The sequence below is a fragment of the Pseudomonas sp. K2I15 genome, assembly GCF_002204795.1.
Classification (GTDB): Bacteria; Pseudomonadota; Gammaproteobacteria; order Pseudomonadales; family Pseudomonadaceae; genus Aquipseudomonas.
This window is the reverse complement of sequence record NZ_NIXO01000028.1, coordinates 1-55,602: the sequence shown is the minus strand read 5'-3', so window position 1 is coordinate 55,602 and position 55,602 is coordinate 1. Positions and strand designations below refer to the sequence as shown.

59 protein-coding genes (1 of these 59 only partly in view) are annotated in these 55,602 nt (G+C 61.5%); 38 read left to right on the top strand and 21 right to left on the bottom strand.

Annotated elements, in window-relative coordinates; all coding sequences use genetic code 11:
* The 5 genes from CEC48_RS17825 to CEC48_RS17805 form a co-directional block, all read right to left on the bottom strand.
* Nucleotides 1-467: the beginning of a hypothetical protein gene (locus CEC48_RS17825; RefSeq protein WP_088424930.1), read on the bottom strand. Its footprint begins 697 nt before the window's first position; only the first 467 of its 1,164 coding nucleotides appear in the window; its start codon is at nt 465-467; the stop codon falls past the left edge of the window.
* Between the two features lie 84 nt (nt 468-551).
* Nucleotides 552-935 carry a Rap1a/Tai family immunity protein gene (locus tag CEC48_RS17820; protein ID WP_088424929.1) on the bottom strand — a complete coding sequence of 128 codons (384 nt, stop codon included), beginning with the start codon at nt 933-935 and terminating at the stop codon, nt 552-554.
* A 79-nt stretch (nt 936-1,014) separates the two neighbouring features.
* Nucleotides 1,015-1,884: a triacylglycerol lipase gene (locus tag CEC48_RS17815; RefSeq protein ID WP_088424928.1), complete on the bottom strand. Its 870-nt coding sequence runs from the start codon at nt 1,882-1,884 to the stop codon at nt 1,015-1,017.
* Between the two features lie 103 nt (nt 1,885-1,987).
* Nucleotides 1,988-2,317, bottom strand: a complete 330-nt coding sequence (locus tag CEC48_RS17810) for an EscU/YscU/HrcU family type III secretion system export apparatus switch protein (RefSeq protein ID WP_088424927.1) — start codon at nt 2,315-2,317, stop codon at nt 1,988-1,990.
* Nucleotides 2,314-3,897, bottom strand: coding sequence for a flagellar hook-length control protein FliK (locus tag CEC48_RS17805; RefSeq protein ID WP_088424926.1), 1,584 nt, complete (start codon nt 3,895-3,897; stop codon nt 2,314-2,316). The genes CEC48_RS17810 and CEC48_RS17805 overlap by 4 nt, the downstream gene beginning before the upstream one ends.
* A 198-nt stretch (nt 3,898-4,095) precedes the next feature.
* Here CEC48_RS17805 and ccmA point away from each other — a divergent pair, with 198 nt between their 5' ends.
* The 10 genes from ccmA to CEC48_RS17755 all read left to right on the top strand — a co-directional run bounded on the left by ccmA (nt 4,096) and on the right by CEC48_RS17755 (nt 11,460).
* Nucleotides 4,096-4,731, top strand: coding sequence for a cytochrome c biogenesis heme-transporting ATPase CcmA (gene ccmA / locus CEC48_RS17800; RefSeq protein ID WP_088424925.1), 636 nt, complete (start codon nt 4,096-4,098; stop codon nt 4,729-4,731).
* Nucleotides 4,728-5,396 carry a heme exporter protein CcmB gene (gene ccmB / locus CEC48_RS17795; RefSeq protein ID WP_003210635.1) on the top strand — a complete coding sequence of 223 codons (669 nt, stop codon included), beginning with the start codon at nt 4,728-4,730 and terminating at the stop codon, nt 5,394-5,396. The genes ccmA and ccmB overlap by 4 nt, the downstream gene beginning before the upstream one ends.
* An 82-nt stretch (nt 5,397-5,478) precedes the next feature.
* The gene (locus tag CEC48_RS17790) at nt 5,479-6,234 is read left to right on the top strand and encodes a heme ABC transporter permease (protein WP_088424924.1); all 756 of its coding nucleotides are present in this window, start codon (nt 5,479-5,481) and stop codon (nt 6,232-6,234) included.
* On the top strand, nt 6,231-6,407 hold the full coding sequence (gene ccmD / locus CEC48_RS17785; protein WP_008434788.1) for a heme exporter protein CcmD: 177 nt from the start codon (nt 6,231-6,233) through the stop codon (nt 6,405-6,407). The genes CEC48_RS17790 and ccmD overlap by 4 nt, the downstream gene beginning before the upstream one ends.
* Entirely contained in the window at nt 6,404-6,859 is a 456-nt protein-coding gene (gene ccmE, locus CEC48_RS17780) for a cytochrome c maturation protein CcmE (protein ID WP_008434786.1), read from the top strand. The genes ccmD and ccmE overlap by 4 nt, the downstream gene beginning before the upstream one ends.
* Before the next feature lie 3 nt (nt 6,860-6,862).
* On the top strand, nt 6,863-8,851 hold the full coding sequence (locus CEC48_RS17775; RefSeq protein ID WP_088424923.1) for a heme lyase CcmF/NrfE family subunit: 1,989 nt from the start codon (nt 6,863-6,865) through the stop codon (nt 8,849-8,851).
* A complete protein-coding gene (locus tag CEC48_RS17770; protein ID WP_017477483.1) occupies nt 8,848-9,384 on the top strand; it encodes a DsbE family thiol:disulfide interchange protein in 537 nt (178 codons plus the stop codon). Before CEC48_RS17775 ends, CEC48_RS17770 begins: the two co-directional genes overlap by 4 nt.
* Nucleotides 9,381-9,854, top strand: coding sequence for a cytochrome c-type biogenesis protein (locus CEC48_RS17765; protein WP_088424922.1), 474 nt, complete (start codon nt 9,381-9,383; stop codon nt 9,852-9,854). Before CEC48_RS17770 ends, CEC48_RS17765 begins: the two co-directional genes overlap by 4 nt.
* Nucleotides 9,847-11,040: a c-type cytochrome biogenesis protein CcmI gene (ccmI, locus tag CEC48_RS17760; protein ID WP_088424921.1), complete on the top strand. Its 1,194-nt coding sequence runs from the start codon at nt 9,847-9,849 to the stop codon at nt 11,038-11,040. The genes CEC48_RS17765 and ccmI overlap by 8 nt, the downstream gene beginning before the upstream one ends.
* Nucleotides 11,041-11,055: 15 nt before the next feature.
* Nucleotides 11,056-11,460, top strand: coding sequence for a hypothetical protein (locus CEC48_RS17755; RefSeq protein ID WP_088424920.1), 405 nt, complete (start codon nt 11,056-11,058; stop codon nt 11,458-11,460).
* Nucleotides 11,461-11,657: 197 nt separating this feature from the next.
* On the opposite strand, the gene CEC48_RS17750 is transcribed toward CEC48_RS17755, so the two are convergent.
* Entirely contained in the window at nt 11,658-11,933 is a 276-nt protein-coding gene (locus tag CEC48_RS17750; RefSeq protein ID WP_088424919.1) for a DUF6124 family protein, read from the bottom strand.
* A gap of 442 nt (nt 11,934-12,375) precedes the next feature.
* Nucleotides 12,376-12,792 carry an NUDIX domain-containing protein gene (locus CEC48_RS17745; protein ID WP_088424918.1) on the bottom strand — a complete coding sequence of 139 codons (417 nt, stop codon included), beginning with the start codon at nt 12,790-12,792 and terminating at the stop codon, nt 12,376-12,378.
* A gap of 368 nt (nt 12,793-13,160) precedes the next feature.
* Between CEC48_RS17745 and phnC the strand changes: the two genes are divergently transcribed.
* The 15 genes from phnC to CEC48_RS17670 all read left to right on the top strand — a co-directional run bounded on the left by phnC (nt 13,161) and on the right by CEC48_RS17670 (nt 25,756).
* Nucleotides 13,161-13,994, top strand: coding sequence for a phosphonate ABC transporter ATP-binding protein (gene phnC / locus CEC48_RS17740; protein ID WP_088424917.1), 834 nt, complete (start codon nt 13,161-13,163; stop codon nt 13,992-13,994).
* A gap of 31 nt (nt 13,995-14,025) precedes the next feature.
* A complete protein-coding gene (gene phnD, locus CEC48_RS17735) occupies nt 14,026-15,027 on the top strand; it encodes a phosphonate ABC transporter substrate-binding protein (protein WP_088424916.1) in 1,002 nt (333 codons plus the stop codon).
* Between the two features lie 112 nt (nt 15,028-15,139).
* Nucleotides 15,140-15,922, top strand: a complete 783-nt coding sequence (gene phnE, locus CEC48_RS17730) for a phosphonate ABC transporter, permease protein PhnE (protein ID WP_088424915.1) — start codon at nt 15,140-15,142, stop codon at nt 15,920-15,922.
* A 36-nt stretch (nt 15,923-15,958) separates the two neighbouring features.
* Complete coding sequence (phnF, locus tag CEC48_RS17725; protein WP_176438732.1) at nt 15,959-16,663, top strand: phosphonate metabolism transcriptional regulator PhnF; 705 nt, start codon at nt 15,959-15,961, stop codon at nt 16,661-16,663.
* A gap of 11 nt (nt 16,664-16,674) precedes the next feature.
* A complete protein-coding gene (phnG, locus tag CEC48_RS17720) occupies nt 16,675-17,112 on the top strand; it encodes a phosphonate C-P lyase system protein PhnG (RefSeq protein WP_088424913.1) in 438 nt (145 codons plus the stop codon).
* On the top strand, nt 17,112-17,702 hold the full coding sequence (gene phnH / locus CEC48_RS17715) for a phosphonate C-P lyase system protein PhnH (protein ID WP_088424912.1): 591 nt from the start codon (nt 17,112-17,114) through the stop codon (nt 17,700-17,702). The genes phnG and phnH overlap by 1 nt, the downstream gene beginning before the upstream one ends.
* Entirely contained in the window at nt 17,702-18,778 is a 1,077-nt protein-coding gene (locus CEC48_RS17710; RefSeq protein WP_088424911.1) for a carbon-phosphorus lyase complex subunit PhnI, read from the top strand. The genes phnH and CEC48_RS17710 overlap by 1 nt, the downstream gene beginning before the upstream one ends.
* Nucleotides 18,771-19,637, top strand: a complete 867-nt coding sequence (locus CEC48_RS17705; RefSeq protein WP_010166177.1) for an alpha-D-ribose 1-methylphosphonate 5-phosphate C-P-lyase PhnJ — start codon at nt 18,771-18,773, stop codon at nt 19,635-19,637. The genes CEC48_RS17710 and CEC48_RS17705 overlap by 8 nt, the downstream gene beginning before the upstream one ends.
* The gene (phnK, locus tag CEC48_RS17700; protein ID WP_088424949.1) at nt 19,598-20,407 is read left to right on the top strand and encodes a phosphonate C-P lyase system protein PhnK; all 810 of its coding nucleotides are present in this window, start codon (nt 19,598-19,600) and stop codon (nt 20,405-20,407) included. The genes CEC48_RS17705 and phnK overlap by 40 nt, the downstream gene beginning before the upstream one ends.
* Nucleotides 20,407-21,126, top strand: a complete 720-nt coding sequence (gene phnL, locus CEC48_RS17695) for a phosphonate C-P lyase system protein PhnL (RefSeq protein ID WP_088424910.1) — start codon at nt 20,407-20,409, stop codon at nt 21,124-21,126. The genes phnK and phnL overlap by 1 nt, the downstream gene beginning before the upstream one ends.
* A complete protein-coding gene (locus CEC48_RS17690) occupies nt 21,116-22,264 on the top strand; it encodes an alpha-D-ribose 1-methylphosphonate 5-triphosphate diphosphatase (protein ID WP_088424909.1) in 1,149 nt (382 codons plus the stop codon). Before phnL ends, CEC48_RS17690 begins: the two co-directional genes overlap by 11 nt.
* Nucleotides 22,264-22,827 (top strand): phosphonate metabolism protein/1,5-bisphosphokinase (PRPP-forming) PhnN, encoded by a 564-nt coding sequence (phnN, locus tag CEC48_RS17685; RefSeq protein ID WP_088424908.1) that lies wholly within the window; start codon nt 22,264-22,266, stop codon nt 22,825-22,827. Before CEC48_RS17690 ends, phnN begins: the two co-directional genes overlap by 1 nt.
* Nucleotides 22,818-23,567: a phosphonate metabolism protein PhnP gene (gene phnP / locus CEC48_RS17680; RefSeq protein ID WP_088424907.1), complete on the top strand. Its 750-nt coding sequence runs from the start codon at nt 22,818-22,820 to the stop codon at nt 23,565-23,567. Before phnN ends, phnP begins: the two co-directional genes overlap by 10 nt.
* Nucleotides 23,568-23,775: 208 nt before the next feature.
* Nucleotides 23,776-25,317 (top strand): M10 family metallopeptidase C-terminal domain-containing protein, encoded by a 1,542-nt coding sequence (locus tag CEC48_RS17675; protein ID WP_088424906.1) that lies wholly within the window; start codon nt 23,776-23,778, stop codon nt 25,315-25,317.
* Nucleotides 25,229-25,756, top strand: coding sequence for a M10 family metallopeptidase C-terminal domain-containing protein (locus CEC48_RS17670; RefSeq protein ID WP_088424905.1), 528 nt, complete (start codon nt 25,229-25,231; stop codon nt 25,754-25,756). Before CEC48_RS17675 ends, CEC48_RS17670 begins: the two co-directional genes overlap by 89 nt.
* A 28-nt stretch (nt 25,757-25,784) precedes the next feature.
* On the opposite strand, the gene CEC48_RS17665 is transcribed toward CEC48_RS17670, so the two are convergent.
* A complete protein-coding gene (locus tag CEC48_RS17665; protein ID WP_088424904.1) occupies nt 25,785-26,477 on the bottom strand; it encodes a helix-turn-helix transcriptional regulator in 693 nt (230 codons plus the stop codon).
* A gap of 74 nt (nt 26,478-26,551) precedes the next feature.
* On the opposite strand from CEC48_RS17665, the gene CEC48_RS17660 reads away from it, so the two are divergent.
* The 3 genes from CEC48_RS17660 to CEC48_RS17650 are packed head-to-tail and all read left to right on the top strand — an operon-like array spanning nt 26,552 to nt 28,370.
* Nucleotides 26,552-27,703: a cytochrome P450 gene (locus CEC48_RS17660; protein ID WP_088424903.1), complete on the top strand. Its 1,152-nt coding sequence runs from the start codon at nt 26,552-26,554 to the stop codon at nt 27,701-27,703.
* Between the two features lie 52 nt (nt 27,704-27,755).
* On the top strand, nt 27,756-27,944 hold the full coding sequence (locus CEC48_RS17655; RefSeq protein WP_003210604.1) for a type II toxin-antitoxin system HicA family toxin: 189 nt from the start codon (nt 27,756-27,758) through the stop codon (nt 27,942-27,944).
* A gap of 21 nt (nt 27,945-27,965) precedes the next feature.
* Nucleotides 27,966-28,370: a type II toxin-antitoxin system HicB family antitoxin gene (locus tag CEC48_RS17650; RefSeq protein ID WP_010166194.1), complete on the top strand. Its 405-nt coding sequence runs from the start codon at nt 27,966-27,968 to the stop codon at nt 28,368-28,370.
* Here the strand turns inward: CEC48_RS17650 and CEC48_RS17645 are convergent, their stop codons facing one another.
* Nucleotides 28,371-29,567 carry an MFS transporter gene (locus CEC48_RS17645; protein WP_088424902.1) on the bottom strand — a complete coding sequence of 399 codons (1,197 nt, stop codon included), beginning with the start codon at nt 29,565-29,567 and terminating at the stop codon, nt 28,371-28,373.
* Between the two features lie 178 nt (nt 29,568-29,745).
* Between CEC48_RS17645 and CEC48_RS17640 the strand changes: the two genes are divergently transcribed.
* Nucleotides 29,746-30,360: a DUF5666 domain-containing protein gene (locus tag CEC48_RS17640; RefSeq protein ID WP_088424901.1), complete on the top strand. Its 615-nt coding sequence runs from the start codon at nt 29,746-29,748 to the stop codon at nt 30,358-30,360.
* Between the two features lie 79 nt (nt 30,361-30,439).
* Here the strand turns inward: CEC48_RS17640 and CEC48_RS17635 are convergent, their stop codons facing one another.
* The 8 genes from CEC48_RS17635 to gcl form a co-directional block, all read right to left on the bottom strand.
* A complete protein-coding gene (locus CEC48_RS17635) occupies nt 30,440-31,444 on the bottom strand; it encodes a sulfate ABC transporter substrate-binding protein (protein ID WP_088424900.1) in 1,005 nt (334 codons plus the stop codon).
* A gap of 105 nt (nt 31,445-31,549) precedes the next feature.
* Nucleotides 31,550-32,374 (bottom strand): ion transporter, encoded by an 825-nt coding sequence (locus tag CEC48_RS17630; protein ID WP_088424899.1) that lies wholly within the window; start codon nt 32,372-32,374, stop codon nt 31,550-31,552.
* A gap of 31 nt (nt 32,375-32,405) precedes the next feature.
* The gene (locus CEC48_RS17625; RefSeq protein WP_088424898.1) at nt 32,406-33,281 is read right to left on the bottom strand and encodes an urea transporter; all 876 of its coding nucleotides are present in this window, start codon (nt 33,279-33,281) and stop codon (nt 32,406-32,408) included.
* 129 nt (nt 33,282-33,410) lie between these two features.
* The gene (gene pyk, locus CEC48_RS17620) at nt 33,411-34,826 is read right to left on the bottom strand and encodes a pyruvate kinase (protein ID WP_088424897.1); all 1,416 of its coding nucleotides are present in this window, start codon (nt 34,824-34,826) and stop codon (nt 33,411-33,413) included.
* On the bottom strand, nt 34,816-36,096 hold the full coding sequence (locus CEC48_RS17615) for a glycerate kinase (protein ID WP_088424896.1): 1,281 nt from the start codon (nt 36,094-36,096) through the stop codon (nt 34,816-34,818). Before CEC48_RS17615 ends, pyk begins: the two co-directional genes overlap by 11 nt.
* Nucleotides 36,097-36,274: 178 nt before the next feature.
* Nucleotides 36,275-37,165: a 2-hydroxy-3-oxopropionate reductase gene (locus CEC48_RS17610; RefSeq protein ID WP_010166211.1), complete on the bottom strand. Its 891-nt coding sequence runs from the start codon at nt 37,163-37,165 to the stop codon at nt 36,275-36,277.
* Nucleotides 37,166-37,341: 176 nt separating this feature from the next.
* Nucleotides 37,342-38,124 (bottom strand): hydroxypyruvate isomerase, encoded by a 783-nt coding sequence (gene hyi, locus CEC48_RS17605; RefSeq protein ID WP_088424895.1) that lies wholly within the window; start codon nt 38,122-38,124, stop codon nt 37,342-37,344.
* A 10-nt stretch (nt 38,125-38,134) separates the two neighbouring features.
* Nucleotides 38,135-39,910, bottom strand: a complete 1,776-nt coding sequence (gene gcl / locus CEC48_RS17600) for a glyoxylate carboligase (protein WP_088424894.1) — start codon at nt 39,908-39,910, stop codon at nt 38,135-38,137.
* A 268-nt stretch (nt 39,911-40,178) separates the two neighbouring features.
* Here gcl and CEC48_RS17595 point away from each other — a divergent pair, with 268 nt between their 5' ends.
* Nucleotides 40,179-40,619, top strand: coding sequence for a heme-binding protein (locus CEC48_RS17595; protein ID WP_088424893.1), 441 nt, complete (start codon nt 40,179-40,181; stop codon nt 40,617-40,619).
* Nucleotides 40,620-40,737: 118 nt separating this feature from the next.
* Here the strand turns inward: CEC48_RS17595 and CEC48_RS17590 are convergent, their stop codons facing one another.
* Nucleotides 40,738-41,196 carry a transposase gene (locus tag CEC48_RS17590; RefSeq protein WP_088424892.1) on the bottom strand — a complete coding sequence of 153 codons (459 nt, stop codon included), beginning with the start codon at nt 41,194-41,196 and terminating at the stop codon, nt 40,738-40,740.
* A 211-nt stretch (nt 41,197-41,407) separates the two neighbouring features.
* Nucleotides 41,408-42,013 (bottom strand): TetR/AcrR family transcriptional regulator, encoded by a 606-nt coding sequence (locus CEC48_RS17585; protein ID WP_088424891.1) that lies wholly within the window; start codon nt 42,011-42,013, stop codon nt 41,408-41,410.
* 240 nt (nt 42,014-42,253) lie between these two features.
* On the opposite strand from CEC48_RS17585, the gene CEC48_RS17580 reads away from it, so the two are divergent.
* From CEC48_RS17580 to CEC48_RS17555, 6 genes are all read left to right on the top strand, one after another.
* Complete coding sequence (locus CEC48_RS17580) at nt 42,254-43,381, top strand: efflux RND transporter periplasmic adaptor subunit (RefSeq protein WP_088424890.1); 1,128 nt, start codon at nt 42,254-42,256, stop codon at nt 43,379-43,381.
* 13 nt (nt 43,382-43,394) lie between these two features.
* Nucleotides 43,395-46,457, top strand: coding sequence for an efflux RND transporter permease subunit (locus CEC48_RS17575; protein WP_088424889.1), 3,063 nt, complete (start codon nt 43,395-43,397; stop codon nt 46,455-46,457).
* Nucleotides 46,458-46,462: 5 nt separating this feature from the next.
* Nucleotides 46,463-49,588, top strand: a complete 3,126-nt coding sequence (locus CEC48_RS17570) for an efflux RND transporter permease subunit (RefSeq protein ID WP_088424948.1) — start codon at nt 46,463-46,465, stop codon at nt 49,586-49,588.
* Entirely contained in the window at nt 49,585-51,000 is a 1,416-nt protein-coding gene (locus CEC48_RS17565; RefSeq protein ID WP_088424888.1) for an efflux transporter outer membrane subunit, read from the top strand. Before CEC48_RS17570 ends, CEC48_RS17565 begins: the two co-directional genes overlap by 4 nt.
* A 67-nt stretch (nt 51,001-51,067) precedes the next feature.
* Nucleotides 51,068-51,973 (top strand): DUF808 domain-containing protein, encoded by a 906-nt coding sequence (locus tag CEC48_RS17560; RefSeq protein ID WP_088424887.1) that lies wholly within the window; start codon nt 51,068-51,070, stop codon nt 51,971-51,973.
* 34 nt (nt 51,974-52,007) lie between these two features.
* Nucleotides 52,008-52,991 (top strand): GlxA family transcriptional regulator, encoded by a 984-nt coding sequence (locus tag CEC48_RS17555; RefSeq protein WP_088424886.1) that lies wholly within the window; start codon nt 52,008-52,010, stop codon nt 52,989-52,991.
* 50 nt (nt 52,992-53,041) lie between these two features.
* Here CEC48_RS17555 and CEC48_RS17550 read toward each other — a convergent pair whose 3' ends face one another.
* Both CEC48_RS17550 and CEC48_RS17545 read right to left on the bottom strand, forming a co-directional pair.
* On the bottom strand, nt 53,042-53,830 hold the full coding sequence (locus tag CEC48_RS17550; RefSeq protein WP_088424885.1) for a VacJ family lipoprotein: 789 nt from the start codon (nt 53,828-53,830) through the stop codon (nt 53,042-53,044).
* On the bottom strand, nt 53,823-55,121 hold the full coding sequence (locus CEC48_RS17545) for a serine/threonine protein kinase (RefSeq protein WP_088424884.1): 1,299 nt from the start codon (nt 55,119-55,121) through the stop codon (nt 53,823-53,825). Before CEC48_RS17545 ends, CEC48_RS17550 begins: the two co-directional genes overlap by 8 nt.
* On the opposite strand from CEC48_RS17545, the gene CEC48_RS31875 reads away from it, so the two are divergent.
* Both CEC48_RS31875 and CEC48_RS17540 read left to right on the top strand, forming a co-directional pair.
* Nucleotides 55,120-55,242 (top strand): hypothetical protein, encoded by a 123-nt coding sequence (locus tag CEC48_RS31875; RefSeq protein ID WP_256579728.1) that lies wholly within the window; start codon nt 55,120-55,122, stop codon nt 55,240-55,242. The genes CEC48_RS17545 and CEC48_RS31875 overlap by 2 nt on opposite strands.
* A gap of 116 nt (nt 55,243-55,358) precedes the next feature.
* A partial coding sequence (locus CEC48_RS17540; protein ID WP_088424883.1) for a hypothetical protein occupies nt 55,359-55,602 on the top strand: 244 nt, incomplete at its 3' end.

The following is a 55,602-nucleotide window of genomic DNA, read 5'->3' as shown; positions in this document are numbered from 1 at the left end:
TCGCTGTTGAGGGCGTGCTGGGCCTCGTCCACGATCAGCACTATCATTTGGCCCGAGACTTGGTGCAGCACGTCCAGTGCGTGGGTGAGCGTCGTGCCGGCTGGCAGTTGAGGTTTGGTGAAATCCCAACTCAGGGTGCGCAGCAAGCTGATCTTTTCGATGCCGGCTTTCTTGGCCGCTTTGCTCACTGCGCTTTCGAATTCGCCCAAGGCTTTGCCGATGGCGCCGGAAATCAGCTCGGCGGGGTCGATTTCGCGGTTCGTCCACAGGTCTACATAAACGGGTAGCCAGCCCCGAGCCGTGCATTCGGGGATAAGGTCATTGCGCAGGAAAGTACTTTTGCCCGTACGGCGAGGCGCCGCGAGGAACATGCCGGAGCTGTAATCGGCAAATGACTCGCCTGCCAAATCACGTGCGAGCGCATCCGCCAGTGGCTTTCGATTAAGGATCGGGCGGGTAGGGCTCATGGGTTTATCCTGAACTATCTAGTTTGGGATAATCTATACCTTGGTAGATATAATTGCTATACATCGAGCGGCTGCAGCTACTCACTAGAGCGTGTTGTTGGCTTTCTTCGCGCAGGGATAGCGTTCGGCAATTGCACTTCTCACCAGACGCGCCGTGCCGAATCGTGCTGACGCAGGGTGTTTCTCACGGTAGTCCAGAACGATATCCACCAGACGCCCTGGTTCCAGGGCCTCCGGCAGGCAAAGGCGCCTGCTTCTGGGCACGAGTTCGTCCATGTATTGCAGTGTGTCCAGCACGCCTCCGGTCGTGCCAAGGCAATAGGCGGCCTGGTAGGACGGTGGCGCATCCGATGACATCTTCCTGGCCTCGCGACAGGCTGCGAGGTAGTCACGCGCCTCATCGTTGGCCGTTGCCATCAGGGAAAACAAACAAAGGTTCAGGGCTACCAGGATTGAAGTCGGTTTCAACTGCCGCTCTCCGGGGTCAAGGGTCGGCGACAGGTTAATCCGCAGTTGTTACGGCTTGGTCATCGCTGGGACTGCGAGCCTAGAGCCCTTTGCTTTTCAGCAGCACCGCGTGGTCAAGATAGAGCTGGACCGGGTTCACGTTCCAACCGGTGATGCCTGCCAACTGGTTGACCGCATCGAAGTGGTCCATGGGATAGTCTGATTTGATCACTTTGCCCAGGTGCGAGCTGTTCTGGCCAACCAGCCCGTCGTTGGCGTTTTTCTCGTTATAGAACAACAACGACAACGCGATACAGTTCAAATGGCTCAGGTCGAGCAGTTGTGGCTTGGAGCCTTGCACGATCCCGCTCCAGGAATAGTAATACACGCCGTTTTCCACTTCGTTGCCTTCACCGCCCCACACGGCAGGCACCCCTTGCGGGTACTTGAGGTTGAAGGCTGCCAACCCTTCAGTGGTCAAGGACTCGAAAGCCGCCGCGGCGTCCTGAGGGTTTGTCGGGTGGCCGCTGATCAGCGAAATGAAGATGCCGACGGCATTCAGGATGGCCTCCGCCACGGCGGTGGGAAGGGTGCCGGGGATCAGGGCCTTGCGTAGCTGGTCGGCAATTTCGGAACCAAAGTTGGGGCAACTCACGGATGTCACCGACGCGACCTTTTCCGGGTGAATGGCTGCGACGTAGCGTGCGGCCAGCGGGCCCTGGCTATGGCCAATCAGGTTGACCTTAGCGGCGCCGGTTTGCTGCAGGATGAGATTGACCTGCTCCAGCAGCTTCTCACCGCGTTCTTCGTTGCCGTTGACGGCTGGAATATTCACGGTAAATACCTTGGCGCCGGCTCGCTCCAGGGCTGGCTGGATATTGAAAAAGTAGGGATAACCGGCGATTGAATCGAATCCGAAAAGGCCATGAACCAAAACCATCGGATATTGGGTAGATGCTTCCTTGCTCATAGGGGTACCTGTCGATAGCGAGTTCAAGTGGAACAGATGCTATTGACTGCACGATCTGTCAGCGTTAACCGTAGCCTACAAATGGGTGAAGCGTCGGCGACGATTAGTAATCGTCGCCTCTTTGCGTCACATCCCGCTCCACCGGCCCCGCATCCGGGTCATAGCCCACCGGGAACTTGCCCTTCAACGTCCACGCAAACGCGATGATCTCGGCGACGGTGCGATACAGCTCTTCCGGGATGCTGTCGCCCAATTCCATGCGCGCCAGTAATTTGACCAGCTCGGCATTTTCGTAGATCGGGACTTCGTTTTCCCGGGCCAGCTTGAGGATGGCTTCGGCCAGGGCATCGTCGCCCTTGGCGGTGAGGGTGGGCGCTTGTTGCCCGTCGTATTTGAGGGCAATGGCCTGGCGGGGCGGGTTGGGGTTTTTCATGCGGTTTCATCCACCCAGCGTTGTTCAAGGCCGGTTTTAGGGCCGCGCGGCGGGGTGCCGAGGTGGCAGTCGAGGTCGCCGACGTTGAGCCCCGACGACACCAGGCGTTCGCGCAGGCTGCCCAGGTGGCTTTCGATCAGGCTGGCAGTGAACGGACGGGTCGCCCACAACTGGCTGGACAGTTTGCCCTGGCTCAATTGGGCCTGGACCTGCAACGGACCCAGCGGCTCCATGTCGAGGGCCATTTCCACGCGCCAGAGCATTTGCTTGGGGTCCTTGCTGTCTTTGCGTTCGGGCTGCTCCTTGTCGGGGGCCGGTTCTTCACGCTGGAACTTGACCTGCAACGGCACGATGTCTTGCAAGGTGCGCATGGGGATTTCCAGCTGCCAGGTGGTCAAGAGCTTGCCGTCGGCGGTGGTGCCGGTTTGTTCCAGGCTCGACAGTTGATGGCTTTGCAGGCGGGAAATGGCGCCGGCGGCCAAGCGCAGCAGGTTTTCCAGGTCGCTTTCACCTTCCAGGCGTTGCATCAGCCGATCGGGCAGCGGAAAGCCTGCGGGCGTTTGGCGGGCGCCGACCTGGCCGAGGGTGCCCAACGGGCTGCGCACGAAGCTGGGCAGCAGTTGCGCCAGGGTGTTGGCGGCCAGGATCGCATTGAGGTTGGTGTTGGCGGGCAGGGCAGGCAGCAGGTCGGCGACGAAGCGCAGCAGGGCGCCTTTCATGTCCAGTGGCGGTATCTGCGGGTTTTGCCCGGCGAGCAGCTTGGCTTCCAGGAACGTCCCGCTGTTTTGGATCAGTTGCGCCAGCACCTTCGGATTGCTGGCTTGGGCCAGGTCGGGGAGGCTCGCCAGCAAGCGCGCGGCGGCAGCGCGCAGGTCGACCGAGGTGCTGTCGCTGCTGGTCGCAGGCAGGCCTTGCAGCGCGGCGAACACCACGTCCAGCGAACCTTGGCGGCTTTGCTGGGTGGAGAGTTGTTGGGCCACGGCCAGTTGATCCTGGCGCCCGCTCAGCGGCACAAAGCTCAAGGTCTGCGCACTTTGCACCACAGCGCTGAGCAAGCTGGCGATGCGCAATGGCTGCGGGCTTTCGACGGTCAGGGTCGCGCCGCTGAGGGCGTTATTGAGCACCGACACCAGCGAGCGATACACCACCGGCTGGTTGGCGCCCTGTGGCAGCGCCTGGGTGGTCAGCACCTTGCCTTGCAGCAACGTGCCCACCGGTAATTGGGTGGTGTCGATGCGCGTCAGCGCGGCGACGCTGGAGCTCAGCGCCTGCTGCAAGCTGATGGACAAATTGCCCGACGGCGTCTGGCTGACCTCCACATTAGTGCCCAACGGCAGCGGCTGGCTGCTGGTGGCCTGCACCAGGGTTTGCCGACCGCCTTCCAGGGTCAGCTTGAGCAGCAACTGAAACGCGTCACCGCCTTGTTTAAGGGCCAGCACCTCGGCGTTCACGGTTTTTCCGGGGTCAATCAGGCCCGTCTGCGGCTCCAGCAGTTTCAGCAGCTCACCCGTCGCAGGCGCGGGCGCAGGCCCGGCTGGCAGCGTCGGAGGAAGCGTAGGTAGATTGATCTCACCGGTCATCGTGCGCGCCGTCTCAAGGGAAATTGCCCTCTTTAGAGTAGGGCATCACATGTATAATGCCGCCCGTCTTCAAAGAGAGCGTTAAAAACAACACAACTGATTGATCCAGCTCTCTAAAAACGGTCGCCAAAGCAGTTAATGTGCACCTCTTTAACGGCCGTTCCACCGCCGACTTGAACCGTAAAGGCCCGCGATCTCTTGACCAGCCCTCTTCTAGAAGCCGTAGCGCTTGCCTGTGAACGTGACCTGCGGATGCTGTTCGAAAATCTCGAACTGCGTCTGGTGCGCGGCGACATGGTGCAGGTCAGCGGCCCCAACGGCAGCGGCAAGACCAGCCTGTTGCGCCTGTTGGCCGGCTTGATGCAGCCGACGGCGGGCGAAGTGCGGCTCAACGGCAAACCGTTGCACGAGCAGCGCACGGAACTGGCCCGCAACCTGATCTGGATCGGCCACGCCGCCGGGATCAAGGACGTGCTCACCGCCGAAGAAAACCTCAGTTGGCTCAGTGCCCTGCATCATCCCGCAAGCCGCGAGGCCATCTGGCAGGCTCTGGCCGCGGTTGGCCTCAAGGGTTTCGAAGACGTTCCCTGCCACACCCTGTCCGCCGGCCAGCAGCGCCGCGTAGCCCTGGCCCGCCTGTACCTGGACGGCCCGCCGCTGTGGATTCTCGACGAACCCTTCACCGCCCTCGACAAACAAGGCGTCGCCCAGCTTGAAGAACACCTGGCCACCCATTGCGAGCAGGGCGGGATGGTGCTCCTGACCACCCACCACACGTTGGCGCGCATGCCCGCCGGTTACCGCGATCTTGATCTGGGCCGGTGGTCGGTATGAGTGTATTTGCCCTGTTGGTGGCCCGCGAAGCGCGGTTACTCTGTCGCCGCCCGGCCGAACTGGCCAACCCGCTGGTGTTCTTCGCGATTGTGATCGCGCTGTTCCCGTTGGCGGTCGGCCCCGAGACTAAACTGTTGCAAACCTTGTCTCCGGGACTGGTCTGGGTGGCGGCGCTTTTGTCGGTCCTGCTCTCGCTGGACGGGCTGTTTCGCAGTGATTTTGAAGACGGTTCCCTTGAACAGTGGGTCCTTTCGTCGCACCCTCTGCCTCTTCTGGTTCTGGCCAAGGTACTGGCACACTGGGCGTTTTCCGGCCTGGCGCTGGTATTGCTCGCGCCGCTGCTGGCGATGATGCTGGGATTGCCCACCGAGTGCCTGCCGGTGTTGCTCCTGTCATTATTGCTGGGCACGCCGGTGCTCAGTTTGTTGGGTGCCGTAGGTGCGGCGCTGACAGTCGGTTTGAAACGCGGCGGCCTGTTGCTGGCCCTGCTGATTTTGCCTTTGTATATCCCGGTGTTGATCCTGGGCAGCGGCGCTCTGCAAGCCGCGCTCCAGGGCATGCCGGCGACCGGTTACCTCCTGTGGCTTGGCAGCCTGGCCGCCCTGGCGGTAACCCTGACACCCTTTGCTATAGCGGCTGGCCTGAAGATCAGCGTCGGCGAATAATGAGGTCTGGTTAAGCGTTGTCTTAATCAGTAAAGACCCTAGGCTTCTTGCAACGACAAGAAGCAACCGTGATGGAAACAGCATGAACTGGACCTGGTTTCACAAGCTCGGCTCGCCCAAATGGTTTTACGGCATCAGTGGCAAACTGCTGCCGTGGTTGAGCATCGCTGCTGTATTGCTGATCGGCGTCGGCGTGGTCTGGGGCCTGGCCTTCGCGCCGCCGGACTACCAGCAAGGCAACAGCTTTCGCATCATCTACATCCACGTTCCTGCCGCGATGCTGGCCCAGTCCTGCTACGTGATGCTGGCGGTGTGCGGCGTCGTCGGCCTGGTGTGGAAGATGAAGCTGGCGGACGTTGCCCTGCAATGCGCCGCGCCCATCGGTGCCTGGATGACCGCCGTGGCGCTGGTCACCGGTGCGATCTGGGGCAAGCCGACCTGGGGTTCGTGGTGGGTGTGGGATGCGCGACTCACGTCGATGCTGATCCTGCTGTTCCTGTACTTCGGTCTGATTGCGCTGGGCAACGCCATCAGCAATCGTGACAGCGCCGCCAAGGCCTGCGCAGTGCTGGCGATTGTCGGCGTGATCAACATCCCGATCATCAAATACTCGGTGGAGTGGTGGAGCACCCTGCACCAGGGCGCCACCTTCACCCTTACCGAAAAGCCGGCAATGCCCGTGGAAATGTGGGCGCCGCTGCTGCTGATGGTGCTGGGGTTCTACTGCTTCTTCGGCGCCGTGCTGCTGTTGCGCATGCGCCTCGAAGTGCTCAAGCGTGAAGCCCGCACCAGTTGGGTCAAGGCCGAAGTGCAAAACAGCCTGGGAGCCCGTGGATGAGCTTCAACTCTTTCAGTGATTTTCTCGCCATGGGCCATCACGCCCTGTACGTCTGGACGGCCTATGGCATCTGCCTGGCGGTGCTGGCCCTCAACGTCGCCGCGCCGATCCTGGCCCGCAAGCGTTACCTGCAACAAGAGGCGCGTCGTTTGCGCCGGGAGACCGAAAAGTGAATCCGCTGCGTAGAAAGCGTCTGTTGATCATCCTGGCCATCATGGCCGGTGTCGGCATTGCCGTGACCCTGGCCCTGAGCGCCCTGCGGGAGAACATCAACCTGTTCTACACCCCGACCCAAATCGCCAACGGCGAAGCGCCGCTGGACACGCGAATTCGTGCCGGTGGCATGGTCGAGAAAGGCTCGCTGCAACGTTCCGGCGATTCCCTGGACGTCAAATTCATCGTCACCGACTTCAACAAATCCGTGACCATCACCTACCGCGGCATCCTCCCGGACCTGTTCCGCGAAGGGCAGGGCATCGTCGCCCTTGGCAAACTCAACGCCGACGGCGTGGTGGTGGCCGATGAAGTGCTGGCCAAACACGATGAAAAATACATGCCGCCGGAAGTCACCAAGGCCCTCAAAGACAGCGGCCAATCCGCCCCGACCCCCGCCAAGGAGGGCTAAGTCATGACGTCCGCACTGTTTATTCCAGAGTTGGGCCAGTTGGCGATGATCCTCGCCCTGTGCTTTGCCATCGTCCAGGCCGTGGTCCCGTTGCTGGGCGCCTGGCGCGGTGACCGTTTGTGGATGAGCCTGGCCCAGCCGGCCGCCTGGGGCCAGTTCGCCTTTTTGGTGTTCGCCTTCGGTTGCCTGACCTACGCCTTCATGACCGACGACTTTTCCGTCGCCTACGTCGCCAACAACTCCAACAGCGCCTTGCCCTGGTACTACAAGTTCAGTGCCGTGTGGGGCGCCCACGAAGGTTCGTTGCTGCTGTGGGCGTTGATCCTCGGCGGCTGGACCTTTGCCGTATCGATCTTCTCCCGCCAGTTGCCACAAGTCATGCTGGCCCGGGTGCTGGCGGTGATGGGCATGATCAGCATCGGCTTCCTGCTGTTTTTGATCATGACCTCCAACCCGTTCACCCGCATCCTGCCGCAGATCCCGGTTGATGGGCACGACCTCAACCCGCTGCTGCAAGACATCGGCCTGATCGTGCACCCGCCGATGCTCTACATGGGTTACGTCGGTTTCTCGGTGGCCTTCGCGTTTGCCATCGCCGCCCTGCTCGGCGGGCGTCTTGATGCAGCCTGGGCGCGCTGGTCGCGGCCCTGGACCATCGTCGCCTGGGCGTTCCTCGGCATCGGCATCACCTTGGGCTCATGGTGGGCCTACTACGAACTCGGTTGGGGCGGCTGGTGGTTCTGGGACCCGGTAGAAAACGCTTCCTTCATGCCATGGCTGGTGGGCACGGCGCTGATCCACTCGCTGGCGGTCACTGAAAAACGTGGCGTGTTCAAGAGCTGGACCGTGTTGCTGGCCATCGCCGCGTTTTCCCTGAGCCTGCTGGGTACCTTCCTGGTGCGTTCCGGTGTACTGACGTCGGTTCACGCGTTCGCCTCTGACCCTGCGCGTGGCGTGTTCATCCTGATCTTCCTGCTGTTCGTGGTCGGTGGCTCGCTGACGCTGTTCGCCCTGCGCGCGCCCGTGGTCAAGAGCCACGTCGGCTTCAACCTCTGGTCCCGGGAAACCCTGCTGCTGGGCAATAACCTGGTGCTGGTCGTAGCCGCTTCGATGATCCTGCTCGGCACTCTGTACCCGCTGGCTCTGGATGCCCTGAGCGGCGCCAAGCTGTCCGTCGGCCCACCATACTTCAACGCACTGTTCATTCCGTTAATGGCGCTGTTGATGGTGGTGATGGCGGTCGGCGTAGTGGTGCGCTGGAAAGACACCCCGGTGAAATGGCTGGTGGGCATGCTAGCTCCGGTACTGCTGGGCAGCGCCGCGCTGGCCGTGATCGCCGGTATTGCCTACGGCGACTTCAACTGGGCTGTGCTCGCCACCTTCATGCTCGCCGCCTGGGTATTGCTGGCCGGTGTACGCGACCTTATCGACAAGACCCGCCACAAAGGTTTGATCAAAGGTCTGCCGACCATGACCCGCAGCTACTGGGGCATGCAGGTCGCGCATATCGGCATCGCCGTGTGCGCCCTGGGCGTGGTGTTGTCCAGCCAGAACAGCGCCGAGCGCGACCTGCGTTTGGCGCCGGGCGAGTCCATGGACCTGGCCGGTTACCACTTCATTTTCGAAGGCGCCAAGCACTTCGAAGGCCCCAACTTCACCTCCGACAAAGGCACCGTGCGCGTCGTGCGCAACGGCAAGGAAGTGGCCGTGCTGCACCCGGAAAAACGCCTGTACACCGTGCAAAGCTCGATGATGACCGAAGCCGGGATCGACGCCGGTTTCACCCGCGACCTCTACGTTGCCCTGGGTGAACCGCTGGGTGATGGCGCCTGGGCCGTGCGGGTCCACGTCAAACCGTTTGTGCGCTGGATCTGGTTCGGCGGCCTGCTCACAGGCTTCGGTGGTTTGCTGGCAGCAACGGACCGACGCTACCGGGTCAAGGTCAAGAGCCGGGTGCGTGAAGCCCTCGGTCTGCAAGGAGCAGCGGTATGAAGCGTTGGTTGATGGTGTTACCGCTGGCAGCGTTTCTGGTGGTGGCGGTGTTCCTGTATCGCGGGCTTTACCTGGACCCGGCCGAGCTGCCGTCGGCGATGATCGGCAAGCAGTTCCCGGCGTTTTCCCTGCCGACCGTGCAGGGCGACAAAACCCTGACCCAAGCTGATTTGCTGGGCAAACCGGCACTGGTCAACGTGTGGGGCACCTGGTGCATTTCCTGCCGCGTCGAGCACCCGGTGCTGAACAAACTGGCGGAGCAGGGCGTGGTGATCTACGGCATCAACTACAAGGACGACAACGCTGCCGCCTTGAAGTGGCTGGCAGAGTTCCACAACCCGTACCAGTTGGATATCCGCGACGAAGACGGCAACCTCGGCCTGAACCTTGGCGTGTACGGCGCCCCGGAAACCTTCTTCATCGATGCCAAGGGCGTGATCCGCGACAAGTACGTGGGCGTGATCGACGAAGTGGTGTGGCGTGAGCAACTGGCCGCCAAGTACCAGGCGCTGGTGGATGAGGCCAAGCCATGAAGCGTTGGTTAGCCGCCGCTGTATTGGGCTTGAGCGTGGTTGGCGTGGCTCACGCGGCCATCGACACCTACGAATTTGCCAAGGACGGTGATCGCGAGCGCTTTCGCGAATTGACCAAGGAACTGCGCTGCCCCAAGTGCCAGAACCAGGACATCGCCGACTCCAACGCGCCGATTGCCGCCGACCTGCGCAAAGAGATCTTCCGCATGCTCGGCGAGGGCAAGGACAATCAGCAGATCATCGACTTCATGGTCGACCGCTACGGTGATTTCGTGCGCTACAAGCCTGCGCTCACCGGCAAGACCGCGCTGCTGTGGTTCGGCCCCGCTGGCCTGTTGCTCACAGGCTTGGTCGTCATGGCGGTGATTGTGCGCCGCCGTCGTGTCGCCCCGGCCGATGGCTCGGACTCGCTTTCTGTCGATGAGCGTCAACGCCTCGACCAACTGCTGGACAAAAAAACTGATGATTGATTTCTGGCTCGCAGCCGGTCTGCTGCTTCTGATTGCCTTGAGTTTCCTGCTGATCCCTGTTCTACGCGGCCGCCGTGCCCAGCGTGAAGAAGATCGCACTGCGCTGAACGTGGCGCTGTACCAGGAACGCGTGGCGGAACTGCAAACCCAGCAGTCCGAAGGCGTGCTGGATGCGGCGCAACTGGACAGCGGCCGCGCTGAAGCAGCGCGCGAGTTGTTGGCCGATACCGAAGGTGTGGAAAAACCTCGGGAATCGCGCCTCGGCAAACCGTTGCCCTTGCTCGCGGCGTTTCTGGTGCCGGTGCTGGGCGTGGCGCTGTACCTGCATTACGGGGCCAGCGACAAGGTCGAACTGACCCGCGAATTCTCCCAGCCGCCGGTGTCCATGGAAGACATGACCCGCCGTCTGGAGCGCGCCGCTGCCGCACAACCGGACTCGCCGGAAGGCTTGTACTTCCTCGGTCGCGCCTACATGGCCCAGGACCGTTCGGCCGATGCGGCCAAAGTCTTCGAGCGCACCGTGGCCTTGGCCGGTCGCCAGCCGGAGCTGCTCGGGCAATGGGCCCAGGCTCAGTACTTTGCCGACAATAAACAGTGGTCGCCCAAGGTCCAGGCCTTGACCGATGAAGCACTTAAGCTCGACCCGAAAGAAGTCACCAGCCTCGGCCTGCTGGGCATTGCGGCCTTTGAAGGGCAGCGTTACCAGGAAGCGATCGACTACTGGAAGCGCCTGCTGGCCCAACTGCCACCGGAAGACAACTCCCGTGCGGCGCTGCAAGGCGGGATTGACCGGGCCGCCGAGAAGCTCAAAGAGAGTGGCGGTACCGTGGCGCCGGTGAAGGCGCAAACCCAAATGCAGGTGCGCGTGGACCTGGCCGCCGATGTGAAGGCCAAGGCCTTGCCGACCGACAGCGTGTTCATCTTCGCCCGCGCCGTCAAAGGCCCGCCGGCGCCGTTGGCCGCCAAGCGCGTGACCGTGGCCGACCTGCCGATCACCGTCGAACTGGGCGATTCTGATGCGATGATGCCGCAGTTGAAACTGTCCAACTTTCCCGAAGTCCAACTGGTTGCGCGCATATCCCGGGCAGGTGTTCCAACCACTGGCGAGTGGATCGGCCGCAGCCAACCCCTGGCCAGCAGCATCACTGCGCTGCAGCAACTGACCATCGACAGTCCGGACAAATAACTCGAGGAAATGCCCATGACCGCCATCGCGCGTATCACCCTGCTCAGCCTGGTATTGGGGTTGAGTGCTTGTGCGGTCCATCGGCCTCCGTCGCCTACCGGGCCGACCATCCCGCCCACAGGGCCGTCGACGCAGCCGAGCACTCAGCCGAGCACCCAGCCTTCCGGCCCGGTGATCAAACCGTCGAAGCCGGTGCCGAGCTCCTCGGCCACGTTCGCACCGCCACCGGGCGCGGCGAGCCATTGGGACGGGAAGATGCAGGTGTACGTGCTGGATGAACAGCCAGACACGTTCTACCGCCAGCGCACCTACTACCGTTGGAGTAACGGCTGGAGCCGGTCCATCAGCCCGAACGGGCCTTGGGAAGAGACCGACATCCATGGTGTGCCGCCGGGGTTGAGCAAGCAGTACGCGCAATAAGAAAAGGCGACCTTCGGGTCGCCTTTTTCATGGCTGTTTTGAAATGCAGTCCACCCAACAACACAGATCTAATGTGGGAGCGGGCTTGCTCGCGAATGCAGAGGGCCAGTCAATACATCTGGTGACTGATCCACCGCTTTCGCGAGCAAGCCCGCTCCCACATTAGATTTATGTTGCCGGTTGGATTTCGGTTTCGATCAAGCCACCGGGCACTCCCGGTTCAGCGCCTCATCCACCAATAACTGCGCAATCTCAATCATCTGTACCACCGCGAGCACCTGCTTTCTGCCCGAACCATCAAGGTGTTCGGCGCAGTCGTACGCGCAGACAGTCGCTGATTCAAGCATCTCGCTGGCATTGCTCAAGGCAGCTTCGGTGCTGAGGCCGGGACGAAGGGTGAAGATTGTTTCGGGTTGGGTTTGTCGGGTGTCATCCGAGGTGGATGGTGGGGGATTGGGCGAGACTTTTTTCATACGGTTGCTCCTGGAGTAAGGGGAGCCGCCACAATCACTTCCACATGATGGGTGGCGACTGTACGCAGGTGTGGAAGACCGGACTCCAGGACCCCGGCGCACTCGAAAGTGCCCCGCGCACAGCCGCCATAACACATAAACAGCGGACATGAAAAAAGCGCCCGCTAAAGGCTATGGGCGCTTATACGCCTGGAGAGTTCGGGCTTCCACACCCGTTCGCTGATTTTGCAGCGACCCGCGAAGGTTAGCGGTGAGGTTGATCCGACGCAACCCGAAATCTGTGTAGGGCGGGTCCTAGTGAGCAGGCCGCATAAAAAGGGCGAGCCGTACACAGGTTGGTCGCCCGGAGAATGGAAACCCGGCAGGGCCAAGCCCTCCTGTGTAAAGCTCGGTCGGCATAATGGAGGAACGGCCCAATGACTAGCCGTAGGGAAAGTCCTGTTCAGCGTACGTCAGAGCCGAGCTTTTCTATGAGCTTAGTCAGTGCCGCCTGAAAGATCGGGTGCCATTCATTGGTAAGAACGCTGCTCAAGGGGTGCCAGAAGAACTGGAACTCGTGGCCGCCGTCGTCTTCTGCGAAATGGGTCCAGGCATCAGGAAGCTCTTCCGGAACCTGGCATTGGTGAAAGGCCCATATATGCCCCGTGATCTCTGAGTGCCAGGTACCCAGGTCGCGTATCACCTTGCCGGTTATCCCGGCTTCTTCGAGTAATTCCCTAATCGCCGCTGCCTCGGTGCTTTCGCCAGGTTCCACGCTGCCCTTGACCAATTGAAGGCCTGCCAGTGGGTGTTTGAAGGCGAGGATTTCCAGGGATTGGCGGTTTCGCAGAACTACCGGGCATGCCTTGCCTTTTCCCATCACGTTGCCCTCTTGCACATATTGGCGGCCAGCTATTGCACCACAGTCCGGCACATTTCCAATGCCGGGCGAAGACCTTGTGGCGAGGGAGCTTGCTCCCGTTGGACTGCGCAGCAGGCCCAAGTCAGCCCCTTCAGTACATCTGACAGACCGTGTCACCCAGGCTTGGGGCCGCTGCGCAGCCCAGCGGGAGCAAGCTCCCTCGCCACAAGTTAGGTATTCAGCGCTAGCTCCAACCTTTCATCAAACCTTCATCAAACGGTTTTACTGCGGACATGTGCAAGTCATAGGTCTGACACAGCCCACGCCTACTGTCGTTTGAACTCAAACGCAGCCACGGATGGTTGTTCAACCAGACAGAGAAGCCCATGACTCCAGCTATCCATGTCGATCATCTGAACAAGACCTTTGCGAAGAAATCCGCACTGGTCGACCTCGAACTCACCGTTGCCACCGGTGAGATGGTCGCGCTGATTGGCGCTTCCGGCTCCGGCAAGTCCACTTTGCTGCGCCACCTCGCGGGCCTGGCCTGTTGCGACAAGAGCAACGGCGGCAGCGTCAAGGTGCTGGGCCGGGAAGTACAGGCCAGCGGGCGGTTGAATGGCAAGGTGCGGCGCTTGCGCTCCGACATCGGCTACATCTTCCAACAGTTCAACCTGGTCAACCGCTTGAGCGTGCTCGACAACGTGCTGCTCGGTTGCCTGGGCCGCATGCCGCGCTGGCGCGGCAACCTCGGCTTGTTCAACGCCCAGGAAAAACAGTTCGCCATGGAGTCCCTGGCCCGCGTCGGCCTGGCGGACCTGGCCGCACAACGTGCCTCCACTTTGTCTGGTGGCCAGCAGCAACGCGTGGCGATCGCCCGGGCCCTGACCCAGCGCGCCGAAGTGATCCTGGCCGACGAACCCATCGCCTCCCTCGACCCGGAGTCGGCGCGCAAGGTCATGGAGATTCTCGCCGACATCAACGGCCGCGACGGCAAGACCGTGGTGGTCACCCTGCACCAGGTCGATTACGCGATGCGCTATTGCCCCCGAGCCGTGGCACTCAAGGGCGGGCGGATTCATTTCGACGGCCACGCAAGCGAGTTGAGCAGCCAGTTCCTCAATGATTTGTACGGTGCCGATGTCGACACCAGCCTGATGTTTTCCGACCAGACCCGCCCAACCTCCGTCACCCCTCGGCTGGCCCTGGCCCGTGCTTGAACCCCTCCAACGACCCACAGGAATCCTCTCCATGTTGAACCGTATCGGTCATGTGTTTCTGTCCGCCGTCCTGTTAGCCAGCGTGGCCATGGGCAATGCCCAGGCCGCCGACAAAGTGATCAATTTCGGCATCATGTCCACCGAGTCTTCGCAGAACCTCAAGAGCATCTGGCAGCCATTCCTGGATGACATGCACAAGAAGACCGGCCTCACCATCAACGCCACCTTCGCCTCCGACTACGCCGGCCTGATCCAGGGCATGCGCTTCAACAAGGTCGACGTGGCCTGGCTGGGCAACAAGGCTGCGATGGAAGCGGTGGACCGTTCCAACGGCGAAATCTTCGCCCAGACCGCCGCCGCCAACGGTGCCGCCGGTTACTGGAGTGTGCTGATCGTGCGCAAGGACAGCCCGATCAACAACGTCGATGACATGCTCAAAAACGCCAAGAGCCTGACCTTCGGCAACGGTGACCCTAACTCCACCTCGGGCTATCTGGTACCGGGCTACTACGTGTTCGCCAAGAACCACGTCGACGCCGCCACCGCCTTCAAGCGCACCCTCAACTCCAGCCATGAAGTCAACGCACTGAGCGTGGCCAAAGGGCAATTGGACGTCGCCACCTTCAACACCGAAAGCTGGGACCGCCTGGAAGTCACCCAGCCGGATAAGGCCGCCATGCTCAAGGTGATCTGGAAGTCGCCGCTGATCCCCGCCGACCCGATGGTGTGGAGCAAGGCCCTGAGCGACAGCGAGAAGACCAAGATTCGCGATTTCTTCGCCAACTACGGTGACACCGACGAAGAGAAGGCCGTGCTGAAGAACATGCAGTTGGGCAAGTTCCTCAAGTCCAGCGACGACCAACTGTTGCCGATCCGCCAGTTGGAGCTGTTCAAGCAGCGCACCACCATCAGCGCCGACGACAAGCTGGAAGCCGCCGACAAGACCAAGAAGCTCGCCGACATTGACGCCGACCTCGCCAAGCTGCAACAGCGCATCACCGAACTGGACAAAAAAACCGCCGTTAACGGCTAACGCCTGTGGGAGCGGGCTTGCTCGCGAATGCGGTGTGTCAGTCACCGAATCCAGCGGCTGATAAATCGCATTCGCGAGCAAGCCCGCTCCCACATGTTGATCGAGGATAACCATGACTACTTTGCACGCTGAAGCAGTGGGTAAAAGGACTTGGCCGCAATATCTGGGTTGGGGCCTGTTCCTGATCCTGCTGGCCTGGGCCTGGCACGGCGCCGAGATGAACCCGCTGGCGCTGTACCGCGATTCCGGAAACATGGCGACCTTCGCCGCCGACTTCTTCCCGCCGGACTTCCATGAATGGCGCTCCTACCTCAAGGAGATGATCGTCACCGTGCAAATCGCCCTGTGGGGCACGGTGCTGGCGATTGTCTGCTCGGTGCCGCTGGGCATTCTGTGCGCCGACAACATCACGCCGTGGTGGGTTCACCAGCCGCTGCGCCGGGTGATGGATGCCTTCCGTTCGATCAACGAAATGGTCTTCGCCATGTTGTTCGTCGTCGCCGTCGGCCTCGGTCCTTTTGCCGGTGTTCTGGCCTTGTGGATCAGCACCACCGGCGTGCTCGCCAAGCTGTTCGCCGAAGCCGTCGAAGCCATCGACCCAGGCCCCGTTGAAGGCGTAAGAGCCACCGGCGCGAGTGCCCTGCAAGAGGTGATTTACGGTGTGATCCCGCAAGTGATGCCGCTGTGGGTGTCCTACGCGCTCTACCGCTTCGAAGCCAACGTGCGCTCGGCCACGGTGGTGGGGATGGTCGGCGCTGGCGGTATCGGCGTGATCCTGTGGGAGAACATTCGCGCCTTCCAGTTCGTGCAGACCTGCGCGGTACTGCTGGTGATCATCGTGGTGGTGAGCTGTATCGACGTGCTGTCCCAACGCCTGCGCAAGCAGTTCATCTGACGACGGAGGGGTGCCCCTGGGCGCTTTTTTTTAAGCATGCAGTTGTCTAGACAAGATGAGCCGGTGTACCGCGAACTCGCGGACATCCTGCGCCGCGAATTGAGCAGCTACCAGGCCGGCGATTTCCTGCCGGGCGAGGTGCAGTTGGCCGAACGCTTCGGCGTCAACCGCCACACCCTGCGCCGCGCCATCGATGAGCTGGTGTTCGAAGGCAGCCTGTTGCGCCGCCAGGGCAAAGGCACGCAGGTGCTGGACCGCCCGCTGATTTACCCGATGGGCGCCGAGACCTCATACAGCCAGTCGTTGTCGGCCCAAGGCGTGGGTGTGGAAGCCGTACTGCTCAAGCGCCGCTACTGCTTTGCCAGCCGCGACGAGGCGCAGCAACTGGGCATCGCCGAGATGGCGCCAATGATCGAGCTGCAAACCCTGCGCAAGCTCGACCACCAGCCCGTCAGCCTGATCCGCCACCGCTACTGCGCCAGCCATGCGCCGCTGCTGGCGGACTACAACGGCGGCTCCCTGCGCCACTACCTGCGTGAACGCGACCTGCCGTTGACCCGCACCCAAAGCCTGATCGGCGCGCGGTTGCCCAACCGCGACGAAGCTGCGCTGCTGATGATGCCCCGGCACTTGCCGGCGCTCACCGTATTTACCCTTTCCCGCGATCGCGACGGCCGCCCGGTGGAGCTGGCGCAGTCCACCAGCCGTTCGGATCGCTTCCAGTACCAAGTGGTGACCTGATGGAGACCTTGATGAACCTGTCCCCGCGTCAACACTGGATCGGCGTGCTCGCCCGCGCCTTTCGCAGTGAATTGCTGCCCCATGAAGACGCCCTGCGTGACGTGGATTACCAACTGATCCGCGCCCCGGAAATCGGCATGACCCTGGTGCGTGGACGCATGGGCGGCAATGGCGCGCCGTTCAACGTCGGCGAAATGAGCGTGACCCGCTGCGTGGTGCGCCTGGCAGACGGCCGCACCGGCTACAGCTACCTGGCCGGGCGCGACAAGGTCCACGCCGAATTGGCCGCCCTGGCAGATGCGCATTTACAGGGCGCACACCCGAGCATTTGGCTCAGCGATTTGATCGGCTCACTGGCCAACGCCCAGGCCGAACGCCGGGCGCAAAAAGAGGCCGACACCGCCGCCACCAAGGTCGAGTTCTTCACCCTGGTTCGAGGAGAAAACTGATGAATGCCCAACATTTGCAACCGGCGTTTTTGGACCCGGTGCTGGACGCCCAGCGCGGTTTTCGCGGGGCCCTCAAGGCCCTCGCCGAGCCTGGCCTGATCCAGTCCTTGCCCGCCGCCCCCAGCCTTGAAGGCCTGGCGCCGGCCACCTATGCGCTGTGCCTGGCGCTGCTGGATATGGACACGCCGCTGTGGCTGGCGCCGTGCTTCGACACACCGCTGATTCGCGCCAATCTGGCCTTCCATTGCGGCTGCCCGCTGACCACTCACCGGGAAGAGGCCGCGTTCGCCTTGCTCGGTGAGGAGGACCTGCTGGACCTCAGCGGCTTTGACCACGGCAACGACCGCTACCCCGATCAGTCCTGCACCTTGCTGGTCCAGTTGACCGACCTGGAAGCCGGTCGCGGCTTGAACTGGCGTGGTCCGGGGATCAAGACCCAGCGTCAGGTCAATGTGCCGGTACCTCAAGCGTTCTGGCTGGAACGCCAACGCCGCGAGACGTTCCCCCGTGGCCTGGACGTGTTGTTCGCCGCCGGCCATCACCTGATCGGCCTGCCACGCAGTACCCGAATCGCAGAGGAGCGTGCCTGATGTACGTAGCCGTCAAGGGTGGCGAACAGGCCATCGACAATGCCCACCGCCTGCTGGCGAAAAAACGCCGGGGCGATACTTCCATTCCAGAACTCGGCGTGGAGCAGATCCGCGAGCAACTGCCGCTGGCGGTCGCCCGGGTGATGAGCGAAGGCTCGCTGTATGACACGGAGCTTGCCGCGCTGGCGATCAAGCAGGCGGCGGGGGACTTGGTGGAAGCGATCTTTCTGCTGCGGGCTTACCGCACCACGTTGCCACGCTTCAGCCCGAGCCTGCCGATCGATACCGCGCAGATGCTGTTGAGCCGGCGTTTGTCGGCCACCTTCAAGGACGTACCCGGCGGCCAACTGCTGGGCCCGACCTTCGACTACACCCATCGCCTATTGGACTTCGCACTGCTGGCCGAAGGTGAATACCCGGGCCCGCACACCACGCCGGATGCGACCCTGGAAGCATGCCCGAGAGTCCTGGGTTTGCTGGCCAAAGAAGGCCTGATCAAGAACGAATCCGACGACACCGGCAGCGTCGCCGACATCACCCGCGACCCGCTGGAATACCCGGCCAACCGCGCCCAGCGCCTGCAAGCCCTGGCCCGTGGCGATGAAGGTTTCCTGCTGGCGCTGGGTTACTCGACCCAACGCGGTTACGGCCGCAACCACCCGTTCGCCGGCGAGATTCGCATCGGCGATGTCGAGGTGTGGATCGACCCGCAAGAGCTGGGTTTCCCGATTTGCCTGGGCAGCATCGAAGTCACCGAGTGCGAAATGGTCAACCAGTTCGTTGGCTCGGCCACTGAGCTGGCGCAGTTCACACGGGGCTACGGTTTGGCTTTTGGACATGCCGAGCGCAAGGCCATGGGCATGGCCCTGGTAGACCGCTCGCTGCGCGCCAACGAGTTCAACGAAGAGATCGTCTCGCCGGCCCAGCAGGAAGAATTCGTGCTGTCTCACTGCGACAACGTCGAGGCGGCGGGCTTTGTTTCCCACCTCAAATTGCCTCACTACGTGGACTTCCAGTCCGAGCTGGAACTGATCCGCAAACTGCGCCAACCGGCCAAGGGCACCCGCCATGAATGACCTGACTCAAACGCCTGCGCGTGACCCGGCTTACAACTTCGCCTACCTGGATGAGCAAACCAAACGCATGATCCGCCGCGCCTTGCTCAAGGCCGTGGCGATCCCCGGTTACCAGGTGCCTTTCGGTGGCCGCGAGATGCCTTTGCCTTACGGTTGGGGCACCGGTGGTATGCAACTGACCGCCGCGATTCTGGGGGCCGACGACGTGCTCAAAGTTATCGACCAGGGCGCCGACGACACCACCAACGCCGTGTCGATCCGCCGGTTTTTCGCACGCACTGCGGGCGTCGCCACCACCGAAAGCACCCCGGACGCCACGGTGATCCAGACCCGCCACCGCATCCCGGAAACCCCATTGCAGGCCGACCAGATTATGGTTTACCAGGTGCCGATCCCCGAGCCGCTGCGCTTTATCGAGCCGTCGGAAACCGAGACCCGCACCATGCACGCCCTCAATGATTACGGGGTGATGCACGTAAAACTCTACGAAGACATCGCCACCTTCGGCCATATCGCCACCAGCTACGCCTACCCGGTGATGGTGGATGAGCGCTACGTGATGGACCCCTCGCCGATCCCGAAATTCGACAACCCGAAACTCGACATGAGCCCGGCGCTGATGCTGTTCGGTGCCGGTCGCGAAAAGCGCCTGTACGCGGTGCCGCCGTACACCCAGGTCACCAGCCTGGACTTTGAAGACCACCCGTTCGAAGTGCAGAAGTGGGAACACAACTGCGCCATCTGCGGCAGCCATGAATCGTTCCTCGATGAGCTGATTCTGGACGATGCCGGCACCCAGAGTTTTGTGTGTTCCGACACCTGGTACTGCGCCCAACGGGTGAAGGAGAACAACCAGTGAGCCAGCCTCTTTTGCAAGTGCGTGATCTGTCGTTGTTATACGGAGAGGAGAAGGGCTGCCAAGATGTCAGCTTTGATCTGTACCCCGGCGAAGTGCTGGGGATTGTCGGCGAGTCGGGCTCGGGTAAGTCCACCTTGCTCTCGTTGCTCAGTGGGCGCTTGCCGCCGCACGCCGGGAACATCGGCTATCGCGGCAAGGACGGCAAATGGCTGGATCTGTACAGCGCCAGCGAAGCCGAGCGTCGCACCTTGCTGCGCACCGAATGGGGCTTTGTCGAGCAAAACCCACGTGACGGTTTGCGCATGGGCGTCTCTGCCGGCGCCAACATCGGCGAGCGTTTGATGGCCCAGGGCGTGCGCAATTACCAGCAACTGCGCGGCGCCGGTCTCGACTGGCTGGGCCAGGTAGAAATCGACCCGCAGCGCATCGACGACTTGCCCCGCACCTTCTCCGGTGGCATGCAACAGCGCCTGCAAATCGCCCGCAACCTCGTCTCCAGCCCGCGCCTTGTGTTTATGGACGAACCCACCGGCGGCCTGGATGTGTCGGTGCAAGCACGCTTGCTCGACCTGTTGCGTGGCCTGGTGCGCGAGCTGGACCTGGCGGTGGTGATCGTGACCCACGACCTCGCTGTGGCGCGCTTGCTGGCCGACCGCCTGATGGTGATGCGCCGTTCGCGGGTGGTGGAAGCCGGGCTGACGGACCAGATCCTCGACGATCCACAGCACCCTTACTCTCAACTGTTGGTGTCTTCGGTATTGCAGCCATGATGAATGCCTTGATCGAGGTCCGTGACCTCTCGAAAACCTTCACCTTGCACCAGCAGAACGGCGTGGTGCTGAACGTGCTGCGCGGGGTGGAATTCAGTGTGAAAGGCGGCGAATGCCTGGTGCTGCACGGCCAGTCGGGCGCGGGTAAAAGTACGCTGCTGCGTACCCTGTACGGCAACTATCTACCGGCGGGCGGCAGCATCCGTGTGCAGCATGCCGGTGAGTGGCTGGAACTGGTCGGCGCCGAGCCGCGCGAGATTCTGCAGGTGCGCCAACAGACCTTGGGCTACGTCAGCCAGTTTCTACGGGTGATCCCCCGTGTGGCCTGCCTGGATGTGGTGATGGAGCCAGCCCTGGCCCGTGGCTGGTCGAAGGCCAATGCACAGTCACGCGCCGAGCATCTGCTGACGCGCCTGAACATCCCTCAACGCCTGTGGCAGTTGGCGCCCGGCACCTTCTCCGGTGGCGAGCAACAGCGGGTCAACATCGCCCGCGGCTTCATGGTGGCCTGGCCGGTGATGCTGCTGGACGAACCCACCGCGTCCCTCGACGACAGCAACCGCCAGGTGGTGCTGGAACTGATGAACGAAGCCAAGGCCGCCGGCGCTGCACTGATCGGCATCTTCCACGACCGCGCCGCCCGTGAAGCCGTCGCCGACCGCCATTTAGACATGACTCCCACGCCTGTTGCTCAAGAGGAATACGCACATGCCCGCTGAACAGATCCTCAGTAATGCGCAGCTAGTGACGGCTGACCGGATGTTCCTTGGCAGCGTGGTGCTGCGTGACGGGCTGATCGTCGACATCGCCGAAGGCCGCAGCCAGTTGCCTCAGGCCCAGGACCTGGGCGGTGATTTCCTGCTGCCCGGCCTGGTGGAATTGCACACCGACAACCTGGAAAAACACATGACCCCGCGCCCCGGCGTGGACTGGCCGTCGACCTCGGCGGTGCTCAGCCACGACGCGCAGATCATCGCGGCCGGCATCACCACGGTGTTCGATGCGGTGTCTATCGGTGATGTGAATCCCAAGGGCAACCGCATGAAAAAACTGCCGGCGATGCTCGACGCCATTGCCTCGGCCGAAGCCGCCGGCCTGACCCGCGCCGAACATCACCTGCACCTGCGCTGCGAGCTGTGCCATCCCGACACCCTGAGCGTGTTCCGCGACCTGGTGGAAAACCCGCTGGTGCGCCTGGTCTCGGTGATGGACCATTCGCCGGGCCAGCGCCAGTTCGTGCTCGAATCCAAGTACCGTGAGTACTACATGGGCAAGTACCACTTGAACGACGAGACCATGGACGCGTTCGTTGTGCTGCAAATGGCCAACTCGAGGGAATACAGCGACCGTTACCGTGCGGCTATCGTCGAGCATTGCCTGGAACGCGGGCTGTCGGTGGCCAGTCATGATGATGCAACCCTGGCTCACGTCGAGGAGTCGGCGCGCTACGGCATGACCATCGCCGAATTCCCGACCACCCTGGAAGCGGCGCGCGGCTGCCAGGCACTGAACATGAAAGTGCTGATGGGCGCGCCGAACGTGGTGCGTGGTGGGTCTCACTCGGGTAACGTGGCCGCCGCTGGCCTGGCTGCCGAGGGATTGCTGGATATACTTTCCAGTGACTACTACCCGGCCAGCCTGCTGCAGGCGGCGTTCGTGCTGGCCGATCAACAAGACGGCGGCGACCTTTCGCGGGCGGTCAAGATGATCAGCCTGGCGCCCGCACAAGCGGCGGGCCTGAGCGATCGCGGCGAAATCGCCGTGGGCCTGCGGGCCGACCTGGTGCAAGCCAAAAAAAGCCACGACGGACTGCCAGTGGTCCAACAAGTCTGGCGACAAGCGAAGAGGGTGTTTTGATGGCGGGCAGGTTGATCTATCTCATCGGACCATCGGGTTCGGGCAAGGACAGCCTGCTGGATGCCGCACGACCGCGTTTGGCCGAGCGCAGCTGCCGCATTGTGCGGCGGGTGATCACCCGCTCGGCAGAAGCGGTGGGCGAAGCGGCGCAGGGTGTGAGCCCTGCGCAGTTTGCCGCGATGGAGGCCGAGGGCGCGTTTGCCCTCAGCTGGCACGCCAACGGGTTGTCCTATGGCATCCCCCGGGAAATCGATGAGTGGCTGGCGGCGGGGCACGACGTGCTGGTCAACGGCTCTCGCGGCCATCTGGCGCAAACCCGGCTGCGTTACCCGAACCTGCTGGTGGTGTTGCTGACCGTGGACCAAGGCGTGTTGCGCCAGCGCTTGCTGGCACGGGGGCGCGAATCCCTGGCGGACATTGACCAGCGGCTGGCGCGCAATGCGCGGTTCGCTGAAGGGTTGAGCACTGCACCAAACGTCTTCCTGCTCGACAACTCCGGCCAACTGGAGCACACGGTTGAGCGTTTGCTGGGCTGTCTCGACGGGCAATCCGCATGCGCCTGACCTTGCTCGGCACCGGCGATGCACGGCAAGTTCCGGTGTATGGCTGCGAGTGCGCCGCCTGTGGTTTGGCCCGCAGTGACGAGAGCCTGCGCCGCCGCCCGTGCAGCGCGTTGATCGAGTGCGGCGACCAGCGCTGGTTGATCGACAGCGGCTTGCCCGACCTCACTGAACGTTTCCCGCCGCGCAGTTTCAACGGGATTTTCCAGACGCACTACCATGCCGATCATGCGCAAGGCTTGTTGCACTTGCGCTGGGGCCAGGGGCTGGTGATTCCGGTGCATGGGCCGGTGGATCCGGAAGGTTTGTCGGACCTGTACAAGCACCCCGGCATCCTCGATTTCAGCCAGCCGTTTGGCGAGTTCGAAACCCGACGGTTTGGTGAACTGAGCGTCACCGCATTACCGCTGGTGCATTCCAAACCCACCCTTGGGTATCTGCTGGAAGCTGAAGGGCGGCGCATCGCCTACCTCACCGACACCGTCGGCCTGCCACCGGCCACCAGCGCCTGGCTGCAACGCGAGCCGCTGGATGTGCTGGTGCTCGACTGCTCCATGCCGCCGCAACCGCAGGCACCGCGCAATCACAACGACCTGACGCTGGCGTTGCAGTGCATTGAGGAGGTGAAGGCGCAGTTGGGTGTGCTGACCCACGTGGGGCATACGCTGGATGCCTGGTTGTTACAGCATCGGCGCGAGTTGCCGCGCAATGTCACTGTTGGCTGGGATGGGCGGGTGCTGTAGTCGAACGCTCCAGTCTATAAATTTTTAGCAACTTTATATTTGTTTTCTAGATATCTGGTTCCTGGTGTTTCAATATTAATCGGAAATAATATTGGGTCTTGTGTGATGTTTTTTCATATGGGATTTTAGTTCGGCGGTGGAATAGGAATTGCCCGTGCCGATAAGCCTTTTTATGGGCTGATATTATATTTCGAAAGGATATTGTTGTATGAAAGTTACCGCTTCCCTTGCTGGTTCTCAAATTGAAATTTCTGCCGTAAAGCCTTCTTTCACAACGGATGAGGCGGCCGCGCAACTTGTACGGGGTGGCTTTCGCCATTACGACCGTAATGGTGATGGTAAGATTGATTTGTCCTTTACAATGGATGAACGATTTTCTGCGCAACAGAAAGTGTCCGTCCGCATGGCCTTGCAAGCATGGTCGGACGTGACCAATATCAACTTCAAAGAGAATGCCAGCGGTGTGGATGGTTCAATAAGTATCCTTGCTAATCCCGAGGGTAATGGTGGAGTGGCGGGTCTTCCTAATAAGTATTACGGCGATTTAACAGCGACAATCGGAATCAAGAACGCCTCCGACGCTCCACGTCCGGGAGATAATTTTTCAATAACAGCGATTCATGAGTTGGGGCATGCACTGGGGCTTGAACATCCGGCAGACTATGGAAAAAGTGTACCTGACTATGAAAGTACAGCCTATGTGCAGGATACTAAAGCTAATAGTGTCATGAGTTACTGGTCTGAAACCAAACAGGCCGGTCACAACTTTAAATGGCGCCAGCCTTCAGCGCCGATGAAGGATGATATTGCGGCCATGCAGAAACTCTACGGTGCCAATCTCGACACGCGTAATACGGATACCACTTATGGCTTCAACTCCAATACGGATCGTGAACACTTGAGTCTCAACTCGCCAGGCGATGTGCCGGTATTCACCGTTTGGGATGGGGGCGGCAATGACACGTTGGACTTTTCGGGCTTTCGCCAGAACCAGTTGATCAACCTCAACGCTGAAGCGTTCTCCGATGTGGGTGGGCTGCGGGGGAACGTCGCCATCGCCAAGGGTGTTGGCGTGGAAAACGGCATCGGCGGGGCCGGTGACGATGTCATGATTGGCAATCAGATGGGCAACAGGATCAAGGGCGGTGTCGGCGCGGATAAATTGACGGGAGGCGGCGGCGAAGACGTTTTTGTCTACGACGAGATCGATGAGTCCACCCTCAAGTGGCCGGATGAAATCCTTGATTTCACCAGTGGCACCGACAAGATTGACCTCTCGGGCGTGCTCAAAAAGTCCAACCTTAATAATCTGGATGCCGTAGAGCGTTTTACCGGCCGGCCGGGGGAGATAATCCTCAGTCACAACCCTGCAACCGGCCAGGGTAGTCTCAGCCTTGACCTTACGGGTAACGGCATCGCCGATGTGTTCATCAAAAGCCGCGGGGTTGTTCGGCGTGGCGACCTATTAACGGGTGGGCGCTCCAATCCAGCAGTGAGCAAACCGGAAACAGGGTTGGAGCCGCAACCCGAGTCCAAACCAAAGCCAAAACCAGACAACGCCAACACCGTCTACGGTTTCAACTCCAACACCGGGAATCCGGCCATGAGCCTGGTGCCCGGGAGCGGTGCCCCAAGGTTTACGGTAAGAGACAGCCACGGTTATGACACGCTGGATTTTTCCGGGTTTAAACACGACCAAAGAATCGACCTGCGTGCCGGAGCGGCATCCAGCGTGGGGGGGCCTGCGTAACAATGTCGTGATAGACAAAAACACCACCGTGGAAAGAGGTGTAGGTGGCTCCGGTAATGACCTGATGATTGGCAACGGTGCCAACAACGACATCATCGGCGGCGCAGGCGGCGACACGCTTTGGGGCGTGAGTGGCGCGAATACGTTCAGCTACAAGGCGGCCAGTGACTCACACTATGACAATCCAGACTTGATCATGGACTTTGTGAGTGGCAGAGACCGGATAGACCTGCGCGCGTTGAAGGCCGAGGCCAACGTACCTTTGCGACTGGTAGATACCTATACCGGCCGTATTGGCGATACGGTGGTGAAATACAACCAGCAGAGTGGTCGATACTTCGTGGGGGTTGACCTCACTGGAAATCGCCGCACGGACTTCCTCGTTAAAAGCACGCGCCTGATAAAACCTTCAGATGTGGTCGGTTTGCTGGTCCAGTAAAAAGGCGGGGGGCAAGACCCGGCGCGCTCTACGCGCTTGCTTCAATCCCGAATCGGCAAGCCAGCTCCTTGCGGCCCTTGGGTGTGAGCCCAAGGGCACGGCTATCAAGGTCCTGGGTGACCCATTTGCGGCTGATGACGCTTTGCAGGAAAGCCGCCCCCAACGCACCGGCCAGATGCGGGCGGCGCATGCTCCAGTCCAGGCACGAGCAGGCGAAACGACGCCGCTGGACGCGAAGCGCTTGCACATCAACACCCAATTCGGTCATCGCTTTTTCGCCGGCTTGCGTGAGCTGATAGGTGCCGTCGCCAATCAGCCATCCAGCCTCGATGAAATGGTCATGCAGGCGCACGGCCAACGTCCCGGCCATGTGGTCGTAGCAGGTCCGTGCGAACTGCAACCGATTGGGCGTGGTTGCGACGAACGCCGTTGTGGTGTTTTTGCTGATCACCATCAGCGCTTCAATCACCTGGGCGACGTGAGGGCCGGCGAGGCTGTAATACCGATGCCGGCCCTGAGTGTGCAGCTTGACCAGTCCGTCCTCCTTGAGCCTCGCCAAATGGGCGCTGGCGGTGGAGGCGCTGACCTCGGCGATGACCGCCATTTCGGTGCTGGTGCGCGCATGGCCGTCCATCAGTGCGCAGAGCATTTTGGTGCGGGCGGGCTCCGCAATCGCGCCGGCGACCTGGGAGAGGGCGGAGTCATCGTTGTGGGCATTCATATTTCGTTCCTGAACGAATCGTTGCCGTGGGCGGTGGCTGATAGTAGCGGTTCTTTAGGCACAGGACGTACTGAATGACACCGCTGGAAGCCGCTACACACAACGACCCCTACGATTATTACGCAGGCTTGAGGCTCGAAGGCGAACTGCTGTTCGATGAAGGTCTCGGGTTATGGATAGCCAGCAGCGCCAGGACGGTCGAGGCCGTTCTGGCGCATCCCGATTGCCGGGTTCGGCCGCTGCACGAGCCGGTGCCTGCGGCTATTGTGTGTGGCGCGGCGGGGCAGGTGTTTGCGTCGTTGATGCGCATGAATGAGGGCGCAGGCCATCGGTGCCCCAGGGCGATCATCGAGCCGGCGCTGGCCTCGGTGAGCCTCGCGGATGTTGTGGCGCAGATCGTCGACCCCGTCGATAACCTGAATCAGTTCATGTTCACCTTACCCGTGTCCGTGATCGCGTCTTTGCTGGGTGTTCCACAGAAACGTTTGCAGGAAGTCGCCGGGATGACACGGGACTTTGTCGCCTGCCTTTCGCCCCTGAGCAGCGAGGCTCAGTTGCGTGATGCCGATGCCGGTGCGATCCGGCTACGGCAGATGTTCAGCGCTCAGTTGGAGGAAACGGAGCTGCTGATGCATATCCGCCGCAACTACGACACCAGCCAGTGGCAAGACCCTGAAGCGCTGATCGCCAATCTGATCGGACTGCTCTCACAGACCTGCGAAGCCAGCGCAGGGCTGATCGGTAACACGCTGGTCACGCTGCATCGACGGCCTGAGCTGCTTGAAGAGATTCGATGCGCGCCCCCTCTCGCCGTCGCGTTGGTGGAGGAGGTGGCCCGCTACGATTCGCCGGTGCAAAACACCCGACGATTTGTGGCCGCGCGCTGCGTGATTGGCAGCCGGGTTTTGGAGGCGGGGGATACTGTCCTGTTGCTGCTGGCGTCTGCCAATCGGGACCCCGATGCAAACCCGAACCCCGATAGCTTCTTGCTTGAACGAGCGCAACGTCGAACCTTCAGTTTTGGCTCCGGGCAACATCAGTGCCCCGGCCAGCGCCTTGCCTTGAACATTGCCGCGCACGCCATCCGGCATCTGCTGAGTCTTCAGCCTGCGATGCTGTCTCGTGCTTGTCCGTTCAGTTATTGGCCGTCGCTTAACGGTCGAATTCCTCGATTCCAAACATCCGGTAAAACAGCCGTCAGTCAGCCCAGCGAATTCTGTGCTTGAGTAAAGGTAACTCTAGAGTTACTTTTATTTATGCCGGAGCAAGGAGGCTGTGGTGCAAAGCAGGCTATTGATCAAAGAGCTGCAAGAGGCAGGGTGGGTGCTGGATCGGGTGACGGGCAGCCATCACATTTTCACCCACCGCTATAACCCGTACACGATACCGGTGCCCCATCCCAAGAAGGATCTGCCCCAGGGCACCGTACGAAGTATCCGGAAACGTGCCGGGCTGTTTTCGTTTTAGGACGGTTTAAGGAGATTTTCCATGCAATACCCAATCTGTATCGAATGGGGCGATGACTTTGTCGCCACCGGTATTCAGATCCCCGATATTCCTGGTGCGGTCACCGCCGGGGACAGCTTTGAAGAGGCATATAACGCCGCCGTTGAGGTCGCGCACATCATGCTGCAAGAGATTGCGGCAGAAGGCCGGGTGATTCCGATGCCAACGTCGGTGGCCGCCCACCACGATAATGAGGAATACGCCGGGATGGGTTGGGGGATGTTGGAGCTCGATATCTCGCCGTATCTGGGCAAGACCGAGAAGGTCAATGTGACCTTGCCCGGCTATGTGATCCAGCGCATCGATCGTTATGTGCGTGAACACAAAGTGAAAAGCCGCTCGTCATTTCTGGCCGATGCGGCTTTGGAGAAGTTGGTGCGGTTGTAACTAGGCGGTCGCTACCGCTACTTGCCGCGATGCACTCAAGAACCGCAACAACGCCACCAGCGGGAATGCGCTGCCCACCAGCATCACTCCCAGCCAGCCGCCGTGCTCGTACACGCTGCTGGCAATCGCCGAGCCGAAGGCGCCGCCGATGAAGATGCTGGTCATGTACAGCGCGTTCAGGCGGCTGCGGCTATTGGCGTCGAGAGCGTAGATGGCGCGTTGGCCGAGGACCATGTTCATCTGCACGCAGAAGTCCAGGACCACACCCGTCACCGCCAGGCCAATCACGCTGTACAGCGGGTGCACGAAGGCCGGCAGGAAGCTCAGCGCAGCAAACAACATTGCCAGCAGTGAGGCGCGGTGGGTGTGGCCGGCATCCGCCAGGCGCCCGGCAATGGGCGCGGCGATGGCGCCAAGGGCACCGACCAGGGCAAACAGGGCGATCTGGCTTTGGGTCAGGCCATGGTTGCGGGACAACTCCAGCGGGGCGGCGGTCCAGAACAGGCTGAAGGTGGCGAACATGCAACCCTGGTAAAACGCCCGCTGGCGCAACAGCGGCTGGCGGCGCAGCAAAGTGCCCAGCGAGCCGAGCAACTGGCCATAGCTGGCGGCGTGATCCGGTTGGCGTTTGGGGATGGTCAGCATCAGTACCACGCTGATAAACGCCATCAGTGCTGCAGCGGCCATGAACATTGCGCGCCAGCCGAAGTGGTCAGCCACTACGCTGGACACAGGCCGGGCCAGCAGGATACCCAGCAGCAAACCACCCATGATGCTGCCGACCACGCGGCCACGGGATTCTGCCGGCGCCAGGTGCGCCGCCAGCGGAATCAGGATTTGTACCGACACCGAGCTGAAGCCGATCAGCAGCGACACCAGCAGGAACAGGTTCGGCTGTTCGGTGAACGCGGCACCCAGCAGGCTGGCGATGGCCACCACGGTGGTGATGATCATCAGCCGGCGGTTTTCCAGCAGGTCGCCCAGCGGCACCAGGAAAAACAGGCCCAGGGCGTAGCCGATCTGGGTCAGGGACACGATCAGGCTGGCCATGGCCGGGGTGAGGCCGATGTCCGGGGCGATCAGTTCGATGATCGGTTGCGCGTAGTAGATGTTGGCGACGATGGCGCCGCAACAGAACGCAAACAGCATCACCATGCCTCGGGTCATGGTGCTTGTAGCGTGGGGCGTGGCGTTCATGGCGTTCTCATAAAAACGAAGGGAAGAGGCGAGCGAGAATAATGATTGGGCCTGGGCGGGAGTAGGCCGTTTACGGTGATAACACTCATGCCGGGAATTAATGACTGAAACGTTAACTTTCGGGCAGAAGGTCGATGATACATTCAGTCACAACTGCATAAACAGGAAAACGACTGCCATGAAGATGACATTCAACAAGGTGCTCTTGGCCTCAAGCCTGGCCGCGCTGATGACCGCGGGCATCGCCCAGGCCCAGGATGCCCCGCGCGTGGGTGTGCGGGGTGCGATTACCGCGATGGACGGCGACGCGATGCACGTCAAGGTCAACAGCGGTGAAGACGTTACCGTGCACCTGACCAAAGACACGTTGGTTCGCGCCGTCACCCTGGCCAAGATTGAAGACATCAAGCCTGGCAGTTACATCGGTTCGGCGGCCATGCCGAATGCGGATGGTTCGCTGACCGCCCTGGAAGTGCATGTGTTCCCACCGGCCATGGCCGGTACAGGCGACGGGCATCGTGCGTTCGACCTGAAGGAAGGCAGCAGCATGACCAATGGCACCGTGGGTGACCTGGTGGTGAGTAATGGCCGGACGTTGACGGTGAAGTACAAGGGTGGCGAGCAGAAGATCGTGGTGCCGGAGGATGTACCGATCGTCAACCTGGAACCGGGTGATCGCAGCTTGCTGAAACCGGGGGTAAAAGTGGTGATGTTTGCGGCGAAGGGCGCGGATGGGAGCATCACGGCCCAGGCGATTTCTGCCGGCAAGGATGGCGTCACACCGCCGATGTAACAGCTGAACACTGAAACAAATGTGGGAGCGAGCAAGCCCGCTCCCACATTTTTGACCGGGTTTATTCAGTCAGATTTGTTTACTGCCCGCTGTAGATCTGGTCAAAAACCCCACCATCATTGAAGTGGGTCTTCTGCACGGTGCGCCAGTCACCAAAGGTCTTCTCTACCGACAGGAAGTCGACTTTCGGGAAACGGTCGGTGTACTTGGCCAGCACTTTCGGGTCACGTGGACGCAGGTAGTTGTTGGCAGCAATTTCCTGGCCTTCTGGCGACCACAGGTACTTCAGGTATTCCTCGGCAGCCACGCGGGTGCCTTTCTTCTCGACCACTTTGTCGACCACAGACACCGGTGGCTCCGCTTCAGCGGAAACGCTTGGGTAGATCACTTCGAACTGATCACGGCCGAATTCACGGGCGATCATTTCGGCTTCGTTTTCAAACGTCACCAGCACGTCGCCGATCTGGTTGGTCATGAACGTGGTGGTAGCCGCACGGCCACCGGTGTCCAGCACCGGCGCGTGTTTGAACAGGTCGCCGACAAACTTCTTGGCCTTGTTCTCGTCGCCGCCGTTTTTCAGCACATAGCCCCAGGCCGACAGGTAGGTGTAGCGGCCGTTACCCGAGGTTTTCGGGTTCGGCACGATGACCTGCACGCCATCCTTGAGCAAATCCGGCCAGTCTTTCAGGGCTTTCGGGTTGCCCTTGCGCACGATGAACACAGTGGCCGAGGTGAACGGCGCGCTGTTGTTCGGCAGGCGGGTGACCCAGTTGTCCGGCACCAGTTTGCCGTTGTCTGCCAGGGCGTTGATGTCGGTGGCCATGTTCATGGTGATCACGTCAGCCGGCAGGCCGTCGATCACCGAGCGTGCTTGTTTGCTCGAACCGCCGAACGACATCTGCAGGGTCAGCTTGTCGTCTGGATGTTCGGCGGCCCAGTGCTTCTGGAAGGCTGCGTTGTAGTCTTTGTAGAAGTCGCGCATCACGTCGTACGAGACGTTGAGCAGAGTGACCGGGGCGGCCTGGACGACGCCAGCCAGTGCGAGGCCGGCGGCCAGGAGAGAGGCGCTAACGAGTTTTTTCACTGCTCATTCCTTGTTGTTCGAGAAGGTTTTGAAATACATAAGGGCAATATGCCAGCGACTATAACGGGGGGCGGATAGTCGCTTAAAGATTAAAAAGAACTTTGCTTATTCCACTTTCTTGAAAAGCCCATTGCCGCACCGCGAGCAAAACGCCGCATTGGGCTCATGGCTGTTTTTCTTGCACACCGGGCAATCCGTTTGCAGCTGTTCGCCGCGCATGGCGTTGGCCAGTTCGGCGGTGAAGATCCCGGTGGGCACCGCGATGATCGAGTAACCGGTGATCATCACCAGCGACGAAATCACCTGGCCCAGCGGGGTCTTCGGCACGATATCGCCAAAGCCCACGGTGGTCAGGGTCACGATCGCCCAATAAATGCCCTTGGGAATGCTGGTAAAGCCATGTTCCGGGCCTTCGATCACGTACATCAAGGTGCCGAACACCGTGACCAGGGTGCAGACGCTGAGCAAGAACACCACGATCTTCTGCTTGCTGCCCCGCAGCGCCGACATCAGGTAGTTGGCTTGCTTAAGATACGGGCCGAGCTTGAGCACTCGGAAGATCCGCAGCATCCGGATGATCCGGATGATCAGCAGGTACTGCGCGTCGCTGTAATACAGCGCCAGGATCCCGGGCACGATCGCCAGCAAATCCACCAGCCCATAAAAGCTGAAGGCATAGCGCAACGGCTTGGGCGAGCAATACAGCCGCAGGCCGTACTCGATCGCGAAGATGATGGTGAAGCCCCACTCGATATAGGCCAGCACGCCCGCGTAGTTGTCGTGCACCGCCTGGATACTGTCGAGGATCACGATCACAAGGCTCGCGAGGATGATCAGCAGCAGGGTGCTGTCGAAGCGTCGGCCGGCCGGGGTGTCGCTTTGAAAAACCATGACGTAGAGACGTTCACGCCAGTGCTTGTTTCTGTCCATGGAAGTCGCCTGAATCGAAGATCAGCGAAGCCTAGGGGGATTCGAACGGGCTGTCCATGCGGGCTTTGTGCACCACCCGGTGACTGGCGCGCACCAGCCAGACGGCGAGGATAAACGGTGCGGTCAGCGCGGGCAGGTTCAGGCCGGTGAAGCCCGGTGTGAGGATGATCGCCAGGAGGATGCCGATCAGCGGCAGCCAGGGTTGGCGGCGATTCTGGCTGAGGGCCAGGGCGGCCAGTGCCGGGTTATAGCTGTGCAGGCCGAGCAGGGCGCTGGCGGGTTCGTCCATACACAGGGCGATCAGCATACCGAGGCTGGCGCCGGCCAGTGCCCACAATGCGGCGCGGCGGCTGGCAAGCAGCAGGCCGAGGGCGATCAACAAGCCGGCCAGGGGTTGGTTCAGCAGGATGACTTGGGCGAGGCCTTTAAACGGCGCGCAGAGTAGCGCCCAGGTGCCGGGTTCGCTGGCGGCGAAGGCGACGGGCGAGGGGGTGCCGAGCAGCAGCCAGCCGAGCACGACAAACGGTGCGGTGTAGGCGGGCAGGTCATCGGGGTTGGCGGCGCGTTTGAGCCACTGGCGGGTGAGGATCGCGCTGAGGCCGCCGCACGCAAGGATCAACGGCGGTAACAGTGCAGACCAGGTGAAGTGCTGGCTGATCAGCAAACCGAGCAGCACGCCGTTGTAGCTATAAAGACCGGCCTGGCGCTCGGGCTTGGGATAGCCGCGGCGTTGGGCGGTGAGCAAACCGGCGACACCGCCCAGCAGTGCACCGCCGAGCAGGGCCGGGGCGCCGACAAGGATCGCCATCAGGCACAGCAAGCCACACAGCGGGTGGCGCTGGAGGAAAATCTGGCTGAAGCCGTTGAGCAGGGCTTCGGCCCAGTCGGGGCAGGGTGTGTTGTGCATGAGCAATAATCTGCAGGAAGGAGCCGAATCTTGTGGCGAGGGAGCTTGCTCCCGCTGGGGCGCGCAGCGGCCCCAAAAGATGGGCCTGCTGCGCAGTCCAGCGGGAGCAAGCTCCCTCGCCACAGGGGATTAGATCAATGTCTCGATGCGCAGCGAATTGGTCGATCCCGGCTGGCCGAACGGCACTCCCGCGGTGATCACTAATGTATCCCCACGCTGCGCCATACCTTGTGCCTGGGCTATCTCCAGCGCCGTGGAACACACCTCATCCACCTGCCGCAGCCGATCATTCACCACCGAATGCACGCCCCACGCCACGCTCAAGCGCCGCGCCGTGGACAGGTTCGGCGTCAGGTTCAGGATCGGCACCGTCGGCCGTTCCCGCGCCGCCCGAAGGCTTGAGGTGCCGGACTCGCTGTAGTTCACCAACACCGCCACCGGCAAAATGCTGCTGATACGGCGAATCGCGCAGCTGATGGCGTCCGACACCGTGGCATCCGCCTTGGGTCGGCTGACGTCCAGTTGAGCCTGGTAATCCGGGCCGTTTTCCACCTGGCGAATGATCTTGCTCATCATCAACACAGCTTCCAGCGGGTATTCGCCGGAAGCGGTTTCCGCCGACAGCATCACCGCATCCGCACCTTCGGCCACCGCATTGGCAACATCAGTGACTTCGGCACGGGTCGGCGCCGGGGAGAAACGCATGGATTCGAGCATCTGCGTGGCCACCACCACCGGTTTACCCAACTGACGGCAAATCCCAATGATGTCCTTCTGGATTTGCGGCACGCTTTCCGCCGGCACTTCCACCCCCAGGTCCCCTCTGGCGACCATGATCGCGTCGCTCAGCTTGGCGATTTCCTGAAGGCGCTTCACCGCCGACGGCTTCTCGATCTTGGCCATCAGGAACGCTTTGTCGCCGATCAATTCGCGGGCTTCGCGAATATCTTCCGGGCGCTGCACAAACGACAGCGCCACCCAATCCACACCCAGTTCCAGGCCGAAGCTCAGGTCGCGGCGGTCCTTGGCGGTCAGCGGGCTGAGTTCCAGCAACGCCTGGGGCACGTTCACGCCTTTGCGGTCCGACAGTTCGCCGCCATTGAGCACGGTGGTGTCGATGGCATCGGCGTGCTTGGTGATCACCCGCAGGCGCAGTTTGCCGTCGTCCAGCAACAGGTCCATGCCAGGCTTCAGGGCCGCGATGATTTCCGGGTGCGGCAGGTTGACCCGCCGCTGGTCACCGGGCGTTGGGTCCAGGTCCAGGCGCAGGGCCTGGCCGCGAATCAGTTGCACCTTGCCCTCGGAAAAACGCCCGACCCGCAGCTTCGGCCCTTGCAGGTCCATCAGGATGCCGAGGGGGTAATTCAGTTGGCGCTCCACTTGGCGAATCCACTGGTAACGCTGTGCGTGGTCGGCGTGATCACCATGGCTGAAGTTCAGGCGAAAAATGTTCACCCCGGCTTCCACCAGCTCGCGGATGTCGTCGATGCTGTCGGTGGCCGGGCCGAGCGTGGCGAGGATTTTGACCTTCTTGTCAGGCGTCATGTTCAGGGCTCTCCAGGATCACAATGGCGCGAAAATCGTTGACGTTGGTGCGGGTCGGCTCGGTGATGATCAAGCCGTCGAGCGCGGCGAAATAACCGTAGCCATTGTTGTTGTCCAACTCGTCGCTGGCGCTCAAACCCAGGGCTTCGGCGCGGGCGTAGCTGGTGGGCGTCATGATCGCGCCGGCGTTGTCTTCGGAGCCGTCGATGCCGTCGGTGTCACCCGCCAGGGCGTAGACGCCGGGCAGGCCCTTGAGGCTGTCGGTGAGGCTCAGCAGGAATTCGGCATTGCGCCCGCCACGGCCATTGCCGCGCACGGTGACGGTGGTTTCACCGCCGGAGATGATCACGCAAGGCGCCGCCAACGGCTGGCCATGCTGGATGATTTGCCGGGCAATACCGGCGTGCACCTTGGCCACGTCCCGCGCTTCGCCTTCCAGGTCGCCGAGGATCAGCGGGCTGAAACCTGCCTGACGGACTTTTACCGCCACAGCTTCCAGGGATTGCTGCGGGCGCGCGATCAGCTGGAAATGGCTGCGGGCGAGGACCGGGTCGCCAGGTTTGACAGTTTCCGACTCCGGGCTTTGCAGCCAGGTGCGGACCGACGCCGGGGTTTCAATCTGGTAGCGCTTGAGGATCGCCAACGCCTGTTGCGAAGTGCTCGGGTCGCCAACGGTAGGGCCCGAAGCGATGACCGTGGCCTGGTCGCCCGGCACATCGGAAATCGCATAGGTGTAGACCGTGGCCGGCCAGCTTGCCCGGGCGAGGCGGCCACCCTTGATTGCCGAGAGGTGCTTGCGCACGCAGTTCATCTCGCCAATGGTGGCGCCGGATTTGAGCAGGGCTTTGTTGATCGCTTGCTTGTCCGCCAGGGTGATGCCAGCGGCCGGCAGGGCGAGCAACGCAGAGCCGCCGCCGGAGAGCAGGAAGATCACGCGGTCGTCTTCGCCCAGGTTGCTGATCAGCTCCAGCACACGCTTGGCCACGGCCTGGCCTGCGGCATCCGGCACCGGGTGCGCGGCTTCGACCACTTCGATTTTCTTGCAGGGGGCGCCGTGGCCGTAGCGGGTGACCACCAGGCCGGTGACTTCGCCTTGCCAGCAGTTTTCCACCACCAGCGCCATGGCGGCGGCGGCTTTGCCGGCACCGATCACGATGACACGGCCGCTGCGGTCGGCGGGCAGATAGGGTTCGAGGACTTGCCGGGGGTGGGCGGCGTCGATGGCTGTGGCAAACAGCTCGCGAAGCAGGTGTTGCGGATCGACCGACATAAGCGGGCTCCCGGGGATTCTTGTTATTAGGGGTGCATCAAATTCGATGTGAAACGCGGTCAAAAATGTGGGAGCGGGCTTGCTCGCGAAAGCGGTCTACCCTTCGACATCCATGCTGACTGATACACCGCTTTCGCGAGCAAGCCCGCTCCCACATTCGATCGCATTTCAAAGGCTGTTATTTATCGCGAATCGAAAAATTCGCCATATGTTCCAGGCCCTTGATCAGCGCCGAGTGGTCCCAGTTACCGCCACCGATCGCCGTGCAGGTGCTGAACACCTGTTGGGTGCCGGCGGTGTTCGGCAGGTTGATCCCCAGCTCCTTGGCACCGGCCAGTGCCAGGTTCAAATCCTTCTGGTGCAGGTTGATGCGAAAGCCCGGATCGAAGGTGCCCTTGATCATCCGCTCACCATGCACTTCGAGGATTTTCGAGGAGGCAAAACCACCCATCAGCGCTTCACGCACCTTGGCCGGGTCGGCGCCGTTTTTCGAGGCGAACAGCAGCGCTTCGGCCACCGCCTGGATGTTCAATGCAACGATGATCTGGTTCGCCACCTTGGCGGTCTGGCCATCGCCGTTACCGCCCACCAGGGTGATGTTCTTGCCCATGGCCTGGAACAGCGGCAGGGCGCGTTCGAAGGTGTGCGGGTCGCCGCCGATCATGATGCTCAGGGTGCCGGCCTTGGCGCCGACTTCACCACCGGACACCGGGGCGTCGAGGTAGCGCGCGCCGGTCTCGTTGATCTTCGCAGCGAAGGCCTTGGTGGCGGTGGGCGAGATCGAACTCATGTCGATCACCACTTTATTCGGCCCCAGGCCTGCGGCAACGCCGTCGGCGCGGAACAGTACATCGTCGACCTGCGGGGTGTCGGGCACCATGACGATGATGAATTCGGCTTCCTGGGCCACTTGCTGCGGGTTGGCCAGGGCCACCGCGCCAGCGTTGATCAGCTCAGCCGGGGCCTTGCCGTGATGCTCTGAAAGGAACAGTTGGTGACCGGCCTTTTGCAGGTTGGCGGCCATGGGTTGGCCCATGATGCCGGTGCCGATAAATCCGATTTTAGCCATGACGAAAATCCTCTTATTGTTAGGTGTGCAGGCCTGGCGCGGCCTGCTAAACACAGGCGATCCACTGAGGGAGCGGGCTTGCTCGCGAATGGGGTCCGACATTCAGCATTGATGTCGACTGATCCACCGCTTTCGCGAGCAAGCCCGCTCTCACATGGGGTGCTGTGTTTGTTCAGTTAGATCGCGTTGTGGCTTTTGAGCCATCCCAGCCCGGCTTCGGTGGTGGTCAACGGCTTGTACTCACAGCCGACCCAACCCTGGTAACCAATGCGGTCCAAGTGTTCGAACAGGAAGCGGTAGTTGATCTCACCGGTGCCCGGCTCGTTGCGCCCCGGGTTGTCTGCCAGCTGGATGTGGTTGATCTCATCCAGGTGGGAGGCCATGGTGCGGGCGAGGTCGCCTTCCATGATTTGCATGTGATAGATGTCGTATTGCAGGAACAGGTTGGCACTGCCCACCTGCTCGCGAATCGACAGGGCCTGCGCCGTGTTGTTCAGGTAGAAGCCCGGAATGTCGCGGGTGTTGATGGCTTCCATCACCAGCCGGATGCCCACCGCTTGCAGCTTGTCGGCAGCGTACTTGAGGTTGGCGACGAAGGTTTTTTCCAGGGTGGCGTCATCCACACCGGCAGGACGAATCCCCGCCAGGCAGTTGATCTGGGTGTTGCCCAGCACCTGGGCGTAGGCGATGGCCAGGGTGACCCCGGCGCGAAATTCCTCGACCCGGTCCGGGTGGCAGGCCAGGCCGCGTTCGCCCTTGGCCCAGTCACCGGCCGGCAGGTTGAACAGCACTTGGGTCAGGTCGTGGGCATCGAGTTGCGCCTTGATTTCAGCCGAGCTGAACTCATAGGGAAACAGGTATTCCACACCACTGAAGCCCGCGTCGGCGGCGGCTTTGAAACGGGCAAGAAAGTCCTGTTCGGTAAACAGCATGGACAGGTTGGCGGCAAAACGCGGCATGGGGTTCTCCTTAATCGAGCAGTGAGATGGCAGTCGGTGCGTCGTTGCCCACCAGTGCCAGATCTTCGAATTCGTTGACGGCGTTGATCTCGGTGCCCATGGAAATATTGGTCACCCGCTCCAGAATGATTTCAACGATCACCGGCACCTTGAATTCTTCGATCATCTCCTGAGCCTTGCGCAGTGCAGGCTGGATTTGACCCGGTTCGAATACCCGCAGGGCCTTGCAGCCCAGGCCTTCGGCGACGGCCACGTGGTCGACGCCATAACCGTTGAGTTCCGGCGCATTGAGGTTGTCGAAGGACAGCTGCACGCAGTAGTCCATCTCAAACCCGCGTTGGGCCTGGCGGATCAGCCCCAGGTAGGAGTTGTTCACCACCACGTGGATGTACGGCAGCTTGAACTGCGCGCCCACGGCCAGCTCTTCGATCATGAACTGGAAGTCATAGTCGCCCGACAGTGCGACAACTTTGCGGGTCGGGTCTGCCTTGACCACGCCCAGCGCCGCCGGAATGGTCCAGCCCAAGGGGCCTGCCTGGCCGCAGTTGATCCAGTGGCGTGGCTTATAGACGTGCAGGAACTGCGCGCCGGCAATCTGCGACAGGCCGATGGTGCTGACGTAGCAGGTGTCTTTGCCGAACACCTGGTTCATCTCTTCGTATACGCGTTGCGGCTTGACCGGCACGTTGTCGAAGTGGGTCTTGCGGTGCAGGGTGGCCTTGCGCTGCTGGCAATCGTGGAGCCAGGCGCTGCGGTCCTTGAGCAGGCCTGCGGCTTTCCATTCGCGGGCCACTTCAATGAACATCGTCAGGGCGGAACCAGCGTCGGAAACGATGCCCAGGTCCGGCGTAAACACGCGGCCGATTTGCGTCGGTTCGATGTCCACGTGAATGAATTTGCGGCCTTCGGTGTACACCTCCACCGAACCGGTATGACGGTTGGCCCAGCGGTTGCCGATGCCCAGCACCACGTCCGATTTGAGCATCGTCGCGTTGCCATAACGGTGGGACGTTTGCAGGCCGACCATGCCCACCATCTGCGGGTGATCGTCCGGGATCGTGCCCCAGCCCATCAGGGTCGGGATCACCGGGATGCCGGTCAATTCGGCGAACTCCACCAGCAGTTCGCTGGCGTCGGCGTTGATCACGCCGCCACCGCTCACCAGCAAGGGGCGTTCAGCCTGGTCCAGCAGGGCCAGGGCTTTTTCCACCTGGATGCGGGTCGCCAAAGGCTTGGCCAAGGGCAGTGGCTGGTAGGCGTCGATGTCGAATTCGATCTCGGCCATTTGCACGTCGAACGGCAGGTCGATCAGCACCGGGCCAGGGCGGCCGGAGCGCATTTCATAGAAGGCTTTCTGGAAGGCATACGGCACCTGGCCGGGCTCCATCACCATGGTTGCCCACTTGGTCACCGGCTTGACGATGCTGGTGATGTCGACGGCCTGGAAGTCTTCTTTATGCATCCGTGCCCGCGGCGCCTGGCCGGTGATGCACAGGATCGGTATCGAGTCGGCCCAGGCGCTGTACAGGCCGGTGACCATGTCGGTGCCCGCCGGGCCCGAAGTGCCGATGCACACGCCGATATTGCCGGCCTTGGTGCGGGTGTAGCCCTCGGCCATGTGCGAGGCGCCTTCAACGTGGCGAGCAAGGACGTGATCGATGCCACCGACCTTCTGCAAGGCCGAATACAGCGGGTTGATCGCGGCGCCCGGGATACCGAAGGCGGTGTCGACCCCTTCACGGCGCATCACCAGGACAGCGGCTTCGATTGCTCTCATTTTGCTCATGGTTTTGGTGCCTCTTGCGTTTTGTAATTGTATACAAGTGGTGTTGGTCCGAAGTGTATTCACGGCGAGCGGGGCAGGTCAATCCATTTTCTCGGGTGACCTTTACGTTCGTCGGAAGGCTTCTGGACAGGAATATTTCGACGTGTGGTGCGTATGTTTAGAAATATTGTATACAAAAAATAAATATATTGTGTTCTATTTGTTGGATCCGGTTTCTGATCAAACAGAGCCCCACGGCTTTCCACATAACAAGATAAGGACGGCACCCATGAGCGCTTTAACCTTGAAAGTCGCAGTCAACCTGGCCGGTCACGCCATTGCGGCAGGCCGCACCATTTCGGCAGCGCCGCTGACCATCGCGGTACTCGATAGCGGCGGGCACTTGATTACGTTGCAACGCGAAGATGGCGCTAGCCTGTTGCGCCCGCAGATCGCGATTGGCAAGGCCTGGGGCGCGATTGCCCTGGGCAAGGGCTCGCGATTGCTGGCGCTGGACGCGCAGCAGCGGCCGGCGTTTATTGCGGCATTGAACAGCTTGGGGCAGGGCAGTGTGGTGCCGGCACCGGGCGGGGTGTTGATTAGGGATCAGGATGGGCGGGTGCTGGGGGCGATCGGGATCAGTGGGGATACGTCGGATATTGATGAGCAGTGTGCGATCAGTGCGATCGAGGGGCAGGGGTTGTGGGCGGATGCTGGGGTGTCAGCTTGATTTGAGGTGACTGGGATGGCCTCTTCGCGAGCAAGCCCGCTCCCACATTTTGATTTGTGAACGCGGTCAAAAATGTGGGAGCGGGCTTGCTCGCGAAAGGGGCAACTCGGTCCCGGGCTTAAACCCAAACCGCATCCCACAAGGGATAGTCGCCAATCCGCTTCACCAACCCGGCTCTTAGCGGGTTGGCCACGACATACCGAGCCATCTTCACCAAGTCATCGTCCTTGCGCAGTGCACGATCATGAAAACTGGTTTGCCAAAGCCGACCCTTACGGCCGGTAGCGCCATTAACGGTTCGAGTGCTTTTGGACTTCACCTGGCACATCAGGTCTCCCAATGAGCCTTTTTTCAGCTCAATCAACCAGTGAAAGTGGTCGGGCATGACCACCCAGGCCAGGGAGTTCGCCAACCCTTGGTATTGGGCGAGCCGGAATTGCCAGACCACCAGCCGACCCAGGTAAAAGTCACTGAAGATTGGCACACGTTCGTGGGTATTGGTGGTGATCAGGTAAATACGGTTGGATTCGCTGAATCGCCCGATACGCAGGCGATGTGAAGCCGCTGGATCAGGCATTCCTTTGCCTCTCTTCAGGTGGGGTTCTGAGAGGCTAGATCGGGGAATCTGGAGATGATGGTTTGGCTTTGTGCAGGATGTGTCTGGGAGGGCGCTTTCGCGAGCAAGCCCGCTCCCACATTGGATCTGCGGCGTTTAAACAATTTATGTCTGGCACAAATCCAAATGTGGGAGCGGGCTTGCTCGCGAATCTTGAAGACACCACGGTCTATCAGTCCGGCTCACACCCTTTAAGCACCAACCGAATAATCGTCTGCGCCGCCGCCTCATAATCCGCCTCATCCAGCTTGGCCTTGCCGGTCACTGCTGAAATCTGCCAATCAAAATCCGCATAAGTCTGCGTTGCCGCCCAGATACTGAACATCAGATGATGCGGGTCAATCGCCGCAATCAGCCCCCGGTCCACCCAACTCTGAATGCAGTCGATGTTGTGCTTGGCCTGGGCATTCAGCTGTTCCACCTGCTCAGCGCTCAAATGCGGAGCGCCGTGCATGATTTCACTGGCAAATACTTTCGAGGCAAACGGCAAATCCCGGGAGATGCAGATTTTCGAGCGGATGTACCCGCTCAGCACGGCCGAAGGGTCGCCCTCGGGATTGAACGGCGTGGACGCCGCCAAAATCGGCTCGATAATGCTTTCGAGCACCTCGCGGTAGAGGTTGTCCTTGGACTTGAAGTAGTAGTAAACGTTGGGCTTGGGCAGCCCGGCCTTGGCGGCGATGTCGCTGGTTTTGGTCGCGGCGAAGCCCTTGTCGGCAAACTCCTCACTGGCAGCCCGCAGGATCAGTTCTCTGTTGCGCTCGCGAATGGTGCTCATAGACCAAGTCATTCCTTGCCAAGACAGGCGGTCGGGCATGGTAGCACCGGCTTTGCGCGGGGCTCAAGAATCGCGCTGCAGCCCTTGCGTTACGGGACGCCCAGCTGACTTTGTCTGTCTTGATGCTGAACACATTCATGGTCGTACAGGCACAGCCCGAGCGCGCTGCTAGAGTTGAGTCAGCGAACAGGCGATAGGCCTTGTCGCTCCATCCTGATTTCGGCGTTCGAGAGTGAAACCGTGGAGAAAAGCAGACGACGTACGTTCGCCTGGGCCGTTGGCACGTTGTTACTGGTAGCGTTGTTGATTGCCCTGGGTTTGCACTTCTTTGCAGGTAGGCATAAAGGCAAGCCGCCGACACCCGGCGAACCGGTTGCCGTGGTGCCTGTGGTATTGCAGGACGTGCCGGTGTATATCGATGCCCTGGGCACCGTCACCCCAACCCGCAGTGTGACCGTGGTCAGCCAGGTCGACGGGATCCTCAGCAGCGTGGAGTTCAAGGAAGGCCAGCACGTCAGCAAGGGCCAGGTGATCGCGCGCATCGATGACCGTGCCCTCAAGGCCCAACTGGCCGTGGCCAAGGGCACCCTCGCCCACGACCAGGCCGTATTGAGTAACGCCCAGCGCGATTTGGTGCGCTACCGCGAACTGGTCAAGGCCGGCTCCACCAGCCAGCAAACCGTCGATACCCAGGCGTCACTGGTCCAGCAACAACTGGGCACCGTGGCCGCCGACCAGGGCAATGTGCAGAACCTTGAAGTGCAGCTCAGCTACTGCACCATCACCTCGCCGGTCGACGGTGTGGTGGGCCTGCGCCTGGTAGATCCGGGCAACTACGTCACCACCACCAGCACCACCGGCATCGTGGTGATTACCCAGATGAACCCGGCCACGGTGGTGTTCGCCGTGCCCGAGGACGACCTGGGTGCAATCAACCAGGCTCTGGGCCGTGGCGCCGTGACAGTGCTGGGCTACGACCGCAATAAAAAAGCCTTGCTGGCCACGGGCAGCCTGTTGGCCCTGGATAACCAGGTGGACACCACCACCGGCACCATCAAGGTCAAGGCGCAGTTCGATGATTCGGGCAATGCGCTGTTCCCCAATCAGTTCGTCAATGCGCGTCTGAAAGCCGACACCTTGACCCAAGTCGCCGTGGTACCCACCCGGGCGATCCAGCATGGCAGCAAGGGCGATTTCGTGTTTGTGGTGAATGGCGACAAGGCCAGCCTGCGCAGCATCAAGACCGGCCCATCGATGGGCGATGTCTCGGCGGTGCTCGAAAGCGGCGTCAAGCCGGGCGAGCAGGTGATCACCGAGGGCGCCGACAAACTGGATGACGGTTCCGCCGTGAAGGTCGTCGCCGAGTGAGGAGCTGCCGAGCATGAACATTTCGCGGCCCTTTATCGAACGTCCCGTCGCCACCACCTTGATGATGGTGGCGGTGCTGTTGCTGGGGATGTTGGGGTATCACCTGTTGTCGGTGTCGGCATTGCCGGAGGTGGATTACCCGACTATCCAGGTCTTCACCCAATACCCCGGCGCCAGCCCGGATGTGGTCAGCTCATCCATCACCGCGCCGCTGGAGCGTCAGCTTGGCGAGATGCCGGGCCTCAAATCGATGAACTCCACCAGCTCCGACGGCGCCTCGGTGGTGACCCTGCAATTTGACCTGTCGCTGTCCCTTGATGTCGCCGAGCAGGAAGTGCAGGCCGCGATCAACGCCGCCGGGACCTTTTTGCCGGCCAACCTGCCGTACCCGCCGGTGTATAGCAAGGTCAACCCGGCGGATGCGCCGGTGCTGACGCTGTCCCTGACCTCGGATGTGTTGCCGTTGACCAAGGTCGAAGACCTGGCCGACACCCGCCTGGCACAGAAGATTTCGCAGATCACCGGCGTGGGCCTGGTGACGATCAGCGGCGGACAGCGCCCGGCGGTGCGGGTCGAGGCAAATACCTCGGCGCTCAACAGCCTGGGCTTGTCTATCGATGACCTGCGCACCTCCCTCGGCACCGCCAACGTTAACCAGGCCAAAGGCAATATCGACGGCAAGTTCCAGGCGTATTCCATTGGCGCCAACGACCAGCTGCAATCGGCCGAGGAATACCGCGACCTGGTGATCGCCTATAAAAACGGCGCACCGATTCGCCTTTCGCAGATCGCCAGTTCCACCCAGGGCCCGGAGAACCCGCGCCAGGCCGCGTGGACCAACAGCACGCCGTCGATTGTGCTGAACATCCAGCGCCAACCCGGCGCCAACGTGATTGAAGTGGTCGACCGCGTGCAGCAATTGCTGCCCAAGCTGCGGGCCAGTTTGCCGGGCACCTTGAAGGTCGATGTGCTCACCGACCGCACGCAAACCATCCGCGCGTCGGTCACTGATGTGCAGTACGAACTGGCGGTGGCGGTGCTGCTGGTGGTGATCGTGATTTTCATCTTCTTGCGCAACGTGGCGGCGACGATTATTCCGGCCGTCACCGTGCCGCTGACGTTGGTTGGCACCCTGGCCGTGGCCTACGCGTTGGGCTTCTCCCTGAACAACCTGACGCTGATGGCGCTGACCATCGCCATCGGGTTTGTGGTGGATGACGCCATCGTGATGATCGAAAACATCACGCGCTATATCGAGGCGGGCGACTCACCGTTGGAGGCGGCGCTCAAGGGCTCGGAGCAAATTGGTTTCACGATTATTTCGCTGTCGATTGCGCTGGTCGCGGTGATGATCCCGCTGCTGTTCATGGGCGATGTGGTCGGCCGGCTGTTCCGCGAATTCGCCATGACCGTGGCCGTGACCATCGTGATTTCAGCGTTCATCTCGCTGACCCTGACGCCGATGATGTGCGCGCGGATGCTGAAGAATAAGCACCAGGAGCGCCGTGCGGATTTCTTCGACCGTATCAACACTCACTACGTGCGTGGCCTGGATTGGGTGTTGGCGCACCGCACCTTGACCCTGATCTCGATAGCGCTCACTGGCGCGCTGACCCTGATGATTCTGGTGATCATGCCCAAGGGCTTTTTCCCCGACCAGGACACCGGCCTGATCCAGGGCATTTCCCAGGCGGCGCCGACGGTTTCGTTCCAGCAGATGCAGACTGAACAACAACGCCTGGCGGCCCGAATCCTCAAAGACCCGGCGGTGCAAAGCCTGTCGTCCTTTGTCGGCATCGACCAGACCAACCCGACCATCAACCAGGGCAACCTGCTGATCAACCTCAAGCCGCGCGGTGAGCGTGACAGCGCCACCGAAGTGATCCGCCGACTCTCCGACGCCAACGCCGACGACGCCGGCATCCGCCTGTACCTGCACTCGGTGCAGGACCTGACCCTCGACGCCACGGTGTCCACCACCAGCTACCGCCTGGGCCTGCAAGCCACCGACCCGGATGAGTTGGAAACGTGGACCAACAAGCTGTTGGCGGCGATCAAGCAAGACCCGATGTTCAGCGACGTGCAAAGCCAGGCGATGCAGTTCGGCAACCAGATCCAACTGACCTTTGACCGTGCCACGGCCTCACGGCTGGGCATCACGCCACAGGCGATCGACGACGTGCTGTACGACGCCTTCGGCCAGCGCCAGGTCTCGACCATTTACACCCAGCTCAACCAATACCACGTGGTGATCGCCACCGACCACCCGCCGCGCAACTTGCCGGATTTGCTCACGGGTTTGTACGTGGACATTCCGGGGGGCGGTGTCGCGCCGCTGTCGAGCATGGCGACCATGCAGGTGGTGCGTACGCCCGTGACCATCAACCGTTTGGGCCAGTTTCCGTATGCCGACGTGTCGTTCAACCTCGCCCCGGGCCAGACCCTCGGCGCGGCGGTGACGCGGCTCAAGGACATCGAGGCCAAGGTCGGTTTGCCGCTGTCGGTGCAGGCTAACCTGGAAGGTGCGGCGGCGACGTTCGAGCAGTCGCTGTCGAACCAGGTGTTCCTGGTGGTGGCGGCGATTGTGGTGGTGTACCTGATGCTGGGGATTCTGTACGAGAGCTTCGTGCACCCGGTGACGATCCTTTCGACGCTGCTGTCGGCGGCGCTCGGGGCGTTGCTGGCGTTGCTGGTGACCGGTACGCAGTTCGACATTATCGGTTTGATCGGCATTGTGCTGCTGATCGGCATCGTGATGAAAAACGGCATCATGATGGTCGACTTCGCCCTGGAACTATTACGTGAAGGTGGCCTGAGCCCTGTGGCTGCGATCCGCCAGGCGGCGGAGTTGCGGTTCCGGCCGATCCTGATGACCAGCATGGCGTCGCTGTTTGGCGCGGTGCCGCTGGCGCTCGGTACGGGGATTGGTTCGGAGCTGCGCCATCCGTTGGGCATCGCGATTATCGGCGGGCTGTTGCTCAGCCAGTTGCTGACGCTGTTTTCCACGCCGGTGATCTTCCTCGCCATGCACGGCCTGGGGCAGCGCTTCAGCCGCCGCCCGGCTGAAACGGTCTGATGGCAATGAACCTCAGCGCGCCGTTTGTTCGCCGCCCCATTGCAACCACCTTGATGGCGGCCGGCCTCGCGCTGTTTGGCGCACTGGCCTTTATGCTGCTGCCGGTGGCGCCGCTGCCGGAGGTGGATTTCCCGACCATCAGCGTCAGTGCCTCGTTGCCCGGCGCCGATCCCACCACGGTCGCGAGTTCAGTGGCCACGCCGCTGGAGCGCCAGTTCGGGCAGATTGCCGGGGTCACGCAGATGACCTCGTCCAGCAGCCTCGGCTCGGCGCGGATTATTTTGCAGTTCGACCTGGACCGCGACATCGACGGCGCCGCCCGAGACGTGCAGGCGGCGATCAACGCGGCGCGCAGCAACCTGCCCAGCGACCTGTCCGGCAACCCGACGTACCGCAAGGTCAACCCGGCCGACTCGCCGATTTTGATCATCAGCCTGACCTCCGACAGCGCCACACCGGGGCAGATGTATGACGTGGCCTCGACCCTGCTGGAGCAGCGGCTGTTGCAGACCACCGGCGTCGGTGACGTGACGGTGGGCGGCGGCGCGTTGCCGGCGGTGCGGGTGGAACTGAACCCCGACCGGCTCAACCAGTACGGCGTCAGCCTGGAGCAGGTGCGCCAGGTGATCAACGCGTCCAACGTCAACCTGCCCAAGGGCAACGTGGCCATCGGTGACCGCAACTACGGCATTGCCGCCAACGACCAATTGCTTGATGAGGAGGATTACGGGCCGTTGGTGGTCAAGGCGCACAACGGCGACCTGATTCATATTTCCGACCTTGGCTACGTGCGCGAAGACGTGCAGGACCTGCGCAACTTCGGCTTGTCCAACGGCAAGTCGGCGGTGTTGCTGGTGGTGTTCAAGCAGCCCGGCGCCAACGTGATCGAGACGGTGGACGCGGTGAAAGCTTCGCTGCCGTTTCTGCAAAGCTCGATTCCGGCGACGATCAAGCTCAACTTGCTGATGGACCGCACCACTACCATTCGCGCCTCGCTGCACGACGTCGAGATAACGTTGCTGGTGTCGATCCTGTTGGTAACGCTGGTGACGTTCGGCTTCTTCCGCGACTGGCGCAGCACGCTGGTGCCGGCGATTGTGGTGCCGTTGTCGTTGCTTGGCACCTTTGGCGCGATGTACTTCCTCGGCTACAGCCTGAACAACCTGTCACTCATGGCGCTGACCATTTCCACCGGTTTTGTGGTGGACGATGCGATCGTGGTGGTGGAAAACATCATGCGCCACCTGGAGCGCGGCAAGACCCGGGTGGAAGCCGCGCTGGCCGGCGCCCAGGAGGTGGGTTTTACGGTGCTGACCATCAGCGTGTCGCTGGTGGCGGTGTTTATTCCGCTGCTGCTGATGGGCGGGATTGTCGGGCGGCTGTTCCGCGAGTTTTCGGTGTCGCTGTCGGTGGCCATCGTGATCTCGATGCTGATCTCGCTCACCGTGACGCCGATGCTCGCCAGCGTGCTGCTGCGCGCCCCCAAGGAAATTCACGAAGGCAATGAACACCCGGATTCACGCTTTCACCGCTTCTACGATCGCACCCTTGGTTGGGTGATCGACCATACGGTGCTGATGGGTTTTGTGACGGTGTGGGTGATCGTGCTCGCCGGCGTCCTGTACGTGCTGGTGCCCAAGGGCTTTTTTCCCCAGGAAGACACCGGGCGTTTGCAGGGCAGCATCCTGGCGAACCAGAGCATTTCCTATGGGGCGATGCAGAAGGATTTCACCGAGATCAACCAGAAGGTGATGAAAAACCCGAACATTGAAACCGTCGCCGGGTTTGTCGGCGGTGGCGGAGGCGGCGGTGGGGCGGTCAACAGTGCGCAGATGTTTGTGTTGCTCAAGCCGCTGGGCGAGCGCAAGGACAATGCCACCGAGATCATCGGGCAAATCCGCCGCAGCCTCGGCGACCTGCCCGGCACTAAACTGTATTTGCAATCGGCCCAGGACATCACCGTGGGCGGTCGGCAAAGTGGCGCGCAGTACCAGTACACCCTGACCGCCGATGACCAGGAATCGCTGGATGAATGGGTGCCCAAGGTGGTGGCGGTGCTGCGTAAATTGCCGCAACTGACCGACCTTAATACCGACCAGCAAGACAACAGCCTGCTGGCCAATGTGCAGATCAACCGGGACACGGCGGCGCGCCTCGGGGTGAGTGTCTCGGCGGTCGACCAGACGCTGTACGACGCCTTTGGCCAGCGCCAGGTCGCCACCCTGTATCGCGCGGCGAACCAGTACCACGTGGTGATGGAAATTGCCCCGCAATACTGGACTGACCCGTCGGCGCTCAAGGGCATTTATGTGCCGACGGGCACCCAGGCCACGACCACCAAAGGCACCACGACGGCGCCCAACCTGACCACTTCGCAAACCCTGGTACCGCTGTCGGCACTGGCGGACAACACGGTGGCGCGCACGGCGATTTCCATCAGTCACCAGGGCACGTTCCCGGCGGTGACGGTCTCGTTCAACCTGGCGCCCGGCACGTCCATCGGCCAGGCCACCGCGATGGTGGACGATGCGGTGAAGCAGCTGCGCATACCGGCCAGTGTGGTCGGCCAGTTTGCCGGCACGGCCCAGGTGTTCCAGTCGTCGGTGGCCAGCGAGCCGTTGTTGATCGTCGCCGCGTTGCTGTGTGTGTATATCGTGCTGGGCATCCTCTATGAAAACCTGACGCACCCGCTGACCATCCTCTCGACCTTGCCTTCGGCGGGGGTCGGCGCGCTGATTGCCTTGCTGCTGACCGGCACCGAGCTGTCGATCATTGCGCTGGTGGGGGTGATTCTGTTGATCGGCATCGTGAAGAAAAACGCGATCATGATGATCGACTTCGCGATCACCGAGCGGCGGGAGTTTGGCCTCACGGCCAAGGAAGCGATTCGCCGGGCGTGCCTGATCCGCTTCCGGCCGATCATGATGACCACCCTGGCGGCGATCCTTGGCGCGCTGCCGCTGGTGCTGGGCACCGGCTATGGTTCGGAGTTGCGCCGGCCGTTGGGGATTTCGATTATTGGTGGCCTGCTGTTCAGCCAGGTGCTGACGCTGTACACCACCCCGGTGATCTACCTGTGGCTCGACCGGGCGTCACAGCGCCTGGGTCGGCGTAAGGAAGCAAGGTTATGAACGTGAAATACAGCGTGCTTTGCATCAGCCTGCTGCTCGGTGGCTGCATGGTCGGGCCTGACTACCAGAAGCCCGCCATGGAGCTGCCGCAGACCTTCAAGGAAGGCGCACAGTGGCAGCGCGCGGCGGCCAACCCCCAAGGTGCGATGGACAGCCAGTGGTGGCCGGCCTATCAGGACCCGGTGTTGAACGATCTGGTGGCGCGCTCGGCCAAGGCCAACCAGTCGATCATCGCGGCAGAGGCGGCTTACCGTTTGGCTCAGGCGCAGGTGGCGTCGAGCCGGGCAGGGTTGTGGCCCACCGTCGGCGTAGGCTTGTCGGGTTCGCGGGGTGTGGGCGGCAGCGGCAGCAGTCCGTCCAGCACTACCTCGGGCGGTGTCGAGAACAGCGTCAGCGCGACCTTGACTGCCAGTTGGGAGCCGGACCTTTGGGGGCTGGTGCGGCGCGGGATAGAGTCGAGCCAGGCCACGGCCCAGCAATCGGATGCGTTGCTGGCCGGGGTGCAGTTGTCTATCAGCTCCAGCGTGGCGAGTAATTACCTCGCCCTGCGGCAGATGGATATCGATGTGCGCCTGCTGCAACAGCAACAGAAGATCAACCAGCAACTGCTGGACATGATCCAGGTGCAGTTCACCCAGGGCGTCGCCACCAACGACCAGTTGCTGGTGGCCCAGGACCAGCTCACCTCCTCGATTGCCGATTTGCAGACCTCGCTGCGTGACCGTGAGCAATACGAGCATGCGCTGGCCGTGTTGGTAGGCGTGGCGCCGAGCGAGTTTAGCGTGGCGGTGCGCAATGACTTCACCTTCGTGGTTCCCCGGCCACCGCTGACCTTGCCTTCTACCCTGTTGCAACGGCGTCCCGATGTAGTGGCGGCGGAGCGCTCGGCTGCAGCGGCCAACGCGAAAATCGGCGTGGCTGAAGCCGCGTTCTTCCCGACCCTGGACCTGACTGCCGAGGCCGGCTATCGCGCCAGCGCGTTGGGCGGTTTGTTCTCCTTGCCCAATCGCATCTGGACCTTGGGTCCGGCGCTGGCGGAAACGCTCTTTGACGGTGGTGCCCGTGAGGCCGCGGTCAAGCAGGCCGAGGCCAGCTATGACCAGATCGCCGCGACCTACAAGGGCACCGTGCTGAGCGCCTTGCAGAACGTCGAAGATAACCTGTCGGCGATCAACCACCTGCAAACCCAGGTCGATGCCTTCCAGCAGGTGTACCAGCGTAATCAGCAACTGTTCGGCAGCCAGGAGGCGCAACTGCGTGCCGGCACCGTCAGCCAGGAGAATGTGCTGACCCAGCAACTGGTACTGCTGCAAGCCGAGCAGAATCTTCGCGACACCCAGGGCCAACTCAGCCAGGGCAGTGTGGCGTTGATCCAGAGCCTGGGTGGCGGCTGGCAAACCACCCCGCACTGAACGGCTCGCTAACCCGGTGTGCGCCGCGTTATTCTCGGCGCACTTTGAATCACGGGAAGCCCGAGCCATGGCAGGAAGCAGTTTGCTGGTATTGATCGACGACATCGCCGCGGTGCTCGACGATGTGGCGTTGATGACCAAGATGGCCGCGAAGAAAACCGCCGGCGTGTTGGGGGATGACCTGGCGCTGAATGCCCAGCAAGTCTCTGGGGTGCGCGCCGAGCGGGAAATCCCGGTGGTGTGGGCGGTGGCCAAAGGCTCGTTCGTCAACAAGCTGATCCTGGTGCCCGCCGCCTTGCTGATCAGCGCGTTTGCGCCGTGGGCGGTCACGCCGTTGTTGATGTTGGGCGGCGCTTATCTGTGTTTTGAAGGCTTCGAAAAACTCGCCCACAGCTTCTTGCACAAACGCACCGAGGAGCAGGCGCACCTGGTCGAAGCCGTGGCTGATCCGGCCACTGACCTGGTGGCCTTCGAGAAGGACAAGATCAAGGGCGCGATCCGTACCGACTTCATCCTCTCTGCCGAAATCATCGCCATCACCCTCGGCACCGTGGCCGCCGCACCGCTGATGCAGCAAGTGATCGTGCTGTCGGGCATCGCCATTGTCATGACCATCGGCGTCTACGGCCTGGTGGCCGGTATCGTAAAACTCGATGACTTGGGCCTGTGGCTCACCCAAAAGCCCGGGCAGGCTGCGCGCAGTATTGGCAGGGCGATCCTGCGTGCGGCGCCGTACATGATGAAAAGCCTGTCGGTGATCGGCACGGCAGCGATGTTCATGGTCGGCGGCGGCATCCTGACCCATGGCGTGCCAATGGTGCATCACTGGATCGAAAGCGTGAGCCAAAGCACCGGTGGCCTGGCGTGGCTGGTGCCGACGTTGCTCAATGCCGTGGCGGGGATCATTGCCGGGGCCGTGGTGTTGGCGGTTGTCAGCGTGGTGGGTAAGCTTTGGAAAAGTGTGAGGGCGTAGGCATTTGATTGAACGACGGCAATTCAGCGGGGGCATGAAAGGCAAGAACCTCCGTTACCTGAATGAAAATCCCGGCGAGGCCCGTCAAACGGTTCGAGCGGGATTTGTGCTGCTCGAACATTTCTCGCTGCCGGCGTTTACCCAGGCGCTGGATACGCTGATCACCGCGAACCTGCTGCGGCCCGCGTCGTTTTCTACGTCGACCTTCGGCCTGCTGGAAGGCGAGGTGACCAGCGACCTCGGGTTGGTGATTCGGCCCGATGCGCGGCTTGAGTATTCAGCGATTAAAGCGCTGGACCTGCTGGTGATTTGCGGCGGCTACCGCACCGAGCTGAAGGCTGGCGATGAATTCGTCCACCTGCTCAAAAGCGCCGCGGAGCAGGGCATAAGCCTGGCCGGTTTGTGGAATGGTGCGTGGTTCCTGGGGCGTGCGGGTTTGCTCGGTGGCTACCGGTGCGCGGTCCACCCGGAACATCGCCCGGCCCTTGCCGATTTCTGCAAGGCGACGCAGGTCAGCAGCGAGCCGTATGTGATTGATCGCGACCGGCTGACGGCATCGAGCCCGTCCGGGGCGTTTCATATGGCGCTGGACTGGATCAAGGGGCTGTACGGCAAAGCCTTGGTCGAAGGCATCGAGGACATCCTGGCGTTTGAGGAGTCGCGCTACCGGCGGGTAAAGCCGACGGAAAACATCTGCTTGAGCGCGCCGCTACGCGAGGTGGTCAACCTGATGGACGCCAACCTTGAAGAGCCCCTGGAGCTTGAGCAACTGGCAGTGTACGCAGGCCGTTCCCGGCGCCAGTTGGAGCGCTTGTTCAAGGAGCAGCTTGGCACCACGCCGCAGCGTTATTACCTGGAACTGCGCATCACCGAGGCGCGCCGGTTGCTGCAACATACCGAGTTGTCCCAGGTGGATGTGCTGGTGGCCTGCGGGTTTGTCTCGCCGAGCCATTTCAGCAAGTGCTACAGCGCGTACTTTGGCTACAGGCCGTCCAAGGAAAAGCGTCTGGTCAAATAACCGGCGAAAAAAAGGCCATTCAATCGAATGGCCTTTTTTGTAGTTCGGCGTTACTCGGCGATCTGCAACTTGCGCGACTCGGTATACACGTAGCGCACTTTTTCATACTCGAACGGCGAGTTCATCTGGCCGTAGCGGAAGCTGGTCTGGTAGCGCTTGTCGACAGCGCGCAGCGCCCAGATTTCCGGGTGGTTTTCGCTGACCTTGGACACGTTCAGGAAGTTGACCTCGGTCTCGGCACCATAGTCCACCAGCAGGCCGGTGGTGTCCCGCAGGTTCGACGGACCAAACAGCGGCAGCACCAGGTAGGCGCCACCCGGTACACCGTAGAAGCCCAGGGTCTGGCCGAAGTCTTCGCTCTGGCGCGGCAGGCCCATGGCGGTGGCCGGGTCCCACAGGCCGGCGATGCCGATGGTGGTGTTGAGCAGCAGGCGCCCGGTGGTTTCCAGGGAACGATGGCCCTTGAGTTGCAGCAGGCTGTTCAACAGGTTGGGCACGTCACCCAGGTTGTTGAAAAAGTTGCTGACGCCGGTGCGCAGGAAGCTTGGGGTGACGTAGCGGTAACCGTCCACCACTGGCAGGAATACCCACTGGTCGAAGCGGTAGTTGAAGTGGTAGACCCGACGGTTCCACGACTCCAGCGGGTCGTAGACATTCAGGGCGTTGACCGACGAACGTTCGAATTCACGCTGGTCCAGCCCGGGATTGAACTTGAGGTGGCTCAGTGGCTCCTTGAAGCCGTCGGAGTCCACCACGGTCGGCGTGTGGGCCTTGCTGTTGTCGGCATTGGCCACGCCCGCGCACATCAGGGCGGCGAGCAGCAGAAGATATTTAGCCACGGAAGAACTCCAGCATGGCGTCGGCGTTGACGCGGTAGTTGAGGTTGCCGCAATGGCCGCCCAGGGGGTAGACGGTCAAGCGATCGCCGAAGGTTTTACGCAGGAAGCCAAGGTCGCCAGGGCCCAGGATCACGTCGTCGGCATTGTGCATGACGGCGATTTTCGGGCTGTCGTGCAGATAGTCCTTGAGGGCATACAGGCTGACCTGGTCAACCAGTTGCAACAGGCTGCCGCCGTCGGAGCGGGCGCGCCACATCGGGATCACCTGTTCGGTGAGGTAGCAGTCGAAGTCGCACTGCAACGCACGCTTGAGGAACGGCGTGAGGCTGGTGCCTTCGCTGATCGGGTACTTGGGCGGGGTGATCAGGCCACGGCGGTTGATCAGGTCCGAGGTGAAGGCAATGTCGGCCGCCGAGAAGCGGAACGAGGTGCCGATCAGCATCGCCATCTGTTCGTTGGTCAGGTGTTCCTTGGAGTTCTGGAAGTCGTAGAGCAGGGCGTCATTCAGGTCGATGTAGCCCTTTTGCTGGAAGTAGCGGGTCAGCTTGTTCAACACCAGCTCATAAAAGGTGGTGCTGTTGTTGATGCCCTTGACCTCGGTTTGCACCAGCTTGTCGAGGTTGGTGATGGAGGTGTAGAGGTTGACCGGCGGGTTCAGCAGCAGGACTTTCTTGAAGTTGAAGCTGCGACGGGTTTCGTCCAGCTTGCTGACAAAGGCTGCGTCCAGGGCACCCAGGCTGTAGCCGGTGAGGTAGAAGTCGGTCACGGGCAGCGTCGGGTTTTGCGCGCGTACGGCTTGCATCACGCGGTACATGTCTTCGGCGTCTTCCTGGCTGATGCCGGGGGTGGCGAAGCGCGAGGCGGCGGTGATGAAGTCGAAGCTGGTCGGGGACGACAGCTGGACGACGTGGTAACCGGCCTTGTAGTACAGCTTTTTCAGGTATTCGTTGATGGTGCTGTCAAACCGGGCGCCGGTGCCGGCGATCAGGAAAATCAGCGGGGCGGCGCGGTCTTGCTTGGCGATGCGGTAGGTGAGTTTCTTCACGGCCCAGAAGTTGTCGGGCAGGCTGAACTGGCGCTCGGGGCGCATCGTGAGGGTGTAGTCTGACTGATTGATTTCATCGTCGGACGGCAGTTCCGGCCGCAGATTCGGCGGAGTGGTCGCGATGGTCGCTTCGAACGGGTTGGTCAAAGGGTAGCCATAGCTGGCTTGGTCGATATCGACCGCCAGTGCTGACGCACTCAGAAAAAGGCTGCCCAACAGGGCCGCACAGCGCAAGGAACGGAGCATGACTAAATCCCTAAGAGGAAAACGTGCTGAAGTGGAGTTCGCAGGCTATGACCACCGCGTTGCTGCCGAAGTGCCAGCCTTCGGCACGAAAAATCGGAAAAAAACGTCGGAATCGGGGTAATAGTAGGCAGACGATACACTTTGGCACGCTATGAAGACCACTTATCTGTTTACAAGCCTTGCCAACGGCCGCCGGGAGATTAAGCTGGGCGCCGTTTTCGCCTATCGGAGTGCCCCATGTCCCGCCGTTTTCCGCTGATGCTGTTGCTTATTGCCCTGTCGCTTTGGCTGGCCGCCAGTTATGGCGCGCGTTACGGATTCATGGAGGACGGTCGTTGGGTTGGCATTTGTGCTGACGAAGCCAGCCGCTGGGAATGCCAGGTGCGCTCCAACCTGGGGTTGATGATTCACTTCAAGGTGATGGGCTGGGCAGCGTTGGTCACGTCGGTGCTGGCGTTTTTTGTGCCGGGCCGGGCAGGGT

Coding starts and splice junctions, on each gene's coding strand:
- CEC48_RS17595 (WP_088424893.1), top strand. CDS start 40,179: ATGAGCGCTTTAACCTTGAAAGTCGCAGTCAACCTGGCCGGTCACGCC.
- CEC48_RS17560 (WP_088424887.1), top strand. CDS start 51,068: ATGGCAGGAAGCAGTTTGCTGGTATTGATCGACGACATCGCCGCGGTG.
- CEC48_RS17545 (WP_088424884.1), bottom strand. CDS start 55,121: ATGCTCCGTTCCTTGCGCTGTGCGGCCCTGTTGGGCAGCCTTTTTCTG.
- CEC48_RS17570 (WP_088424948.1), top strand. CDS start 46,463: ATGAACCTCAGCGCGCCGTTTGTTCGCCGCCCCATTGCAACCACCTTG.
- pyk (WP_088424897.1), bottom strand. CDS start 34,826: ATGACGCCTGACAAGAAGGTCAAAATCCTCGCCACGCTCGGCCCGGCC.
- CEC48_RS17745 (WP_088424918.1), bottom strand. CDS start 12,792: ATGGGAAAAGGCAAGGCATGCCCGGTAGTTCTGCGAAACCGCCAATCC.
- CEC48_RS17815 (WP_088424928.1), bottom strand. CDS start 1,884: ATGAGCAAGGAAGCATCTACCCAATATCCGATGGTTTTGGTTCATGGC.
- CEC48_RS17805 (WP_088424926.1), bottom strand. CDS start 3,897: ATGACCGGTGAGATCAATCTACCTACGCTTCCTCCGACGCTGCCAGCC.
- gcl (WP_088424894.1), bottom strand. CDS start 39,910: ATGAGCAAAATGAGAGCAATCGAAGCCGCTGTCCTGGTGATGCGCCGT.
- CEC48_RS17610 (WP_010166211.1), bottom strand. CDS start 37,165: ATGGCTAAAATCGGATTTATCGGCACCGGCATCATGGGCCAACCCATG.
- phnF (WP_176438732.1), top strand. CDS start 15,959: ATGCAGTTGTCTAGACAAGATGAGCCGGTGTACCGCGAACTCGCGGAC.
- CEC48_RS17630 (WP_088424899.1), bottom strand. CDS start 32,374: ATGGACAGAAACAAGCACTGGCGTGAACGTCTCTACGTCATGGTTTTT.
- CEC48_RS17615 (WP_088424896.1), bottom strand. CDS start 36,096: ATGTCGGTCGATCCGCAACACCTGCTTCGCGAGCTGTTTGCCACAGCC.
- CEC48_RS17645 (WP_088424902.1), bottom strand. CDS start 29,567: ATGAACGCCACGCCCCACGCTACAAGCACCATGACCCGAGGCATGGTG.
- CEC48_RS17670 (WP_088424905.1), top strand. CDS start 25,229: ATGACACGCTGGATTTTTCCGGGTTTAAACACGACCAAAGAATCGACC.
- CEC48_RS17555 (WP_088424886.1), top strand. CDS start 52,008: ATGAAAGGCAAGAACCTCCGTTACCTGAATGAAAATCCCGGCGAGGCC.
- phnG (WP_088424913.1), top strand. CDS start 16,675: ATGAACCTGTCCCCGCGTCAACACTGGATCGGCGTGCTCGCCCGCGCC.
- phnH (WP_088424912.1), top strand. CDS start 17,112: ATGAATGCCCAACATTTGCAACCGGCGTTTTTGGACCCGGTGCTGGAC.
- phnE (WP_088424915.1), top strand. CDS start 15,140: ATGACTACTTTGCACGCTGAAGCAGTGGGTAAAAGGACTTGGCCGCAA.
- CEC48_RS17690 (WP_088424909.1), top strand. CDS start 21,116: ATGCCCGCTGAACAGATCCTCAGTAATGCGCAGCTAGTGACGGCTGAC.
- phnN (WP_088424908.1), top strand. CDS start 22,264: ATGGCGGGCAGGTTGATCTATCTCATCGGACCATCGGGTTCGGGCAAG.
- ccmI (WP_088424921.1), top strand. CDS start 9,847: ATGATTGATTTCTGGCTCGCAGCCGGTCTGCTGCTTCTGATTGCCTTG.
- CEC48_RS17755 (WP_088424920.1), top strand. CDS start 11,056: ATGACCGCCATCGCGCGTATCACCCTGCTCAGCCTGGTATTGGGGTTG.
- phnD (WP_088424916.1), top strand. CDS start 14,026: ATGTTGAACCGTATCGGTCATGTGTTTCTGTCCGCCGTCCTGTTAGCC.
- CEC48_RS17675 (WP_088424906.1), top strand. CDS start 23,776: ATGAAAGTTACCGCTTCCCTTGCTGGTTCTCAAATTGAAATTTCTGCC.
- CEC48_RS17665 (WP_088424904.1), bottom strand. CDS start 26,477: ATGAATGCCCACAACGATGACTCCGCCCTCTCCCAGGTCGCCGGCGCG.
- CEC48_RS17770 (WP_017477483.1), top strand. CDS start 8,848: ATGAAGCGTTGGTTGATGGTGTTACCGCTGGCAGCGTTTCTGGTGGTG.
- phnC (WP_088424917.1), top strand. CDS start 13,161: ATGACTCCAGCTATCCATGTCGATCATCTGAACAAGACCTTTGCGAAG.
- CEC48_RS17625 (WP_088424898.1), bottom strand. CDS start 33,281: ATGCACAACACACCCTGCCCCGACTGGGCCGAAGCCCTGCTCAACGGC.
- CEC48_RS17705 (WP_010166177.1), top strand. CDS start 18,771: ATGAATGACCTGACTCAAACGCCTGCGCGTGACCCGGCTTACAACTTC.
- CEC48_RS17810 (WP_088424927.1), bottom strand. CDS start 2,317: ATGAAAAACCCCAACCCGCCCCGCCAGGCCATTGCCCTCAAATACGAC.
- CEC48_RS17710 (WP_088424911.1), top strand. CDS start 17,702: ATGTACGTAGCCGTCAAGGGTGGCGAACAGGCCATCGACAATGCCCAC.
- phnP (WP_088424907.1), top strand. CDS start 22,818: ATGCGCCTGACCTTGCTCGGCACCGGCGATGCACGGCAAGTTCCGGTG.
- ccmD (WP_008434788.1), top strand. CDS start 6,231: ATGAGCTTCAACTCTTTCAGTGATTTTCTCGCCATGGGCCATCACGCC.
- ccmB (WP_003210635.1), top strand. CDS start 4,728: ATGAGTGTATTTGCCCTGTTGGTGGCCCGCGAAGCGCGGTTACTCTGT.
- hyi (WP_088424895.1), bottom strand. CDS start 38,124: ATGCCGCGTTTTGCCGCCAACCTGTCCATGCTGTTTACCGAACAGGAC.
- CEC48_RS17775 (WP_088424923.1), top strand. CDS start 6,863: ATGACGTCCGCACTGTTTATTCCAGAGTTGGGCCAGTTGGCGATGATC.
- CEC48_RS17750 (WP_088424919.1), bottom strand. CDS start 11,933: ATGAAAAAAGTCTCGCCCAATCCCCCACCATCCACCTCGGATGACACC.
- CEC48_RS17765 (WP_088424922.1), top strand. CDS start 9,381: ATGAAGCGTTGGTTAGCCGCCGCTGTATTGGGCTTGAGCGTGGTTGGC.
- CEC48_RS17565 (WP_088424888.1), top strand. CDS start 49,585: ATGAACGTGAAATACAGCGTGCTTTGCATCAGCCTGCTGCTCGGTGGC.
- CEC48_RS17590 (WP_088424892.1), bottom strand. CDS start 41,196: ATGCCTGATCCAGCGGCTTCACATCGCCTGCGTATCGGGCGATTCAGC.
- CEC48_RS17575 (WP_088424889.1), top strand. CDS start 43,395: ATGAACATTTCGCGGCCCTTTATCGAACGTCCCGTCGCCACCACCTTG.
- CEC48_RS31875 (WP_256579728.1), top strand. CDS start 55,120: ATGACTAAATCCCTAAGAGGAAAACGTGCTGAAGTGGAGTTCGCAGGC.
- CEC48_RS17585 (WP_088424891.1), bottom strand. CDS start 42,013: ATGAGCACCATTCGCGAGCGCAACAGAGAACTGATCCTGCGGGCTGCC.
- CEC48_RS17790 (WP_088424924.1), top strand. CDS start 5,479: ATGAACTGGACCTGGTTTCACAAGCTCGGCTCGCCCAAATGGTTTTAC.
- phnL (WP_088424910.1), top strand. CDS start 20,407: ATGAATGCCTTGATCGAGGTCCGTGACCTCTCGAAAACCTTCACCTTG.
- CEC48_RS17660 (WP_088424903.1), top strand. CDS start 26,552: ATGACACCGCTGGAAGCCGCTACACACAACGACCCCTACGATTATTAC.
- CEC48_RS17650 (WP_010166194.1), top strand. CDS start 27,966: ATGCAATACCCAATCTGTATCGAATGGGGCGATGACTTTGTCGCCACC.
- CEC48_RS17640 (WP_088424901.1), top strand. CDS start 29,746: ATGAAGATGACATTCAACAAGGTGCTCTTGGCCTCAAGCCTGGCCGCG.